The sequence below is a fragment of the Halomicrobium sp. HArcht3-1 genome (assembly GCF_058933345.1).
The window spans coordinates 111387-165431 of sequence record NZ_JBZYDM010000002.1 but is presented as its reverse complement, the minus strand read 5'-3'; the positions used below and the strand labels follow the sequence as shown (position 1 = coordinate 165431).

Genomic DNA, 54045 nt, shown 5'->3' with positions numbered 1-54045 from the left:
CTGTTTTCTTCACCGCCGACGTCGACGGTCGCGTTCGCGACGCCCGACCCGTTCTGCGTGACGGTGACCGTCACGTCCTCGGTCTGGCTCACGTCGACCGCGAGTGCGGTGTTGCCTGCGACGTTACTCCCCGTCTCGTCGGCGGCCGCCGCGATGCCGGGACCCAGCGCGGCCCCGAACAGCGCGACGACCGAAACGAGCGCAAACAGTGTGGTTCGCATCGTACCAGATACGTACCGGGACACCCCGATAAACCCCGAATCCGGTTCAGGTCGTTCGGGAGTGTTCGAGACCGGCTGAGAAGGGTTTGAAACGTTTATCGGGGCTGCTCGTCGTTTATATCGGTGTTCGACTACTCCGCTGCACGCTCGACCAGCGCCGTCGCGTGCTCGCCGGCGCGCTCGATCACGGCGGTCTCGTCGAACACCTGCACCGTTCGATCACGCATGAGAACGCGGCCGTCACAGACGGTGTGGCGCACGTCGGTCCCGCCGGCGGCGTAGACGAGATGGCTGACGAGGTCGTGGGCCGGCGTCAGATGTGGTTCGGCGAGATCGACGACGGCCAGATCGGCGTTCGCGCCCGCTTCGATGCGCCCGCTGTCGATGCCAAGCAGGTCGGCCCCGCCGGCGGTGGCGATGTCGACCACGGACTCGGCGGCCATCGCCGATGCGTCGTCGGCCGCTAGCTTGCCGATCATCGCGGCGTCGCGCATCTCGTCGAACATCGAGAGGTCGTTGTTCGAGGCCGCGCCGTCCGTGCCAAGCCCGACCGTGACACCCGCATCGAGCAGGTCCTGCACGGGGGCCATTCCGCTGGCGAGTTTCATGTTCGAGGCCGGGCAGTGGGCGACGCCCGTGCCGGTCTCGGCCAGCAGGTCGATCTCGGTCTCGTCGACGTGGACGCCGTGGGCGACCCACGTGTCTGGTCCGAGCAGGCCGATGTCGTCGGCGTATTCGAGGGGGCGCTCACCGTGTTCCTCGACGATGGGGTCGACCTCGTCGACCGTCTCGTTGGCGTGGCAGTGAATCGGCAGGCCCGCCTCGACCGCTTGCGGGACGAACTCGCGCAGGTACGTCTCGCCCACCGTGGTCAGCGAGTGGGGCTGGAACGTCGTCGTGATCCGGCCGTCGGCCGCGCCGTCGAGTGACTCGGCCACATCGAGGCTCTGTTGCATGTCAGCGCGCGCCCCCTCGTCGTCCTTCGCCACCGTCACGGCGGTGTGGCCCAGCACGGCCCGCACGCCCGCCTGTTCGACCGCGTCGGCGATCCGGTCGACGTGGAAGTACATGTCCGACAGCGCCGTGGTCCCGGACTTGATCATCTCGACCAGCCCGAGTTCTGCGCCGACGCGCACGTCCTCCGGCGTCAACTCGGCCTCGACCGGCCAGATGTCCTCCTGCAGCCACGCGTCGAGTGGCTTGTCGTCGGCCAGCCCCCGCAGCAGCGTCATCGCGACGTGCGTGTGGGCGTTGACGAGGCCGGGGATGACCAGACCGCCCGAGGCATCGAGTTCGTCGTCGCCGTCCAGTCCGCCCTGCTCTTCGACGGCCACGATGTCGCCACTGCCCTGATCGATCAGTACGTCCGCCCGCTCGACGGTCAGATCGGGCTGGAGGACCTGCCCACCCGACACGAGGAGTTCGCTCATACCCGCCCGTTCTGGCCGGGGGTGCCTCAATGCATCGGGTTTCCAAGCGAGTGGCTGGAACACAGGCACGGGACGCCTCCGAAGACCCCCGGTGCGATTGCGGGGTCCCGGAAGGGCGAGTAGCTTAACAAGGACTGCCACACAGGGAGTGATAGATGCGCCGCCTCACCCTCGTGCTCGTCCTCGTCTTGCTCGCTGGCTGTGGGGGACTGATCCAGCCCGACGACGCGACCGAGACGAGTACGGCGACCGACACACAGACCGCGACGGCCACGGCGGTCTCGACGACTGTAACGCCGACACCGACTGCGACTGCAACGCCGACAGCCACGCCCACCGCAACGCCGACACCGACTGCGACTGCAACGCCGACGCCCACCGCGACTGCAACGCCGACACCCACCGCGACCCCAACGCCGACACCCACCGCGACCCCAACGCCGACCCCGACGGCCACGCGAACGGCCACAGCGACGCCGACGGCCACCGGCACGCCAACGCCGGACGACACCCTTTCGGCGGACAATCCCTGGGGGCAGGAGATCGTGCCGGTGCGGATCAACGACAGCGCCGACGACGGGCGCAACACGACCGAACTGACCCTTCGAACGATCCGCTACTGGAATGCCAACGTCGAACGCTACACCGACTTCGAGTACCGATTCCGACTGGCCGACGATCCCGACGAGGCCCGCGTCGAAGTGCAGTTCGAGCGCTCGGTCGACTCCTGTGACGACGAGCACGACAACGTCGCCGGCTGTGCGGCCTACCTGACGGAGGGGACGCGAGCGAGAGACCTCGAAATCGTCGAAGTCGAGAGCGGCAGTTCGAACTCGGCGGTGCTGTCGACGACGCGCCACGAGTTCGGCCACCTCGTCGGATTGGGCCACAGCGACGCGCCGCTCGATCTGATGGGGCAGGGCTACGAGGGCGACATCCGCGACGCCACCGACCGGGCGATGCCGTGGTACGGCGACACCCTCCACGTCGGCGTCGAACCCGAACAGATCGAGGGCGACCCCGCCGTCGTCCGTGAGCAGGTCCGTCACGCCGTTTCCTACTACGACGACGGCGCGGCGGGGACCGTCCCGACGAACGTCAGCGTCGTCGTCACCGACGAACCCGAGTTCGCCGAGGTGATCGTCACCAACGAGAGTGCGCGGGGCTGTACGCGTGTCGAGGGGTCACAGGCGTTCACGTCGGTGCGCAACCTCGACACCGATAGCGCGCCCGAACTGTACACGCGCCTCGTGGTCTGCGTGGGACCGGTCGGCGAGGACGCCGTCGGCTGGCACACCGGCTACTGGCTCGGGACGGCGTTCGGGCTGGAGAGCGGCGAGCGCGCGGCGGTCTTCCAGAACGCGACCTACAGCGACCGGCGCAGCGATTGGTGGAAGTAAGCGCCGGATTGCCCACCTTTTTTACAACCGTCCGAGTGCGCTCAGTATGGTCGGGCGAACGACACTTTCACGACGGGACGCGCTCGCGACGATCGGTGCGCTCGGCGCGACGGCACTCGCGGGCTGTCAGTCCGCCGAGCCGTCGATCGAGATCGACGGAACGGTGCTGCGCGACGAGGTGACGCCGATTCGGCTCACGGGCTTCCCGGCCGAGATCGAGGTCGAACTGACGACCACCTTCGGCTGGCACGGCGTGGTCGCCTCGACGATGACTGTCGAGACCGACAGTGAGGGTATCGCAGACCTCGCCGAGCAAGCACCCAAAGCCGGGAGCTACGAGGGCGTCGCGCCGATGGGATGGCTCTGGTCGGCGACCGAGCGCGACGACCCGCCACAGGTCCTGCAGGACCTCGTCCCCACCAGCACGACCACGAGTGAGACAGCCGTCGCCTCGTCACCGGCGGAAGCGCCGCCAGCGACGACGACCGTCTGGCTGGCGGCGACCGTCGACGGCGAGCGACGAGCAACGGCGACCCAGACCCGGCGGCTCGTCGACGACGGCGTCGAACATCGGCCGGTCAGGCAGTCCGATCTCGTCGGCGAACTGTTCGTGCCGCCGGGCGACGGGCCACATCCGGGCGTGCTCGTCCTGCACGGGTCGGGCGGCGAGGAGATCTGGTCGTACGGTCGACTGCTCGCGAGCCACGGCTTTACCGCACTGTCGCTCGATTATTTCGGCTACGAGGACGGGAACCACTCGCAACTGCGCGACGTGCCACTGTCGTATTTCGAGCGCGCGGCGGCGTTTCTCGACTCGCTGCCCGAGGTCGCCGACAGCCAGATCGGTGTCACGGGCGTCTCGCGAGGCAGCGAAGTGGCCCTGATGCTCGGTGTCCGGTCGGAGCGGGTCGGCGCGGTCGTCGCACTGGCCCCGAGTCACTACCGGTGGGGGCGCGCCTGGTCAGCGGGGGGCGAGCGGTTGCCGTCGCTGGTGCCCGCGCCCGGCAGCACCGAGTTCGAAGACGGAAAGAACATCTACACGCCGACATATCTGGCCGGGGTCGAACAGGCCAGCGAGGAGGCTATCGAGGCCGCGACGATCCCCGTCGAGGAGATCGACGCGCCCATCATGTTCGTCTCGGGGCAAGCGGACAGACTCTGGCCGTCCGCGACGTTCGCCCGTCGGGCGGTCGACCGGCTCGAACGCCACGACTTCGACCACGAGCTGACCCATCTCAGCTACGAGAACGCCGGGCACGCGGTGTCGAACGTCCCGTACAAACCGACCCGGCCGCTGTACGCGACCGAGGAGTACGTGCTCGGCGGGACACCGCGGGGCAACGCCGCCGCCATCGCCGACGCGTGGCCCAAGCGCGTCGATTTCCTGCGGCGGGCGTTGACCGACGAGGGAGCGCAGTGACGCGGCGGCCTACTCGATGAGCCGTTCGATCTCCGTGACGAGCACGTCGCTCGCGCCCACGTCTTTCAGCGCGTTGATCGTCTCGAACACGTCGCTGTCGTCGACGACGGCATGCACCGCCACGTCGTCGCTGCCGGCAACGTCCATCACGGTCGGCCCGCCCATGCCGGGCAGGACCTCTTTCACGTCGTCCAAGGCCTCGGCGGGCGCGTTCATCATCAGGTAGCGCTTGCCCTCCGCCGAGATCACCGATTCCAGCGCGGTCGCGACCTGTCCGACCTTCTCGTCGTCGGCCACGTCCTCGCGGGCAAAGAGTCGGACAGAAGACTGAAGGACTTCGTCGACGATCTCCAAGCGATTCATCCGTAGCGTCGTCCCGGTCGACGTGATGTCGACGATGCCGTCGGCGATGTCGACGTGTGGGGTCAGTTCGGTCGCACCCGACACCTCGGTGATCTCGACGTCCACGTCGACGGTCTCGAAGTACCGGCGCGTGACGTTGGGGAACTCCGTGGCGACTCGGCCACCGTCGAAGTCGTAGACGGTCTCGATGGCATCGTCCTCGGGTGCTGCGAGGACGAGCCGACAGGATCCGAAGCTCAGATCGAGCAGTTCCGTCAGATTCCCCGGATCGGCCTCGCGGACCTGATCGAGACCGGTGATCCCCACGTCGGCCGCGCCGTCGGCGACGTATTCGGGAATGTCGGCGGCGCGGGCGTAGAGGACGGTCACGTCGGGATCGACCGTCTCGGCGTAGAGCTGGCGGTCGGCCCCGTCGACGACGTGGAGACCGGCGCGTTCGAGCAGGTCGACCGACGGATCGTGCAGACGCCCCTTGTTGGGCACGGCAATGCGCATGGACGGGTGTGGGAGTGGGGAGGGGAACTGTCTTTCCCTCTCCGCCGATTCGACGCCAGCGGACAGGAGGTCACGAGTCGCCAGCCCCTCGAAAGGGCGAGACACGCGTGACGAGGGGACCCTGTGACCTGATCTCCGCCCCCATCGATTATGCGTATGGAGCCGTACATAGCAGTGAGTACCGCTATGATGGCTCTGACCCACGGCTTCGTCAGTCTCGCCGTGGCCGTACTGGCGCTGCCGGTCTTGCCCGACTCGCTGGCAGCGCCGCTCGTCCTCGCCGCCGCGTTCGCCGGTGGGATCGCCCCCGATCTGGATCTGTTCGCGCACCACCGCCGGACGCTGCATTATCCGATTGGGTACATCGTGCTGGCGTGCTGTCTGGTCGGTGTGGCCCTCGCGAGCGGGGTCAGCGCCGTCCTGCTCGCAGCCGTCGCCGTCGGTTCGGCTGCTCTACACGCCGTCTCGGACGTGCTCGCCGGGAGCGTCGAGCGCGCGCCCTGGAATCCGACGACCGAGCGGGCGGTGTACAACCACGTGCTCGGCCGGTGGCACCGGCCGCGACGGTACGTCCGCTACTCCGGTGCGCCCGAGGACTTCTTGCTGCTCGCGACGGCGGCGACCGTTCCGTTGCTGTCGCCGGCCACTGGTGGCGCAGTCGACGCTGTGCTGCTTGGTCTCGTCGCGCTGGCGGGTACGTTCACGCTCGCTCGAAAGCGCCTCCACACGCTGCCCGTGTTGCTGGCCCCGCTGGTGCCGGCACGCCTTCGTGCGCTGTCCGTCGGCTTCGAGATCGTCGAGACCGACGACGGCACGACCGTCGAGTTCGGCCGGTAGCTCACGCGACCCGTTCGATACGGGCGACGAGGCGGTCGCGCCCGGCGTAGACGGCGACCGAGACCGCCGCGAGCGCACCGACCAGCAGGCCGAACGTCACGACATCGCCTTCGGAAAGCCGGGTGCCGGCGTAGGCGACGGCGACGAAGGACGGGCCGCGGCCGACGATCACCAGAACGAGGAAGCGACGGAGACGAAGCTCCGAGAGACCGGCGACGAAACAGAGCACGTCGTCGGGGAAGGTCGGCAGCAGAAAGAGAACGAACAGGCCGTAGACGCCGGTCGTCTCGACGAACTCGTCCCACTTCGTCAGCGTGTCCGGGGCGACGACGCGCTCGACGTATGGCCGGCCGTAGCGCCGCGTCGCGACGAAGACGACGGCGCTTCCGAGTGTCACACCGGCGAGCGTGTAGACCGTTCCCTCGACCGTCCCGAAGACGTACCCGCCGACACCACCCAGTAGCTGTCCCGGGATCGGAGCGACGATCACCTGTGCGGTCTGGAGGAGGACGAACGCCAGCGGTGCCACCGGGCCGAGCGCGTGTAACTGGGTCCTGAGCCACGCCGGATCGGTGAGGCTCGGGACCAGCCACAGGACGACGGCGGTCGCGGCCGCCACGCCGCCTGCGAGCAGGCCAATCAGAGTCAGTGTCTGGCGTCGCGCTCGTGCCGACTCGAAGATCAGTCCGCTCGTGTCGCTGTCCGCGACCGTGTCCGTCGTGGTGCTCGCGGGGGTGTCGCGCTTGGCCATGCTCAGAACACCGACGCCGTCTTGTGCTTCGCGTTGGCGACGATCTTGTTGAAGAACTGCCATGCGGTGGTTCGTCGCCCCGACACGCTGGTCCGACCGGTCCGCATCGCCCGCAGGATCGACGGGACGGTCGCTGGCTCGCCGGCGGGCAGGGTCACTTCAGTGACGGCGAGACCGACGCTGTCGCGTGTGTGGGCGTCGCTCCCGCCGAAGACGGGGTAGTCGAAGTCGTCGGCGAACGCCTCGGCCTGCCGATTTCGGATGCCCGTGAGCGTCTGGGCGTTGTACACCTCGATCCCGTCGACCGCTTCGATGGCTGCTCGGCCCGCCCCGTGGCGTGCTCGCTGGAACGGGTGGGGGACGACCGCGAGACCGCCGCGCTCGCGGACCGTGGTCGCCGTCTCGGCCAGCGGCCGCCCCGGTTCGGGTGCGTCGTCGACGCCGATGGCGAGCAGGTGGCCGTCGGCCGTCGACACCTCACAGCCGACGACGACGACGAGGTCCTCGGCGAGTCGACGAGCGACGTTGGCACCCGCGACCGTGTCGTGGTCCGTGACGACCACCCCATCGAGGTCGGCGCGTCGGGCCGCCCGCAACAGGTCCTCCGGCAGTAGCGTCGCGTCGTACGAGGAGACGGTGTGGACGTGGGGATCGATCCGCAGCGTCCGACCGCTGGCGTGGCGTCCGCTCATAGCCATCCGTATTCGAGCGCGAGCGCGAGTCCGGCCGCGAGAACGCCACACGCCCCAGCGAGGATGTGACTGGTGTCGGTCTTGTACGCCTTGTAATCGGAGACCATCAGCGGGCAGACCGCCCCGATCGTCGCGCCGGCGAGCCAGCCGTTCCACGGTCCGACCAGCGTGACGAGAAAGTAGTTGGCGACGACCACGAGGTTCGTATGAACGACGGTCGTTCCGTGGTAGAAACTGTTTCCCCCGTCAGAGCCAAACCCCTCGTCGTTGTGCCGAATCAGGCGTAGGCCGCCAAAGGAGAGGATCAGAAAGCCGACGACGAGGCTGACGAGGAGATTCGGCGCGATGGCGATGTGGACCAGCAGCGCCGCGGGGACGAGGTAGGCAAAGATGTCGATGAAAGAATCGATCCGGCGACCGAACGGCGAGGAGACGCCGGTCCGGCGGGCGTACCAGCCGTCGAGTTTGTCCAGCGCGAAGGCGAGGAACATCACCACGAGCGCCCAGTTCGGTTCCGCCCGAAGCAACAGGAGGACGCTCCCCCAGCCGACGAACAGCGCGGTGAGGCTGACGTAGTCGGCACCGGTCAGCCGGTCGAGGACGCTCGTTCGTCCACTCCGCTCGGTCACGAAGCGGTCGGCCGGTTCCACCCGCTGCCAGGCACCACGGATCACTTTCCGAAGTTCTCCCGTCATCTGTTCGTCTCCATCCGCGCACGCTGCAAGTATAAATCTGGCCTGACAAATATTTACTGAGGAGAATTATATATAGTCACTGTGGGCTACTGACGACTCCCTACTCGACCGCGGGTCCCGTCCGGTGGCTGACGGGTCCCAGTCGGACGTAGCGGTGGTCGCCGACCGGTTCGAAGCCGAACCCCTCGAACAGTGCCTTCGAGGGGACGTTGTCCGGTGCGATCAGCGCCGTTGCCTCCTTTGCGCCCTGCTCGCGTGCCCACTCGCAGGCAGCGCCAAGCATCGCCGCCGCCACGCCTCGCTGTCGGTGCTCGGGCGCGACGAACACCCGACGGACGTACGCGCCATCGAACTCGATAGTCCGGGAGAGTGGGTGGACGTGGATCGCCGTCTCGACCGAACAGAACAGGTACCCCAGTGGTTCCTCGCCGGCCAGCGCCGCGATCACGACCTCGTCGTCTGCGAGCACGTCGGTCGGCGCATCGAGTGGTGCGACCGCCGACGGATCGGCCGGACCGACGGTCCACGCCGCCGGGTCGTCCCGCGCCGGCAGCGATTCCAGCGACGCGACGTACTCCGTGAGCACCGAAACCGTGATTCCCGCCGCCGCCAGTCGGTCGTAGACGGCCCGCGCGTATCGGTTCCGCGTCAGCCGCCAGAGTTCGACCATCTGGTCGATAGCTCACGAGCGGCCGGGATAAATCTCGGGTGCGCTGGACCCGCGCCGGTCATTTATTTCGACGCGCGCCAAAGGGTGGGTATGTACGAGCGGGTCGCGGACCTGTCGCTGCACGTCGAGGACTTCGAGACGACTGACCGAACGCGCGAGACCTCCAGTGGCTTTACACGGCGGACGACGACGGTCGTCCTGCACGGTGAGGGCGAGACCGGCCGGGGCGAGGACGTGACGTACGAACCCGACGACCACGACTCGATGGGGGCGGTCGACGCCGACTTCACGGGCGAGTACACGCTCGATTCGTTCTCGACACTGCTCGACGACGTGACGTTGTGGCCCGAGCCACCGACGCAGGACGCGGCCCGCCACTATCGACGGTGGGCCTTCGAGAGCGCGGCGCTGGATCTGGCCCTGAAACAGGCCGGCCTGACGCTGGGTGCGGCCCTCGACCGGACGTACGACCCGGTGCGGTTCGTCGTCTCGACGCGTCTCTCGGAGGGTCCGGACGGTGACCCCACAGCCGACCGAGTCGAGACATGGCTGGACATCGACGCCGACACCGAGTTCAAACTCGATCCGACGCCGGCGTGGGACGCCGACCTGATCGCGACTCTCGCGGCGACTGACGCGGTCCGCGTCGTCGACCTGAAGGCCTACTACGAGGGGACCGAAGTCGACATGCCGACCGATCCGGCCTTCTACCGCCGGGTCGTCGAGGGGTTGCCCGAGACCATCGTCGAGGACGCCGCCATCACCGCCGAGACCCGAGCGGTCTTCGAGGGGCGAGAAGACCGGCTGAGCTGGGACTATCCCATCACGGGCATCGCCAGTATCGAGGCCCTGCCAGTCGAACCGTCGTGGCTCAACTGCAAGCCCTCCCGCTTTGGGACCGTCGAGTCGCTGCTGTCGACCATCGCCTACTGCGAGCAACGCGACATCGCGCTGTACGGCGGCGGGCAGTTCGAACTCGGCGTCGGTCGCGGCCAGATTCAGGCGCTGGCGTCGCTTTGCTACCCCGACGCACCGAACGACGTTGCCCCCGGCGAGTACAACGCCCCCGAGCCACAGGCCGGTCTGCCGTCGAGTCCGCTCGATCCGACAGACCATCACGGATTCGGCTGGTAGCGCCGCCTTTGTTCACCCATCGGGAATATTCGATTCGCCAAGAATTATAGGGACCTCCCTCGTCAACGAACGTATTGCGGGGACGAGCCACCGGACGGCGGCCACGGGGTCGTCGGGGCGGCCGCCCTAACTGCACGAGGATGACAGGAGACGACAGCGCGGACGACGGTTCGACGCACGATCCCGGCGAGGTCGTCGCACGGACACTCGATGCCATTGCCGATACCGACGACCCCGAGACAGTGGCAACTGCCGCCGCTCGTGGGATCGCTCGACTCCTCTCGGATCCCGTCGACTGTGTCGTCTACGACGCCGCGGGCGATCCGATCGCCGCCGGCGCCAGTGACGGGTCCGACCCGTCGGTTCGTCGCGACCGCGTCGACGTGACCGACGCGCCCGAGACGCTGTCGTGGCCGGCCGATCCACTGGTCGTCCCGGTCGGCGACGCTGGCCGGCTCGTGGCCTGGGCCGACACCGACCGAACGGCACCGGCGTGGGCGATCAGGGCACTCGCCAGTGGTGCCGTCGACGCCGCCCGCACTCGCTCGCGACTCGACGCGTCGGCCGACCGGATCGCGACGCTCGAAGCCGAGCGCGACCGGATGGGGAACTTCGCCACCATCGTCGCCCACGACCTGCGCAATCCACTCGCCATCGCCAAGGGCCACCTCGATCTGGCCCGTGACCACGGCGACGCGGAACACTTCGAGACGGTCGCCGACGCCCACGAACGCATCCAGCGGATCATCGACCGCACGCTCTCGACGGCCCGAGACGACGACGCCGGCGAGACCGAGCGCGTCGAGATCGCCGAGGTCGCACACGAGGCCTGGGAGACCGTCGAGACCGGGGCGGCGACGCTGACCGTCTCACGCTCGCTGCGGCTGGCTGCCGACCGCGCCCGCCTCACACAACTGTTCGAGAACCTCTTTCGCAACGCCGTAGAACACGGTTCCACGAGCCCTGCCTCACAGACTTCGCAGAACGCCGTCGAACACGGCCTCCCGGACCACCAGATCGAGACGACCGACGCGAGCGACTCACCGCTCGGGGACGGACTCGCCGTCGAGGTCGGCCGGCTCACGGACCGGCGGGGCTTTTTCGTCGCGGACAACGGTCCCGGCATCCCCGCGGACGAGCGCTCGTCGGTGTTCGAACGGGGCTACTCCGAGGGTGGCGGCACCGGTCTCGGACTGACGATCGTCCGCGAGGTCGCCGACGAACACGGCTGGGCCGTCACGGTCACCGACCGTGGCGCGGGCCAGTCCGGGACCGACGGCGAACTGTCGGGTGCCCGGTTCGAGTTCGTCGTGGCCGAGTAGGAACGGCGCTTACTCCTCGGCGAGGTAGTCGTCTTGCACGGCGATCACGTCCGTCGAATCGGTACACGCGGCGTAGCGTTCGAGCGGTTCCTCGTTGAGTTCGATGAACGTATGGCCCCAGCTAAAGTGATCGAGGATGCGCTCGGCCTGTTCGCGCTCACCGAGAATACAGAGCGCGCCAGCGAAGGCTTCGACGGTGTTCAACTGGAAGGGGGTCCCGAAATTGACGGGGTTGCCCGCGACGAGGAACGGTAGCGAGCGGTGGATCCCTTCGAGATCGAACGCTTCGCGTTCGGCGGTCTCCCAGGAACAGTCCAGCGCGACCAGTCGGTCGGTCCGGGCACCCGTGCCCGCTCGGTCGGCCGGCGACAGTGCCTGCTCGGCGAAAGGGTTCAGGACGATTCCGGGCGGCGTCGACCGGGTGGCACGGTGCAACTCGGCCTCGTCGAAGCGCGCCAGTCGCCGGGCGCTGCACTTGTCGGGGTCGTCGTCGCCCTCGTACCGAACGTGTAGCTCCACACCCTCGGTAGACCGCCAGCCGGTAAAAGCGCCACGAGAACCGAGCCGGAACATACCATTAAGTGTGCGAACGAAAATATATCGGCCAGTGATCTCTGCGGGCGACGACGCGCCACGGTTCGAACTGCCGGCCCTCGCCGACGGCGAGCACCGGCGGGTGGCACTCGAAGACTACCTCGGCGAGGACGTGGTCATCATCGCGTTCTACCCCGGCGACTTCAATCCCGCCTGCGACGCCGAGTCCGATCTGGACGAACTCGACCTCTTTACCATGCAAAAGGACGTGAGCGTGCTGGGGATCAGCGCCGACTCGCTGTACAGCCACGCCGCCTTCGCCGCCGAGTACGATCTGCACATCCCACTGCTCGCGGACACGCGCCGCGAGGTCGCCAAGCGCTACGGCGTCACCTTCGAGGACGATCTGGGACAGGCCCTGATCGAACGGGCCGTGTTCGTCGTCGACCACGACGGCGTCGTCCAGTACGCCTGGTCGACCCGCGACCTGACGACCCTGCCGGATGTCGAGGCGATCAAGGACGCCATCGCCGAGACGGGCGGCGACGACACCGCGTTCGCCCGCTATCGGGTCGGCTTCGCCCACTACACAGAGGGCCGGCGCGCGTTCACCAGCGCGATGGGATCGTTCAAGGATTCGGAGTGGATGCTCTCACAGTCCGACTTCAAGCGCGCACAGGCGGAGTTCGAGGAGGCCGCCGAACACTTCGACAGCGCCGTCCGGTTCGTCGACGATCCCGATCTGGATGCGTACTACGAGCACGCCGAGGAGAAGGCGACGGCACTGTGGCAGGCCGCCGAGTGGCTCAGTGAGTCGGCAAGCGAGTACTCCAGTGGTGCCGGCGCGGCGGGCCAGCGCCTCCGGGACGACGCCGAACGACCGCTAGAGACGGCCCGTGATCTGGGCGAACCCGTCGACCCCGACGACTGGCCCCCCGACCTCGACACCGACGGCGACGAGGGGAGCATCCTTCCCGACGAGCAACACACTGACACGACACTTGCAGTCGACATTGACGAGGCGGCGGGCGACGACCCGGCGGACGACGACCCCGCGGGCGAGGAGACGGCGACGACCGCGGACGGCGCGGCGGCCACCTCGGCGGACGACGAGATCGACGACGCGGACATCGAACAGCTAACGGCCGAACTCGCGGCCAATCAGCCCGACGACCCCGTCGGCGGCGACATCGAAGAGACGCCCACGAGTATGGTCGACGCACCACCGGGCGTCGAGCAGGGCGAGGACGACGCGGACGGTGAGATCGACGATACGGTCGACGACACGGACCTCGACCAACTGGAAGCCGACATGGCGGCCAGCCAGTCGGCCGCCGAGGCGGCCCAGTCCGAGAGCGACGCAGCGTCGGCTTCTGCGGATGACGACGACACGTCGACCACCGACGAGCGCGATGTCCCACCGCCGGGGTCGGGGGCGCTCGAACCGGGCGGTGGGACTCCCTCGTCCGGGGGGCGTGGCGATCTTGACCCCGACGATCCGCAGGCGAGCGACGATACACCCTCGTTCGCCGACGTGAGCAAGTCCGGGGAGAATCCGTTCGCTGGCGACGAGACCGGTGACGCCGAGACACTCGACGATCCTGACGGTGCCAGCGACGAGGACATGGCCGCGATCCCGACCGAGGACGAACTCGACGAGGACGACGAGGACGACGAGACCGACGAATCGCGCTACTGAGAGGGAGTATCGTCGCCGGTCGGAGAGAACAAGCCGCTCGACCGGCTCGGGTGTTCGATTCTCTCGAGAGAGAATCGATGAATTACTACGATACTCCCTATGACCGGCACTTTCTCGGTCCCGCCGGCCCCGGCCCCAGTATGGATCAGGTGGCGACGGCACGCGCGTACTATCGCGCTCTCGACACCGGTGACTACGACTCGCTCGCCGACTTGCTGACGGCGGCGTTCGTCCACGACCGGCCCGACATGACCATCGAGGGGTGCGCGCGGTTCGTCCAGTTCATGCGCGAGGAACGACCACAGACCGACACGACACATCCGATCGAAGCGGTGTACGACGGTGAGAGCGGTGTCGTCGTCGCGGGCCGACTGCTCGATAGCGACGGCGAGACGATCACACGCTTTGCGGACCGCTTTTCGTTTTCCGATGGCGCGATCACGCGCATCGAAACGTACACGCGGTGATCGCGGCCACGCTCGGTCATACGGATTATTGTAGCGATGTACCGGTGATCGTCTACCCCGTGACGACGATCACCGGGACGCGACGACAATAAACCGTATCAGAAGACGATCCGTTCGACGAGCCGTCGCACCAGCCCCGGCTGGCGGGACTCGTGTGGGTGGACGGTGATCTCGGTCCCGCGGGCCGGTCGGCCGGCCGACCTGTCGAGGAGGGAGCCGCGCAGCCGGTGGTCCGCACCTCGCAGGACGCGAACGTCCGGCTCCGCTATTGCCGACTCGCCGCCGTCGGTCTCGACCGACGACGAGAGGAGGTCAGCGACCCCGTCCCGGTACGGCTCGATCGAATCCGGTGGATCGTCGTCGCCGGTCGAACCGAGGACGATCCGGCCGCCGTTCTCGGTCGCGAGCGTCTCCGCGACCGCCACTACCGCCGGGTGGAACGGCCTGTCGTCACCGATCTCGATCAGGTCCGGGGAGTCGTAGCCGTCGTTGTCGACCAGCAGTACGTCACAGGCTGCGTGACGGACGACCCAGTCGATCGGCTCGCCAAAGAGCCGCGAGCGGAGCCGACGGTGCTCGTGTTCGGCGACGATCGAGTCGACGCCGCGGTGGCGCGCGAAGTTCACAATTGCGTGTTTCGTGTCGTGGCTGACGATCTCTCCCGCGACCACGTCGACATCGATATCGGTGGCGGCCAGATCGTCGGTCTGCTCTTCGAAGCGCACGTCTGCGGGTGACTGCATCGAGGCGGCCGTCTCCAGTTCCATCTGGTCGGGCACCTCCTCGAACCGGACGACAGCGACCTGCCCGTCGTGGGGGCGCACGAGGTCGGCCGCCAGGCGGAGCAGCGCCGCCTCGCGGTCCCGGCTCACCTCGCGCGTGAGCGCGACGAGCACCTCGTAGGTGCTCTCGTCGAGCGCCGACTCGGTCTCGTCGAGGACGGCTTCGCCGATCCGCTGACCGACGACGTCGGCAGCAGCACCCTGTCGCTGGACGTTCGAGCGAGCGTAGAGGACGTACCAGAGCACGCTCCCAACGGTAATGACCACGGCACCGAGTATCGCGACCCCGCCCATCTGGGTCAGCAGGACCAGTCCGCTGAGGACGCCGCCGATCTGCACCCACGGGTACAGCGGCGACTCGAACGTCGGCGCGTAGTCGGTGTCGCCCTCACGGAACGCGATCAGGGCCACGTTCACGAGGACGAACACGAGGATCTGGAAGGCGCTGGCGAGCTTTGCGATCTCGAGGATCGGGACGAACGCGATGAGCGCGAGCAACACCGCGCCGGTCAGCGTGATCGACAGCGACGGCGTCCCGAAACGGTCGCTGACGGCCGCAAGCGATTCGGGAACGAGGCCGTCGCGGGCCATCGCGAAGGGGTAGCGCGACGACGAGAGGATGCCGGCGTTGGCCGTCGAGATCAGCGCCAGCACCGCGGCGACGATCACGGCCGCGACGCCCGCACTACCGAGGGTCGCCTCGGCGGCCTCCGCGACCGGCGTGAGCGACCCGGCGACGGAACCCGGTTCGGTGACGCCGACGATGATCGCGACGATGAGGACGTACAGCAGGGTCGTGAAGGCGAGCGAGCCGAGGATACCAAGCGGGATGTTCCGGTCGGGGTTCTCGACCTCCTCGGCGACGCTCGCGACCTTCGTGACGCCCGCGTAGGAGACGAACACCAGCCCCGTCGCGGCGAGCAACCCACCCCAGCCGTCCGTGAAGAACGGCTGGAAGTTCGTCTGCTGGACGCTCGGACCGCTCCCGGCGACGAACCACGCCAGTGCCGCCAGCATGACGACGACGATGGCGACCTGTAGCCGACCGGTCTGTTTCGCGCCGACGAGGTTCACGAGGATCAGGACCGCCGCGAGCGCGATGGCGACGGGCTTGATCGGCAAGTCGAACACCAGCACGAGGTAGGGGACGCCGCCGACGAGTGCGAGTCCGCCCTTGAACGCCAGTGAGAACCACGTGCCGACGCCCGCGACGGTCCCCAGCAGCGGTCCCATGCCCCGTTCGATGTAGATGTAGGTGCCACCGGCCTCGGGCATCGCCGTCGCCATCTCCGATTTCGACAGTGCGGCGGGGACGACCAGTACGCCGGCCAGTAGGTAGGCCAGCACGACCGCTGGTCCAGCGATGCCAAGCGCCAGCGCCGGCAGGATGAAGATGCCGCTGCCGATCATCGCGCCGACGCTGATCGCGATCACGGTCGGGAGTCCGAGGTCGCGTTCCAGTTGCTTCATACGCGCTCCGTCACCGCCGTCGCGAGGACACTGGCCGCATCGATGGTCTCGACGCCCAGTGCCTCGAACGCATCCAGTCGCTCGGGATCGTTCACGAGGACGACGATGCGCTCGGCGTCACACAGCGTTCGGAGGAGTTGTGCTGCGAGGAGATTCTGGCTGTCTGTCCGCCCGAGCACCAGCGAGATGCCCGGTTCGTCCGGTGTGAACGCCGACAGCGCATCGGCGCTCGGTTCGGTCACTGCTTCGGTCGTCACGCCCGGCGGCGGGTCCGTGATCGGTGTTGCATCGAGGTGCGTGATAGTCGTCTCGTGGCCCGCCAACTGACGGACGACGGCGTGCCCGACGTGGCCGCCACCGATCACGCAGGCGCTGTTCGATCGCTGCATCGTCTCGTTCGCGTGTGTCTCGTGTCTCGACATTGGTCTGTCCGTGTCCCACTCCGATATCGAGCGGGATCGCTATTTCACGGTAGCAGACGATAGGTGATAAACTAGCCGATATAATTCACGGATCGGCAAAAAATAGCGATATATTATTCTATACTGTCCTCAATATCCGGGCCGAACCCGTCGAACGCCCCGACGTGCTCGTTCCTGATGAGGTCCTCGTCCGCGATTTCAAGCCCCAGTTCGTCCAGATCTCGCCCGATCCGGCTCAGATCGTCGCCGTCCTCGCCGACCGCGCTGACGTGGACGTTCTCCTCGCCGGTCATGATCTCGGTCACCCGCACGACGCCGGGGATGTCGAGCGCCGCTTCCGCGAGTTCCTCACGGCGCGGGACGGGCGCGGTACAGACGATGAGCGTGTAAAGCTGGTACCCCGCCGCCTCGTATTCGACATCGGCGTGATAGCCGCTGAGCAATCCCTTCTCTTCCAGACGCTGGATCCGGTTGCGGACGGTACTCGCAGAGACGCCCGCCTCCTCCGCGATCGTCCCCGACGACGCACGCCGCGCGTCGGTCTGGAGCGCGTAGAGAATCGTCCGATCCAGTTCGTCGAGTCCTTCGAGCGTCATGTGCGTGCTTCTCGGACGCCGCGCAAAAAGGTCTCCCTGTCCGACCGGCCGACGGACGTGCGCGAGAGGGCCGCCCACGTCGTCACGACACTGTCTCAGTCGTCGCCACTCGCGGCCGCCGCGGTCTCGTAGCCAACGATCTCTCGCTCGGCTGAATCTTCGAGATCGAACCGGTCGACGAACCAACCGAAATCGCGCGGTAGCTCCGACGCGAGTCGATCACGTTCGGCCCAGACATCGCTTTGCTCGATCAGTTCGAACGCCTCGGGCACGTGCTCGGGGAACAGCTGTGTGAAGTGACGGATCATCTCCAGACACGCCAGTTCGTCGAGATAGCGGAACCCGAACCGGAGGCTGTTGTGCGTCAGGTGTGTCCGGTGTTCGTCGACGAACTCGCTTGCCTGCCCGCCGGACTTGAACTCGTGTTCGACGACCAGCGCCGGGTTCGCACGGACCGGCACCCCGTTGAGCCACGCTCGCACGCTGAACTCCGGCTCGGCACTGCCGTAGTACAACATCCCCTCGTCGTACCCGCCGATCGACTCGAAGGTGTCGCGGGTCACGCCCGTCGCCGCGCAGGACGCGACGTGGACCGGATCGCCCTCCTCGGGCTCCTCCCGGTTCCAGTGTGTCCCCATGTACGGGACGACGAGATTACAGCCGTGGCCGACGAACTCTGAGTCCGCATCGGCGATCGAGCCGGCGACGACGACGCCGTCTTCGAGACTCGCCAGCAGGTGCTCGTCCCAGCCGGCCGACACGCGGACGTGGGCGTCCGTGATGAACAGCGCGTCCCCGGACGCGGCCTCGACTCCGGCATTTCGCGCTGTCGGCACGCCGCCACGCGTGTCGCGCCGGACCACGGTGAGTGTCACATCGGACGCGGGAGCGGTCAGTTCGTCACAGCAGCCGTCGGTCGACGCGTCGTCGACGACGACGAACTCGACATCGGCGTCAGATGAGCGCTGGGCCGCGATGTTTTGCAGTGTCGGTGCGAGCCGCCCGGCCTCGTTTCGCGCCGGAACGACGACGCTGATATCTGGGCTCGCCATGCGTCTATAGCTCTCTGAACTCGCGGATCCGCTCGGCGTACGCCTCGTCGACGACGGCCCGTTCGACGACGCGGATCAGCTCCTCTTTCGCGAGGTCTTCGAGCCTCGTCGGGAAGTCGACGGAGCCGGTGATCGTGATCGTTCCCATCGTGTGGGTCGTCACGTCGAGGAGTGGATTCTCTGGCTGCATCTCCAACAGTAGATCGGATCGCTTGAGTGCGGCGAGTTGCTCCTCGCCGAGGTCGAACTCCTCGGCGACCGCTGCTGGCTCTTCTTTGAGCAGCTGAAGTAGTTCCGGGTCGTTGCTGGCTTCCTGTAGAATCTCTCGAATGGTGTCGCTCATGTCTCTTCTCTCCAGTACCCCCGGCCGTGGACGGATCGGTCACCGCCCCATCGACATGGGAGTAAATCTCTAGTCAATGACAGTGGGTTTATATTTTATTCTTAGCTTTATTATAAATTTACATATGTTCTCTACAAGAGGTTTGTGCTACTATCGATAAGTGGTGGATACATAAATTAAAAAATGGAAACTGGGAGAAATATTTATCAACGGTGGCCGAAACGGTACAACCGTTATGCAACTATTCCGACGGGAGACGCTCAAGATGATCGGTTGCACGGGAACGGCGGTCGGTGTCGGCGGTGTCGCAAGCACCAGCGGGACGGCAAGCGACACTGCCGACTTCGGGTTCGGCGCGAGTATCGCCGACGACCTGCTGTTCTACGTCCGCCGCGATGTCGAGACCGGCACGTACTCGCTCGTCGAGCGCGGCGGCTTCTACGATTCGGTGTCGTTCGGGTCGCTCGCGCCCGACGAACGTGATGCCGTGCGTGAGCGACTGGCGGCAGATGTTTCCGACGGCCGCTTCGAACGGTTCCGGTTTTGACGCTGCTGTCCGCCCACTCTCGTCCCGGTGAGTCAGACGGGCCGCTGGAACGCCAGTCCGTGCTCGCGTAGCGCATCCACGATCGGTTCGAACAGGTCGTCCGTCGCCGCGTGGTCGTGCAGCAGGACGACTTCGACCCCATCCGGTTCTCGCCGGGCGCGGTGCTCGTCGATCCGCGCCCGGACCGCATCCACGTCTTCGAGGTCGTACTCCCGACAGTCGAGTGTCCAGAACCACGCGACCGATCCGTCTCGACTCGCCGTCGTCGCGTCCGCCGCTGTCGGCGGCCCGTCGTAGCCAAGCTCGTCCAGAAACGCCCGGAACGCCGCCCGGTGTTGCTCGGCGATAGGGTCGCCGTACGGGTACCGGAACGCCTTCGCCGGGCGCTCGACGCCCGCTCGCTCGTACGCCGCTTCGATCAGATCGTCGGTACTCTGGACCTCGCGTTTCGCCCGTTCGAGCGACAGCGACGAGAACGCCGTGTGGCTGTAGCCGTGGTTCCCGACGTGGAATCCCTCCCGGAGCGTCTCGACGACGCTCTCGAACCGACGGGCGACGTATCGCCCCTCGAAAAAGAACAGGGCTGGAACGTCTCGCTCCGCGAGCACCGACCGCTTGTGTGCGATCGTCTCCGATGGCCCGTCGTCGATCGTCAGGAACGCGCTCGACACGGACAGGGGTTCGCGCGACTCCGTGGTATGCCTACCGGTCGTTCACGTTTCGACGGTCCCGGCCGCGGCGAGCGTGGAGTCCGTGACGCCCTCACTCGCCGTCGCCCACGGCGCTCTCGCCGACGGGATCGTGGCCCTCGATGACCTCTTGGCCGCCCATGTAGGGGCGCAGCGCCTCGGGAACGGTGACGGTGCCGTCGTCGTTCTGGTAGTACTCCATGATCGCCACCATGACCCGGGGGACGGCGACGCCGCTGCCGTTGAGCGTGTGGAGGTACTCGGCAGATTCGTGGCGCTCGGGGCGGTAGTGGATGCCCGCCCGTCGGGCCTGAAAGTCCTCGAAGTTCGAGACGCTTGAGACTTCCAGCCAGCGCCCGCCCTCAGCGGGGCCGTCGTCCATGTCGTCGCCGGGTGCCCACACCTCGATGTCGTATTTTTTGGCCTGCGTAAAGCCCATGTCGCCGGTGCACATGTCGAGGACCCGGTAGGGGAGGTCGAGACGTTTCAGGACTTCCTCGGCTTCCGAGAGCAGCCCTTCGAGACGCTCGTAGCTGTTCTCCGGGCGGACGAAGTTGACGAGTTCGACCTTGTTGAACTGGTGGACGCGGACGTAGCCCCGCGTTTCGGTGCCGTGCTCGCCCGCTTCCCGCCGGAAGTTCGGCGAGAACGCCTGATGTTTCAGCGGGAGATCCGAATCGAGCAGAATCTCGTCGCGGTACATGTTGGTGACCGGCACTTCCGCCGTGGGCAGCAGCCACAGGTCGTCGTCGTCGTACTCGTCCTCCTGCCGGGCCTCGACCCGGTAGGCGTCCTCGGCGAACTTCGGGAGCTGACCGGTGCCACGCATCGATGCCGAGTTCACCGGGATCGGCGGGAACACATCAATGTACTCCTGCTCGCGGTGGACATCGAGCATGAACTGGATCAGGGCGTGTTCCAGTCGCGCCCCCTCGCCTTTGAGGAACTGGTACCCGCCGCCCGACACCTTCGCGCCGCGCTCGAAATCGATGATGTCGAGGTCCTCACCCAGATCGTAGTGGGGGACGACCTCGTCGGGCAGGTCACGCAGCTCCTCGAACCCCTCGCGGTAGCGCTCGACGTTGTCTGCCTCGTCCTCGCCGACGGGCACCGACTCGTGGGGGACGTTTGGAATCTCCAGCAGGCGGGCCTCCAGTTTCGCTTCGAGTTCGTCGGCCCGGTCCTCGACTGCTTGGAGTTCCTCCTTGAGTTCGCTGGAGCGTTCGATGGCTTCCTGGGCTTTCTCCTCCTCGCCCTCGCGCTTGTACTCCCCGATCGTGCTAGAGACCTCGTTGCGCTCGTGACGGAGACTGTCGCCCTCGGCCTTCAGTTCGCGCCACTCCTCGTCGATCCGCAGAATCTCGTCGAGATCGACGCCCGTGACGCCCTTGTTCTCGATGGCCGCCCGGACCACCTCGGGGTTCTCACGGACGAACTGTCTACTCAACATGCTCGCCGGTAGTCGACGCCCCGACCTAATCGTGTCGATACCGTGTCTCTGCGTGGCGGACCGAGCACCGCCCCGCGGTCACGGGTCTGGATGACTACGTAGTGCCCGGACCGGTACGGAACAAAATTATAAGCGCTCTTTCCCGGAACGAGCGTGCCGTCCAGTGATGTCCGACGACTCAGCGACGACGAATCAGGACAGTGAGCATCCCGATACGACGGCGGCCGGTCTCCGCCGACGCGGCTTCATGGCCGGTGCGGCGACGGCGGCCGCCAGTGCGGTCGGTGTCGCTGGCGCGACTCCCGACGAGGACGGGCGAGGCGGTCGTGACAGCGGGGTCGGCGACCGGTCGTATCCGACACACCGAAAGGGGAACGCACCGACGATCATCGCCCACCGCGGGTTCGCCGGCTACAACCCCGAGAACACGGTCGGCGCGGTCGAGGCGGCGTCCCGTGGTGGTTTCACCAACCGAGCGCCCTCTCGCAGCGCCGAGATGATCGAGATCGACGTCGTGCCGACCGCCGACGGCGACGTGGTCGTGTTCCACGACAACGGACTCGCAGAGCGCGACGGCGGCGAGCGCGGTCTGACCGACACCGAAGGGCTGGTCTGGGAGCAGTCGACGGAGACCGTCACCAGTGCCGAAGTCCTTGGGAGTGGCGAGACGGTCCCGCTGCTGACCGCGGTCATGGACGCCATCCCGCGCAACGTCGCTGTCAACGTCGAACTCAAGAACCCCGGCAGCACCGACCTCGAATTCGCGGCGAACCTCTCGGGTGACGCGCTGGCGACCCAGCGAGCGATCTGGCGGCCGTTCGTCGGATCGGTCCTCGATGTCGTCGACGACGCTACCAACGACGTGCTCTTCTCGTCGTTCTACGAGGCCGCCATCGCCGAAGTCCGCGCTCAGTCGAGCTATCCCGTCGCCCCGCTGCTGTGGGACTCCATCGAGGACGGCATCGCCATCGCCCGCGAGTACGACGCCGAGGCGATCCACCCGCCGTACAACATGGTCGCCGGCACGCCGTTCTTCCGTGACTCCTACTACACGGAAGGGTCGGAGTGGGCCGACATCGACCTCGTCGCGGTCGCACACGAGGAAGACCGGGACGTGAACGTCTACACGCTCGCGACCTGGTATCAGGCCGAACGGCTGGCCGCTGCCGGCGTCGACGGTCTCATCGCCGACTACCCCGATCTCCTGCGGTTCGGAACCCAGCACTGACGCTGCGGTCTCCCCCCGCAGGCTGCGTCTCCCTCATCGCGTTGCTGGGCCGATGTCATCACTTATTTGCGACGGCCGCCAGTGCGTTCGATACACCATCCAGTATGCAACTCGAACAGTGGGCTGTCGAAAACTATCGGAGCGTCGAAGACGAGTCGTTTCGCGTCTCCGGGCTGGATATCCTCGTCGGTCGAAACAATTCCGGCAAATCGAACGTTTTGCACTCGCTTCTGGACTATCAATCCATCCTGCACGGCGCTCCGATCAGCGACGACTGGCTCGACCGGCGTCTCATGGCACGGCCGGCCTGTACGACAGTCACGCTCGCGGCGACCTATTCTACGACGAACAACGAACGCGACGCGATCGTCGATGCGATCGACGACGACGAGCTAGCAGCGATCGTCGCGGACCGCACCGAAGACGAACTGACCTTTACCCACCGGATCGCCGTCGACGAGTTCGAAACTCGCTCTGAGGTCGTGTTCCACACCGACTCCGACGACCCGTCCTATTTCCACGAGTGCGTGTACAAACGGGAACTGGGGACGGTCGAGCTGACGACACCGACCGCCACGAACGGGCAGATCGATCTGTCGGTCGAGACCGCAAACGCGACCGCCGACTTCGACTCGTTCGACATCGACGGCGACGCCGATATCGACGACACCGTCGAGGAACTGTTCGTTCCGACGCCGCTGAAATCGATCTTCTACAGCCACGTTTCCAAGTGGAAGTTCGTCGATTCGTTCCGCAAAGCACAGGACACGATGCCGCTGCGAATCGACGAGACGCTGGCGGAAAACGGCGAGAACCTCGCACAGGTCCTCAACACGCTGGCACAGAACCGCCCGGAGGTGTTCGCGGAGATCGACCGACTGTACGCCGATATCATGGAAGGCGTCTCGGAACTCCGTGCGCCGCTGGTCGGCGACGATCACAGCCCCGACACGACTGTCAAGATCAAAGAACGCGAGTACGACCGGCTCTTCCCGCTCGAATCGATCTCGTCGGGGTCCAAAGAGATCCTGATCTTGATCACGAAGATCGTCCTCGCCAGCGATGGCTGTGAGTTGCTCGTCGTCGAGGAACCGGAACTGCACCTCCATCCCGACGCCCAGCGGGAACTGTTCGAGAAGCTCCGATCAGTTGCCGACGAGGAGACCCAGACGATCGTCTCGACCCACTCTGATATCTTCGTCGAACAGTCCGACGCCGGTGCCGTTCTCGCAGTCACCCGCGATATGAGCGCCAACAGCGTCACCGAGGTCGAACGGATCGACGACACGTCCGTCGACGAGCATCTCTCCCGGATGGGCTTTAGCCGCGGTGACATGCTCCAGTCGAGCGCGGTCGTGTTCGTCGATGGCGTGTCCGACCAGTCCGTCCTCAAGACGTTCTCGAAGAAACTGGGCGTGCCGGTCGCTGACTCCGGCGTAACACTCGTCCCCAGTGGCGGCGACGAACTGTTCGATCACGGTCCCGATGTCATGGACGTGCTGGATCGGATGCGCATCCCGTATTTCGTGGTCGCGGATTCCGACGGCGACGAACGGACCGCCGTAGAATCGAACTACTGTGAGCACCTTCCAATCGGTGCCCACCAGATCCACGTCCTCGAACGCGAGGAGATCGAATCGTACCTGCTGACCCCGCCCCGTCCGATCGCTTCGATGCTCGATACGTCGGAAGCGAACGTCCGCCAGTACACGGAGGGTGCGACGCTGGACAAGGGGACCGTCGACGCACTATTCCGAGAACACGTCGCACAGGGATCGTACAGCGAACGACATCACTCGGGACCGATCGCGGAACACTTCACTGCAGAGGAGATCGACGACGAGATCGTCGCCCTCATCGAGGAGATCAACGCACTCGTCGAGTGACGCCGTCCGCGCGACGACCGCCCACGGCGTCCGGCCGATCCCGGATTTGGATCGCCCGCTTATATAGTGGCCGGGCCAGTATCGTCGTCAATGAGCGGACCAGAGACGGTGGTCGTCGACGACGGGCGTCGCCTCGCCTACGAGGAGTACGGTCGCGCCGACGGCAGGCCAGTCGTCTGCTGTCACGGGAACCCGGGGTCGCGGCTCATGTGGTCGCTGTTCGACGAGCAAGCCCAGCACCACGACGTGCGCCTGATCGCACCGGACCGACCGGGCTTTGGCGAGTCGGAGTTCCAGCCCGGTCGCGACCTGCTTGCGTGGACCGACGACGTGCGAGCGCTGTGCAAGATGCTCGACCTCGATACTGTCTCGGTCGTGGGCTTTTCTGCCGGCGGTCCACACGCGGCTGCCTGCGCCCACGAACTCGACCGTGTCACACAGAGCGTTCTCGTCTCCAGTCCCGGGCCGCCGTCGACCAAAGAGCACGCGACGGCGTCGAACCGCCGGCTGACCGCGGCCACCCGGCACGTGCCGGGCTTCTCGCGGGGCGTCTTCGGTCTCACGGGCTGGCTGGCGCGAAACTGGCCCAGCCGCTTTCGCGCGATGATCGAGGGCGGGGCGTCCGACGCCGATCAGGCACTGTTCGACTCGCCGGACGGCAGCGTTCTCGTGGCCGACGCCGCAGCGGCGTTCGCTCAGGGCGGCAAGGGATCGGCCCACGAGTTCCCGATGCTGGGCGAGCCGTGGGGGTTCGACCCGGCCGACTGCGCGCCGAAACTGTCGCTGTGGCACGGCCACAACGACGGGCAGGTTCCGCTCCCTGTCGCGCAGGCCTTCGCGAGTCGCCTCCCGGGGACTGACGTGACCGTCGTCGAGGCGGGCCACTACTCGACCCTGGTCGAGCACTTCGAGGAGATTCTGCTGGACGCCGTCGAGTGATCCGCCATCCGGTGACAAACAGGGGACGGTTTCACTCCGAACGGCGAGGGAACTGGAGCGCAGGACGTTCTATCGGCCGACTGCGTCCGCAGCGGCGTCGCTGACTGTTGCAGCGTCGCTCGCGTTTTCGATGCCGTCACTCGCGTTCGCGGCCGCGTCGCTGGGGCCTGCTCCCGTCGCGGCGGCCGTTTCGCTACCGCCCGGCGTCAGGTCGCTGACCGTCTCGCCGAGACCGTTCATCGTGTCACCGGCCGACCGTCCGACCGCGTCCACGACCTCGCCGACGAACGCCGGGACGTTCGCGGGCAGGTCTGCCGGCGGGCCGGCCTGTGCAGCCATCTGTACAGTGTCAGTCGCAAACGTTGCCATCACGGGCAGTGCGTGTTCGATCATCGCATCCGATCCATGCCGCTGGGTTGGGAAAAGGGGGGTCGACGCTGCACCCGTTTTGGGGTCGATTTAACGCGATTCACTTCGATTTGCTCCCGTATAGACCGGTTCAAACCGCTGTTTACGGGAGGACCCGGTTTCGGCTGATCGAGCGTCGATCACCGCCGCCGCACGACGGCGCACGCGCTCGACGTGTGTCCTACCATGCATGCGAAAGGTCGACCGCACCGCAAAGCACCGGTTCGTTCCGCTCATACGGAACGTTGTCTGTACTTGCCGGTGAGCGTCGCAACGGGTAGTCCCTCACCGGTACATTGCTACAACGTTCCGTATCAGGCCGAACTCGCGTCGACCGTCCAGCCGGGGTCTTCGCCGGTCTCGGCCAGCACGTCGGATCGACACGCCGGACAGTAGTCGGGGACCGTCTGCTCACCTCGGGGGACGTAGACCGCGCCGCCACACTCCACGCACGCGTCGTCAACGACCGTCGTGCAGTCGGCACAGACGTTGAAGTCGTCGACTGTCAGCTCTCGCAGGGGTTCGAGTTGTTTGTCGAGGATGTACTCGTCGATAACTGCCTGACAGTTGTGGCACGGTTGCATAGCGATCCGTGTGCTACTGTGTGCCACATACATATAACCGTACTCCCTCGGGCGAATACTGATCGCGAAAAACCGCCACGGATCGCAGTGAGAAACCGGGTCGTCGACCGGAAGTCGTTCAGATCACTCCAGATCGAAGCGGTCCAGCGTCATGACCTTGTGCCACGCGTCGACGAAGTCCTCGACGAACCGCTCTTCCTCACCGGCGTACACTTCCGCCATCGCCCGCAGCCGGGAGTGGGAGCCGAAGATCAGATCGACGCGGGTCGCTTCCCACTCGACCTCGCCGGTCTCGCGGTCGCGGACCTCGAACAGCTCTCGCTCCTCTGAGACCGGTTCCCACTCGTGGTCCATGCCGAGCAGGTTCGTGAAGAAGTCGTTCGAAAGCGTCGCCGCGTCGTCGGTGAAGACGCCCTGACCGTCGCCGTGGGTCGCGCCCAGTGCGCGCATGCCGCCGACGAGCACCGTCATCTCCGAGGGGGTCAGGTCCAGCAGGTGGGCCTTGTCGACCAGTAGCTCCTCGGCCGTTCGGTCGTTGTCCTCGCCCAGATAGTTGCGGAAGCCGTCGGCGTCGGGCTTGAGCGCCTCGAAGGAATCGGTGTCGGTGTGTTCCTCGGTGGCGTCGACGCGGCCGGGTTCGAAGGGCACGTCGACGTCGTAGCCGGCCTCGGCCGCCGCCTGCTCGACCGCGGCGTTGCCCCCGAGGACGATCAGGTCCGCGAGCGAGACCCGCGTTCCGTCCGAGCGCGAGTCGTTGAACTCCTGTTGAATCGTTTCGAGCGTCGACAGCACCGTCTCCAGCTCTTCGGGTTCGTTGACCGCCCACTCGTTCTGGGGTGCGAGGCGGATGCGCGCCCCGTTTGCTCCGCCGCGCTTGTCGCTGTCGCGGTAGGTCGATGCCGAGGCCCACGCGGTCTTGGCGAGCTGAGAGACCGAGAGGTCCGAATCGAGCAGTTCGTCTTTGAGCAGTTCGGCTTCCTCTTCGCCGATCTGGCCGTGGTCGGCGTCGGGCAGCGGGTCCTGCCAGAGCATCTCCTCTTCGGGCACTTCTGGGCCGAGGAACCGCTCGGGCGGGCCCATGTCGCGGTGGGTCAGCTTGTACCAGGCCTTCGCGAAGGCGATGCCGAACTCGGCCATGTTGTCCTGGAAGCGCTCGATGATCTCACGATACTCGGGGTCTCGCTTCAGCGCGATGTCGGTCGTGAGCATCATCGGTAGCTGCTCGCCGTCCTCGTGGGCGTCCGGTGCGTCGGCCACTTCCTCGGGGTTCTTGGGCGTCCACTGCCACGCGCCGCCGGGGCCTTTCTCCGGTTCCCACTCGTATTCGAGGAGGTTGTCGATGTAGCCCATGTCCCACTCGGTCGGGGAGGCCGTCCACGGTCCCTCGATACCGCTGGTGATCGTGTCGCTGCCCTTGCCCGATCCGTACTCGTTTGCCCAGCCGAGGCCCTGCTGTTCGATGGGCGCGGCCTCGGGTTCGGGTCCGAGGTGGTCGCCGTCGTCCGCGCCGTGGACCTTCCCGAAGGTGTGGCCACCGGCGATGAGTGCGGCGGTCTGCTCGTCGTTCATCGCCATGCGGTCGAACGTCTGGCGGATGTTCTTCGCGGAGGCTTCCGGGTCTGGCTGGCCATCCGGTCCCTCGGGGTTGACGTAGATCAGGCCCATCACGGACGCGCCAAGCCCCTCCTGAATCCCGCCGGGTTCGTCGAAGCGCTCGTTGGCCTCCATCTCGGTCTCTGGTCCCCAGTAGGCCGCGTCGTCGGGTTCGAAGGCGTCCTCGCGACCGCCGGCGAAGCCATACGTCGCAAAGCCCATCGACTCCATGGCGACGTTGCCGGCCAGAATCATCAGGTCGGCCCACGAAATCTTGCGGCCGTACTTCTGCTTGACCGGCCAGAGCAGACGGCGGGCCTTGTCGAGGTTGGCGTTGTCGGGCCAGCTATTGATCGGTGCGAAGCGCTGTCGCCCACCGGCCGCGCCACCCCGGCCGTCGCTGGCGCGGTAGGTGCCGGCGCTGTGCCACGCCATGCGGATGAACAGCGGCCCGTAGTGGCCGTAGTCGGCCGGCCACCAGTCCTGCGAGTCGGTCATGAGTGCTTCGAGGTCTTCCTTGACCGCCTCCAGGTCGAGACTCTCGAACGCCTCGGCGTAGTCAAAGCCCTCACCCATCGGATCGACGTTCCGGGCGTTCTGGTCGAGAATCTCCAGACTCAGTTGTTCTGGCCACCATTCGTCGTTCGATTTCCCCCGTCGTCGACTCGTCTTTGTGTCCACTTCGGCTGTGCCGTGGTTGGGACTGTCGTCCGTCATCTACTTTCACTGTCTGTCTCCCCGCAGGGTAACAGTTACTTTGTCATGAGCCAAACCCCCCGCTACGTTTATCCCCGTACCGCCACCGTGTTGTGGTATGACAATCGGCGACGTGGTTCGGGCACAGTCGGTCCACGAAGATCTCTGGTACGTCGACACCGGCATGTACGACGTCGAGGAGTACGGGTCCGTCTATCTGCTGGACGGCGAGCGGCCTGCGCTCGTGGATACGGGGCTGGGGACCAACGTCGAACGGGTCCACGCTCTCATGGACGAGGCGGGCGTCGCGCCCACGGACCTCGAAGTCGTCGCGCTCACGCACGTCCACCTCGATCACGCCGGCGGCGCGGGCCTGCTCGTCGAGGACTGTCCGAACGCGACCGTCTCCGTCCACGAGTCCGGCGCGCGCCACCTCGCCGACCCGGAACGCCTGTGGGCCGGGACGAAAGCGGCCGTCGGCGATCAGATCGAGTACTACACCGAACCGACGCCCGTCCCCGAGGACCGCATCGAGACGCTGACCGACGGCGACGAGATCGATCTGGGGAGCCAGTCGCTGACCGCCCGGTCGGTTCCGGGCCACGCCCCCCATCAGGTCGTCTTCGACGCGCCCACGCTCGACGGCGTGTTCACCGCCGACGCCGCCGGCATCTACACCCCCTCGACCGACGAGGTCCACGTCACGAGTCCGCCGCCGAACTTCGACTTCGAACAGGCGGTCGCCGACGTGGAACTGCTCGGCGCACTGGATCGGTCGTGGCTGCTGTACGCCCACTTCGGTCCCACCCGTAGTGCCGATCGGCTGGACGAGTACCGGACGGTGCTCACGGAGTGGGTCGAGACCGTCGAACGCGAACGCGAGCGCCACGACAGCGACGACGCTGTCGTCGACCACCTCGTCGACACCGTCGAGACGCCGCCCATCTGGAGCGAGCACAAGGCCCGCGCCGAGGTCGCGATGAACGTCCGGGGCGTCCTGACGTACCTCGACGACCGGTAACGAAGACGACGTACCGCAGAACCCACGCCACGAAAAACCGCGAAACGGGCCGTTCGGTGGCTGTCGATTCCGGCAGTCTCGGCGGGAGTGAGTGCGTTTATAAGAGGGCGACCCAATGGCCCGCCTAGACGATGGCGGCTACCGAACTGATACTGTTGGTTGCGGGAATCATCGCGATCGGTGTCCTAGCGCAGTTGCTCGCCGATCGACTCAAAGTCCCGACGATCATCTTCTACATCGGGGCAGGACTACTGCTGGGACCCGTCGCGCCGTTCCTTCCCGGCATCGGGTCGCCGATCATCGACCCCGCGTCGTTCGGGGACGCACTGCCCGCGATCGTCGGACTGGCCGTCGCCATCATCGTCTTCGAAGGTGCGTTTCACCTCAAGATCGAACGGATCCGCGAAGCCCCGGCGGCGTCCGTTCGGATCGTCACGATCGGTGCGCTCATCGCACTGGTCGGCACTGCCGCGGCCGTCAGATTCCTGTTGGGGGCCTCCTGGGGCCTGTCGCTGACGATCGGTGCGCTGTTGACCGCCACCGGGCCGACCGTCGTCACGCCGATCCTCCGCGTCGTTCCCGTCCGTGATCGGGTCGCCGCTGCACTGGAAACGGAGGGGATCGTCAACGACGTGAGTGCCGCCATCCTTGCGGTCGTCTTCTTCGAGATCATCAACCCCGCCGCCGACTCCCACGGCCTGATTCTGGGATTCGTCCAGCGCCTTGGCGTCGGCTTGCTCTTTGGGGTCATCGTCGCCGGCCTCCTCTACTATTTCGTGCGCTACGTTGACCTCGCGCCCGGCGACGCACCGCGTAACGCCCGCCTGCTCGTGCTCGCGGGCGCGCTCGTCGCCTTCGCGACGGCGAACTCGCTGGCGAGCGAGGCCGGCGTCGCCGCCGTCGCGACCGCCGGGTTCCTGCTCGGTAACGCCGACATTCCCTACGAGGAAGATATCGAGGACTTCAAAGGCGACATCACGCTGCTCGTGCTCTCTTTCGTGTTCATCACGCTCGCGGCGCTCCTGCAGTTCGACACGCTCCGCGAGGTCGGACTGGCCGGCGTCGCCGTGGTCGTCGTGATGGCGCTCGTCTTGCGCCCGGCCCTGATCTTCCTCTCGACGTTCGGTGACCGTTTCACCGTACAGGAACGGACGTTCATGAGCCTCGTCGGCCCGCGCGGGATCATTCCTGCGTCGGTCGCGACGCTGTTTGCCGTCGAACTGCGGACTGCCGCCGAGGAGCTGGGCCAGCCGGGACTCAACGAGCAGGCGAGTCTCCTACTGGGCGTCGTCTTCCTCGCAATCTTGCTGACGGCCGTCTTCGAAGGCGGCTTTGCGCGCTACATCGCCGAATACCTGGATGTGATACCAATGCGAGTCATCATCGTCGGAGGCGGGAAGGTGGGCCGATCGCTCGCCGAACGCCTCGAAGACCGTGGCGAGAACATCGTCATGATCGAACAGGAAAAGCCAATCGTCGAACGCGCCCGCAACGACGGGTTCACCGTCGAATGGGGTGATGGCACCGACACCGAGGTGTTACGCTCTGCCGGCGCGGACAACGCCAAGATCGTCGCCGCCGCGACCGGTGACGACGACGTGAACCTCCTCGTGTCCCAACTGGCATCATCGAAGTTCGACGTCGAGAACGTCATCGCCCGGGCTAACAACCCCGACAACGTCGAGGCGTTCGAGGATCTCGGTGTTCGAACCATCTCCTCGTCGATGGCGACCGCCTGGGCCATGGACAACCAGATCGAGCGCCCGGCCATCGCCAACTGGATGACCGACGTGGGCCGGGACGGCGACGTACAAGAGGTCGCCGTCAAGGGTGGCGATTTCGTCGGCAAGCCGGTCAGTGAGATCGGTCCGATGCTCCCCGACGCTTGCCTGATCGCACTCGTCACGCGTGACGACGAGACGCTGGTCCCGACCGCCGACTACGTGATCGAGAAAGGGGACAAGATCACGCTGCTGGGCCGGCGCAGTTCCGTCCGCGAAGGGATGAAGATGGTCAAGTCCGACGTAAGCGGCTAGGTCGACACCGTCAGTCCTCGACCGTCCCGGGATCGGACGCGCCGTTCTCGCCGTCCCGTCCCTCGGTCCAGGGCGTCCGCTCTCCCTGCCCTCCTGTTTTGTAGACACCGCGGGCGCTGGCGACGTGGTGGTCGTCCGCATTCCCGGACGCGTCCGCGTCCGGGGGTTCACTGGCGTTCACTCCAGTGGCGGCGTACACCTCGATGTCGACGGTGGCGACGCTCCCACCGATTCGAACTACGTCAGCGACCGCTCGCAGGTCCCCCGTCGCCGGTGCGAGATAGTCCATCCGCATATCGATCGTCGGCGAGACGGACTCGGACTGGGAGACGACGGCCGCCCCGCCGACGGTGTCGGCCAGTGAGTAGGTGACCCCGCCGTGGGCGATCAGCTGTCCGGGGTTCGAGGAGTGTTCCGCCCGCAGCGGCAGGTGTCCCTCCGCGTGGCCGTTCTCGACCGTTTCGAATTCGATACCGAGTTCCTGCGCGAAGGGAATCTGCTCGAAGATCCGTTCGATGTTCATGGCTCTGTCCAGTATTGCCCGCCTGATAAAGCCGTGCGAACGCTTCCCAACGGGCGGTGCGTGGACTGTCGGCGACGCTACGCGCCGGCGTGGACGTACAGCAACTGATCCGCGGTATCTTCGGCGGCGTCCAGTGCCGCATCGAGCGAGCGGGCCAGATCCCGGACGACGACGGCCTCGGCCGTCGGTAGCGTGTCGAAGGCGTCGGTGATGATCTCGTATTTCAGATCGTCGGCGCGACTTTCGAGGACGGCCACCTGATCGACGGCGTCGACGATCGCCGGGGTCTCGCCCGGTTCGACCAGTCCGGCGACGACGGAATCGATCGCCTCGGTGAGGATGCGGGTCGCACGGGCCGCCAGCGCGGCCATCTGCGTGAGCGCGTCGGTCGTCCCCTCGTCGAGGGGGCGCCGGACCGCGTCGAGTTCGCGGAGGAACTGCTCGGCGCAGTTTGGCACCTCGTCCAGCAGGACGAACAGCTCCATGACCGTGGCGCTGTTGAGATACACTTCGGTGTAATTTGGCTCCGCGGTCCCGAGTGTCGTCCGCAGCGTCCGCAATCGATCGTCACAGACCGATTCACTCGCGACGAGTGCCGACACGCCGCTGGCGAACTCGCTCTGGCCGTACCCGAACAACGCGGGCGGTAACGTCGCCACACACTGCCTGACTGCCGTGAGATACTCGTCGGTCTGTTCGCGTACGGCGTCACCGAACGCGTCTGTGGTGGTCGCCATTGGAAAGCAGTCGTCGATTCTCACTGGAAAGGGCTGCTATGAGGTCTCTATAGTTCTCATACTACCGGCTGTAAATCTGTGAACGATTTCGCCACCCCGGGGTGGCGAAGATCTTCACGAAGTTACAGCCGGCAGTATCAGCATCCATCTTTTTCCGACTCGGGTGCGCTCCGCGCACCGCTCGTCGCAAAAACATGGGTGAAAAAGGCTGGAGTCTCGCTTCGCTCGACTCCAGTGAACCGCGCCTGCGGCGCGGATGCTCTGCTTACTCCACGCGCTCGAACTCGATGGCCTGTCCCTGTCCGAAGCCGACGCATTCGGTCGCCAGCCCCAGCTTCGCGTCCCGTTTCTCGGCATCCATCTTTTTCCGACTCGGGTGCGCTCCGCGCACCGCTCGCCGCAAAAACATGGGTGAAAAAGGCTGCCGTCTCACGCTGTTCGACGGCAGAGAACCGGCGACTCCGTCGCCGGATGCTCTTTCTACTCCACGCGCTCGAACTCGATGGCCTGTCCCTGTCCGAAGCCGACGCATTCGGTCGCCAGCCCCAGTTTCGCGTCCCGTTTCTCGGCATCCATCTTTTTCCGCTTCGGGTTTCCTCGTTCGCTTCGCTCACTGCGGGAACCACTCGCGCAAAAACATGGGTGAAAAAGGCTCGATCTCACTTCGTTCGATCGAGTGAATCGCGCGGACTACCGGGTCCTTCGGACCACTCATCCGCGCGAATGCTAACCGTGGAGACTCGCCCTACTCCACGCGCTCGAACTCGATGGCCTGTCCCTGTCCGAAGCCGACGCATTCGGTCGCCAGCCCCAGCTTCGCGTCCCGTTTCTCCATCTCGTGGAGCAACGTGACGGGGAGGCGTGCGCCGGTGGCACCGAGCGGGTGGCCGATGGCGATGGCCCCGCCGTTGACGTTGAAGCTGTCGTCGTCGAAGCCCAGTTCGCGCTGGCAGTACAGCGTCTGGCTGGCGAAGGCTTCGTTGAGTTCGACGAGATCGTAGTCGTCGGGGTCCCGGCCGGTGCGTTCACAGAGTTTCTCGACGGCGGGGACCGGGCCGATGCCCATGACCGTGGGGTCGACGCCGGCCACGGAGTGTGCCCCGACTTCGGCCATGATTTCGAGACCGTGCTCCTCGGCGAACGCCTTCGAGGTGAGCATGAGACCGGCCGCGCCGTCCGAGACCTGCGAGGCGTTGCCGGGCGTGATCGTTCCCTCCGATTTGAACACGGTCGGCAGGCCCGCGAGCTTCTCGGCGGTGGTCTCTGGCCGGATTCCCTCGTCGGCGTCGACGGTGCCGTCGTCGGTCTCGATGGGAACGATTTCGTCGTCGAAGCGGCCCGACTCGGTGGCTTCGGCGGCGCGTTGCTGGCTGCGGGCGGCGTACTCGTCCTGTGCCGCCCGGCTCACGTCGTACTCCTCGGCGACCTTCTCTGCGGTCATTCCCATCTGGAGTTCGCCGATGTTGTACAGTTCGGCGAGCTTGGGATGGACGTTGTGGGTGTTCTCGCCCATCTTCACCCGGGACATCGACTCGACGCCGCCGGCGATCAGACAGTCGCGCTGGCCGGCGGCGATGGCGTCGGCGGCGGACGCGACGGCCTGTGCCGACGACGCGCACCAGCGATTGACCGTCGTTCCCGGGACCGATTCGCCCAGATCCGAGAGCAGCGCGATCACGCGCGCGAGATTATTACCTTGTTCGCCTCGCTGCTGGGCACAGCCCCACATGAGGTCGTCGACCTGCGCTGACTCGATACCGGTACTGGCGAGCAACTGATTGACGAGCGGGACCGAAAGGTCCTCACTCCGTACGTCGGCGTAGACACCGTCTTCTTTCCCCTGTGGTGTTCGCACTGCGTCGACGACGACTGGCGTCTGTGACATGTCCCACCCGTCGGGCGCGAGCGTGTTAAAAACTCACAAACTTCGCCACCGGTGTCTCCCGTTTACCCCTCGCTACTGGCACCCACACCGCCGCGGGTTCGATTTACTTATCCCGCTCCCACGAGTACTGTTGTGGGAATGAGTGATCTGGAGCTAGATATCGTCGAGTTCCTGCTGACGACGACGGTGTATTCCGAGCAGCGCGATCTGGAACCCGACGATCTCCCGCCGGCCTACCGGGCAGCGTTCTGGACTGACGGGGAGATCGAGCGGCCCCTGACGCCGACGGCGAACGCCGCGACGACGGCGACGGGGATCGAACGGCCATGGGAAGCCATCTCGGGACTGATGTTTACCGACCGGGACGAATTTTCCGGCGCGATCTCCTTTACCGACCGATCGATGGCTGAGGAGTGGTACGCCAAACGCGCCGACGCCGAACGCCTGCTCGCCAATCCGGTGCTGGCCCGCGAGTTCGGCGACGACATCGACGGCGTCGACTACGAGACAGCCAGAAAGCAAAACCGACCGGCTCGGGCCGACCGCGCGCTGATCGACGCGTTGCTGGACGACGCGTTCGACGAGGAAGAAGAGGAAGAGGGGATGCTGGATCTGGTCGAGGTCCGCGCTCCCGAAGAGGTCGACATGACCCTCGACCAGCTCGTGCTCACACCCGATCAGGAGTCCGAGATCCTCAAGATCGTCAAGGCGATCGAGCACCGCGACTACCTCGCCCAGATCGGGCTGCGCGAGATCGGCAAACTCCTCTTCGTCGGGCCGCCGGGCACCGGGAAGACCAGTGTCGCACGCGCGCTCGCACAGGACCTCGACCTCCCGTTCGTCGAGGTGAAGCTGTCGATGATCACCTCGCAGTATCTGGGTGAGACTGCGAAGAACGTCGAGAAGACCTTCGAGGTCGCCAAGCGCCTGTCGCCGTGTATCCTCTTTATGGACGAGTTCGACTTCGTCGCAAAGACCCGCTCGTCGGACGAGCACGCGGCGATCAAGCGCGCGGTCAACACCTTGTTGAAGTCCATCGACGAGGTCAGCCTGATTCAGGACGACGTGCTCCTGATCGGCGCGACGAACCACCCCGACCAACTGGACGCCGCAGCGTGGCGGCGCTTCGACGAGATCGTCAACTTCCCCAAGCCCGACCGGGACATGCGCCGGGATATCTTCCGCATCGTCACACAGGAGATGGACATCGTCGACTTCGAGCCGGGGAAACTGGCCGACATCACAGAGGGGCTGACCGGCAGCGACCTCCGGCTCGTCCTGCGTGAGGCGGTCCTCGAAGCACTGACCGAGGAACGGACGACGCTCACCCAGCAGGACCTTCGGGACGCCGTCGCGGACTTCGAGGAACGGGACAACCTCAAGAACATGGACATGATCGAGGGCGACCACGAGGCGCTGGTCGCCGGGGGCGACATCTCCGGTGGCGGCGACGAGGCGGCCTCCGACGGTGGGCACGATCACGATCACGATCACGATCACGACCACGACCACGACCACGCCGACGACGACTGATACGGTTTGTTGTAAATCTTGACCGGGTCGACCGCGCACCGTCGTGCAGTCGACCGGGCAAACGACGACAATTATCCGTCTGACCGACAGAGCGCCATCCCTTTGCCGGTGAGACACTGAGCCACAGACGATGCGGGTTACGCTGCTTGGGACGGGTGACACGACGGGGACGCCGACGGTCGGCTGTGACTGTCCGACCTGTGAGCAGGCCCGCGAGCGCGGTGTCGAACGGACGCGCTTCTCGGTCCACGTCGAGCACGGAGAGCGGTCGCTGCTCGTCGATTTCAGCCCCGATTTTCGCCATCAGTTCCTCCGTGAGGACGTGCCCCTGCCCGACGCGGCGGTCGTCACGCACATCCACTTCGACCACCTCGATGGACTTGGCAACGTCTACCGACTGGTCGATTCGCTGCCCGTCTCTGCCGCCGACGAGACCGATCCAGCGACCGGCCAGAGCGTCGCCGAGACCGTCCGGGAGCGCTACGACTACCTCGACCGGATCACGGTCCACGGTCGGACGCCGTTCGAGTCGTTCACTGCGGCGGGCTTCGAGGTGACACTCGTCCCGGTCGTCCACCCGCCGCTTGTTTCCTATGGCCTGCGCATCGACGAGCCAGCGACCGGCGCGAGCCTCGCGATCTCGGGCGATACGAGCTACGCCATCGACGCCGAGGCTCGTGCCGTCCTGCGCGGTGCGGACCTCGCGCTCGTCGAGGGCATCGTCCACGCCGACCTCTGTGCTCACCACCCCGTCGGCGGCGACCACGAGGACGAAGACGGCGTCCCCCGGACCTTCGGTACCAAGCACATGACCCTGACCGGTGCGCGGGCGCTGGCCGACGACCTCGACGCCGACGACTACCGGATCGTCCACACCGCTCACTTCGTCCCGCCCGAGCACGCGTTCGCCGACGACATCGCCGTCGATGGGGAGCGATTCGAGCTATGAGTGGGTCGACACCGACGCCGCCAGACGAGCGCATCGTCAGTCTGGACGCGATCCGGGGCGTCGCCGTCCTCGGCATCCTCGTCATCAACATTCGGGTGTTCGCGATGCCCGAGGCCGTCCTGTTCAATCCGACTGTGTACGGCGATTTCACGGGCGCGAACTACTGGGTGTGGCTGCTTGGTCATCTCTTTGCGGAATCGAAGTTCATCACGCTGTTCTCGGCGCTGTTCGGCGCCAGCGTGCTCCTCTTTCTCGATGGGAAGGCCGACAGGACGGGCGATGGGGCTGACGACGGGACAGCCGACGCGACGGGGCTGTTCCGCCGCCGCAACGCGTGGCTGCTGGTGATCGGGCTGGCACACGCCTACCTGCTGTGGTACGGGGACGTGCTCGTGGCCTACGCTCTGCTCGGATTCCTGCTCGTGCAGTTCCGTGACCGTCGCCCCGGATTGCTGGCAAAATACGGTCTCATCTTTCTGCTCGCGCCGTTCCTCTCCGAGCTGCTCGCCGCCCTCTTTCAGGGTCCCTCGGTGATCGCCGATCAGTGGCAGCCCGCCACGGCGACGCTGCAGCGCGAAATCGATATCTACCGGAGCGGCTGGCTCACACAGCTCGAACACCGTGTACCGACCGCCTTGTCCCGTCAGACCTCCGGTTTCCTCGGGTCGACCATGTGGCGTACCGGTGGCTCCATGTTCTTCGGGATGGCGCTGTACCGCTGGGGCGTGCTGACCAGCGAACGCCCGGCGCGGGACTACTGGCGACTCGTCGCGGGCGGTTTCGTCGGTCTCGCAGTCGTCGGCGCTGGCGTCTGGTACATCGAAGCCAGCGACTGGGCCGCCAGCGCGGCACTGTACTGGCTCCAGTTCAACCACTGGGGGAGCCTGCTCGTCGCCGGTGGCTACATCGGCGCGATCACGCTGTACTGTCGCGCTCGCCCCGACGGTCTCGCCGTTCGGTCGATGGCCGCCGTCGGCCGGATGGCGCTGACGAACTACCTGCTCCAGACCGTCGTCGCGACGACTCTCTTCTACGGTCACGGACTCGGTCTGTTCGGTTCTCTCAGCAGGGTCGAGATGGCCGGCGTCGTCCTCGCGATCTGGGCCGTGCAGGTCCCCCTGTCGGTGCTGTGGCTGCGCTCCTTCCGATTCGGCCCCGTCGAGTGGCTGTGGCGGACGCTCACCTACGGCGACCGCCAGCCACTCCGCGTGTCGTGAGTCAACCGCAGAACTATGCCCTTCGCTGCCCATCCACTGGGCATGGATCTGCGCCACGTTCTGGAAGCGGGTGGGGGTGCCCTCGCCTGTACGGCCGCAGCAGCGGGCACGTTCCAGTACGTCGCGGGGGCGATCGATTGGGTGTTCGTCCTCGGGATCGGACTGTGTGCCGCCATCGCCGGCTCTGCGAACTATCAGGCCCGCACCGGTCACAGCGAGCACGTCGCCGACGAAGCGCCGACGGTCGACGGTGAGCGCTTCGACGATTCGGTCGACTAGCCGAACCGATCTAGCCCCGACTGGGTCCGCTGGCGGCCGGGCGGATCGGGGTCCCACGGCGTCCGCTCGTCGCGGAGGCGCTCGCGGTCGATCTCGGGTACCTCACTCGCCTCGAACCCCCCACAGTCGCCTCCGCATTCCTCGTTTGCGTGGACTGGCCGGTCCTTCCACGCGCAGTAGGGCAGGCCGTCGGCGTCGGGTCGACACTGGCGGCAGGCCGGCATATCGTAGGTGCGCCACCCCTTGCCGTAGGCGCGCTCGGCGATCCGTCGTCGCAGGCGCGCCTTCTCGCTGGCCGTGACGATCCGCACGTCGGTCCGCCCGGGGTGCTGGTCGAGCAGTTCGACGCCCGGTTCGTCGACTGGGAGCGCGGCCGCCTCGCGCACGACCTCGCGCTCGCCGGTCTCGGGATCGAACCGCCAGACACCGACTTCTTCGGGGATGCGATTCAGGTGCGCGCCGGTGACGTGGGACGCTGTCGCCAGCACGACTTCGTCCGCGACCGCGAGCGACACGTCGGTTCGGAGTTGCGCTTCCAGATCGCCGGGGCGGCCCAGATCGGGTTTGTTCTCGATGGCGACGATCCGGTCGAACCAGTCGGGGTAGCGTGTCGTCTGGCGGACGTAGGTGCGCCCGCCGCGTCGCTCTCGCTCGAAGAAGCCACGCTCGACGGCCAGTTCGATGGCCCGTTCGGCCCGGTCGGGGTGGCAGTCGAAGGCGTCCTTCCAGTAGCGTGCCCGCCCCGGTCCCACGTCGGCCTCGATGGCCCCACTGGGCAGTCGCTCGGGTGTGATCGCCGCTCGCTCGTCGAACGCCGGCCCGGGGTCGACGCTGACGACATCGACGACCCGACGGCCGTGGACGCTCGCACCGAGCTGTCGGGCCACGACCGACTCGCGCTCGATAGCGCGACACAGCGCGACCTCGAAGGCGAACTCCCGCACGCTCGGAGCAACGGGATCGACGGACAAAAGCGTAGCAGCTACCGACTGTCGGACGCATCCGGCCGGTGGTGTGTGACTAGCGTTTCGAGCGTCTCCAGTGTGAGAGATCCGCTCACTTGCGATACCTCCTTTCTCTCGTGGGTGATTGGCATGGTATTTTATGACGTTCCCTGCTGTAGGAATCCAGTGATGGCAACCGTGGGTGATGCCGGTGGGTGTGCTGGAGTGATCGACGTGCTCGTCGTCGACGACGAACCTCAGCTTGCGGATATGGTCGGGATCTATCTCGAACGGACCGACGACGAGCTGTCGGTGGCGACGGCGACCAGCGCCAGCGAGGGACTGGACGCGCTCGATGACGCCGTCGACTGCGTCATCAGCGACTACCACATGCCACAGATGGACGGGCTTGCCTTCCTCGACCGCGTCGGCGAGCGCGTCCCCGACGCCGTTCGCATCCTCTATACCAGCGACGACGACACCGATCTGATGATCGCGGCCCGGGAGCATGGGATCGACTACGTCCACAAAGAGGTCTCGACGGCCCAGTACGCGGCGATGGCGACCCACATCCGTCGACGCACCACCGTCGAACGCCGATAGATCGTGTGTTGCTTTCGCAGGCCCGCGAGCGTCTGCGGGCGCAAACAGTAGGTTTATCACTCGCAGGAGGCGAATCCCTACCAAGATTACTCCCGAGATGACATCGCACAACCAACCGGAGGTGAACATCGGACTCGTCGGCCACGTCGACCACGGGAAGACGACGCTGGTCCAGGCACTCTCAGGCGAATGGACTGACCAGCACTCAGAGGAGATGAAACGTGGTATCTCTATCCGTCTGGGCTACGCGGACGCCACGTTCCGCCGCTGTCCCGAAGCCGAGGTTCCCGACGCGTTCACCGCGGCCGAGCACTGTGAGGAGCACGACGTCGACACCGAGGAGGTCCGAACGGTTTCCTTCGTCGACGCCCCGGGTCACGAGACGTTGATGGCGACGATGCTGTCCGGTGCGGCGATCATGGACGGTGCCGTCCTCGTGGTCTCCGCGACCGAGGACGTGCCACAGGCCCAGACCGAAGAGCACCTGATGGCACTGGACATCATCGGCATCGACAACATCGTCATCGCCCAGAACAAGGTCGATCTGGTCGACCGCGAACGGGCCGAGGACAACTACGAACAGATCAAGGAGTTCGTCGCCGGCACCGTCGCCGAGGACGCTCCGATCGTCCCGATCAGCGCCCAGCAGGAGGTCAACATGGATCTCCTGATCGACGCCGTCGAGCGCGAGATTCCGACGCCCGACCGGGACCCGGACGCAGACCCCCAGATGCTCGTCGCGCGCAGTTTCGACATCAACCGTCCGGGCACGACCTGGGAGAACCTCAAGGGCGGCGTCCTCGGTGGCTCGCTCGTTCAGGGTGAACTCGAAGCCGACGACGAGATCGAACTTCGCCCCGGCCGCGAGGTCGAGGAAGGCGGCCAGAGCGAGTGGCAGCCGGTCACGACCGACGTTCGGTCGTTGCAGGCCGGCGGCGAGACTGTCGAGACGGCCACGCCCGGTGGTCTGCTGGGAATCGGTACCGGTCTCGACCCGTCGCTCACGAAGGGTGACGCGCTGGCTGGCCGCGTCGCCGGCCCGCCCGGCACACTGCCGCCGACCCGCGAGCGCTTCGAGATGGACGTCGACCTGCTCGAACGGATCGTCGGCGACGAGGGCGGCGAGGTCGACGAGATCTCGACCGGCGAGCCGCTGATGCTGACGATCGGCACCGCCACCACTGTCGGCTCGGTGACGAGCGCACGCGGTGGCGAGTGCGAAGTCGCGCTCAAGCGCCCGGTGTGTGCACAAGCCGGTGCGAAGATCGCGATCAACCGACGTGTCGGCGCGCGCTGGCGGCTCATCGGCGTCGGCACGCTCCGTGAATGATCGTCTTGGACACGAACGCACTCATGATGCCGGTCGAATGCGACGTTCGCGTGTTCGAGGAACTCGATCGACTGGGGTTCGACGCGGTCGACTGTCTCGTCCCCCGGTCGGTACTCGCGGAACTGGAGAAACTCGCAGACGGTGCCAGCGAGGAAGCGACGGCGGCCAGCGTCGGTCGCGATCTCGCAGACCGCTGTGGCGTCCGCGAGGCGTCGGCCGATTACGCCGACGACGCCGTCCTCGAACTGGCCGGTCACGACGACGTAACACACGCTGTGACGAACGACGCACCCCTCAAACGACGGTTGCTGGATCGTGGCGTTCCAGTAATTAGTTTAAGGGGTCGGAACAAACTCGCCATTACTCAACCATAACATGTACAAACGGGTTCGACTCCGCGACACGGTGGAAGTGCCGCCACGGCACCTCGCAGACGTGTCTCCAGATCTGGTGAAGAAGCTCCTGCAGGACAAACTCGAAGGACGGATGGACGAAGACGTCGGGTCGGTCGTCTCGGTCATCGACGTCCACGACATCGGCGAGGGTGCCGTCCTCCCGAACAAGCCCGGCGTCTACTACGAGGCCGAGTTCGACGCGCTGACCTACGATCCCCAGATGCAGGAAGTCGTCGACGGCGAGGTCGTCGAAGTGGTCAACTTCGGTGCCTTCGTGGGAATCGGTCCGGTCGACGGCCTGCTGCACGTCTCCCAGATCTCTGATGAGTATCTGGCCTACGACGAGGAGGGACAGGCGCTCGCCTCTCGCGAGTCCAACCGGACGCTCGGGACCGGCGACGCCGTCCGCGCACGCATCGTCACCAAGAGCATCGACGAGCGCAATCCCCGCGACTCCAAGATCGGCCTGACCGCAAAGCAGGTCGGACTCGGCAAGCACGGCTGGCTCACCGAGGAACGGGAAAAGCGCGCCGCACAGGCTGACGCCGGTGATACCTGATGGCTGACCGACTCGTCTGTCGCGACTGCCATCGCGTCCAGCCAGCCGAGGCCGAGGAGTCCTGTGAGGTCTGTGGCTCGACCTCGTTGACCGAGGACTGGGCCGGCTACGTCGTCATCGCCCACCCCGAGACCTCCGAGATCGCCGAGGAGATGGAAGTGACCGAACCCGGGCAGTACGCGTTGAAAGTTCGCTAACGTGTCCGGGTTCGTACTCGACCTGCCAACGTCGCTGCGCGCCGACCTCAAGGAGCCGCTGGGGCCGATCTACACCGACGCCGACGCACTGCTTGCTGACGCGACCGAACCGATCGTCGCCGTCGGCGACATCGTTACCTACCACCTTTTGAACGCCGACGAGACGCCAGCGGTCGCGTTCGTCGACGAGCGAACCAAGCGCACCGACGTGGACGAGACGGTCCGCGAGACGGTCACAGCCGACTACTTCGACCATCGGCGGACCGTCGAGAACCCACCGGGGACGATCACCGAGACACTGCTCGACGCGCTCGTCGCCGGGCTTGCCGACGACGGGTCGACGCTGATCGTCGTCGACGGCGAGGAGGACCTCGCTGCTCTGGCGGCGACACTCGCGGTGCCAGCGGGTGCCAGCGTCGTCTACGGCCAGCCAGACGAGGGGATGGTGCTGGTGACGGCCGACGACGCTGCTCGGGAGCGCTGTCGCGACCTCGTCGCTCGGATGGACGGGCCGACCGACGAGGCGTTGGCGCTGCTTTCAGGCGAGTAACACCGGCTTTCGTCCGTGAGTCCGTCGCCGCGAGTCGCTGCGAGACGAGTCCTTACTACCGAACAGTTCCGCCGTACTAGCGCCGCTCTCGTGTAGCTTCCACGTTACAAAGCGCCGTGGTACCGTCTCTGTTCGTATGCGAGACAGCAAAACAGCGACAGGTCTCGACATCGGAACGCTCCGCCGTGACGTGATGAAGGGACTGGGTGTCGGGACGGCGGTCGGCCTCCTCGGTGGGGCCGCGAGTGCACAGACTGACGACGAGAACGGCGACGGTGGCGACGAACAGGCGGGCGACGGCGGGCGAGTGGCTGGCGACAACACCGTCCACATCGTGCGGACGCTGATCGGCCCGCCAACCAACCCCGAGCGGCCGGCGGATTTCTTCTACCAGCCGACGGGGTTACACGTCCAGCCCGGTGACGTGGTACGGTTCGTCTTCCAGACGCCGGATCACAACGTCACCTCGTACCACCCGGCGTTCGGGATGCAGCGACGGCTTCCCGACGGCGTCGCGCCCTTCTCGTCGCCGGTCATGGGCTGGGACCCCGACTCACTCCCCGACGACATTGCCGAGCCACCGGCTGAGCCCGGTGAAGGCGGCGAGGAGACCGACGAACAGTCGGGCGACGGTGCGGACGTTCGGCCTCGGCCAAGTACGTGGCTCCACACGTTCGACACGCCCGGCGTGTACGACATCGAGTGTGCGCCACACGAGGCGTTCGGCATGGCGATGCGGGTCGTCGTCGGCGACCGCACCGACACCGACTTCGAGGTGTCGGACCCGTCGGCACTACCCGAGCCACGTGCCGGCCCGGTCGGTCTCGCGCGCATCACGCTCACCGACCCGAACCTCCGGCCGGACGTGATCCGCGAGCGCGGCCGGGTCGAGTGGCAGGCACTCGAAGCGAATCGGAGCGGCGACGGGACCAGCACGGAAACGGAGTCGGGGACCGGGACGGAGGCTGGCACGGCTACGGAGACGGAAACTGGGGGTTCGTAGTTCGCTCACACCAGCACGTGGACGTGACGCACGAGCGAGCGGTGCACTCGCCGTTCGAAGCGGGATTCGACGGTCCAGCCGGCGTCTCGGGCGGACGCCTCCCACGACCGGTCCGCGACGAGTACCGCACGCGGTGCGATCCGATGGGCTTCCGCGAGCGCGCCCGCAACGACGGCGTCGAGTTCCCCTTCGATCTTCGACTGGCGGCCGTAGGGGGCGTCGAAGACGACGGCGTCGGCCGCGCTATCTTGGATCGGGAGGTGGGTCGCGTCGGCACGCGCGAGGTCGTAGTCGCCGTCGAGGTAGGCATCGAGGTTCTCGCGCGCGCCCCGGACCATCTTGGCCTGTGCGTCCGTGCCGAGGACAGTCGCCCCGACGAGTCCCCCCTCCAGCAGGACACCGCCGGTGCCACACATCGGGTCGACGAGCAGGCGGTCCTCGCGCGCGCCGGCGATGTTGACCAGCGCGCGGGCCTCCATGGGGTCCATACTGCCGGGCTGGGCGAACGGGCGGTCCATCGGCGCGCGCTCGGCGTAGTCCCGCACCGACGCGGCCGCCTGCCAGCCCAGCGCACAGACGCCGTCGGCGTCATCGGCGACCTCACTGGCATCCGTGGCGCGCTGCTCGCCCGCGGCAAAGAGCGCCCGAAGTTCGTGGTCCGGGTCGTCGAGGTCGACCGTGAATCCGCGCTCGACCAGCACCGCACCGAGTTCGCGCTCGACGCGCTGGGTGTCGATTTGGGTCGTCGACCGCACGTCGACCGCTCGCACCGCGATACTGCCGGTCCGGTCGATGCTCGCGGCGTCGAGTAGCCCGGCGGCGTCGGCGACGGTCGGCTCACAGGTCCCGAGCAGGGCGCTCGCGTGGTGGGTGAACGCGAGGTGCTCGATCCGGTCGGTGATCCCGCGCGCCGTCGCCAGTCCGGGCGCGAGCGGGGTCACGTCGCTGGCGGCGCTCCGGGCTTCCCGGATCGCGAACGGATCGTCCTGTCCGGCGAGTTCGAGGACGTACACGCCCCGACGTGGGTGCCTGTGGGGTTTCAGCGTGCCGGTCTCGTCCCCGTCGCAGTGGCATAAATAGTACACGAGTGACATTACTGGCGCTCGACCTGTCAGGTCGTGCCATCAACCTTTATAAGCCTTAAATACGTGTTTTAAATCGAGACATGGTTGACCCCAAGGAAACCATCAATATCGAAAACGTCGTCGCCTCGACTGGCATTGGGCAAGAACTCGACCTCCAGAGCGTGGCGATGGACCTGGAAGGGGCGGACTACGATCCCGAGCAGTTCCCCGGTCTCGTCTACCGCACACAGGAGCCGAAATCGGCGGCTCTGATCTTCCGTTCGGGCAAGATCGTCTGTACCGGTGCCAAGAGCACCGACGACGTCCACCAGAGCCTGCGTATCGTCTTCGACAAGCTTCGTGACCTGAACATTCAGGTCGACGACGATCCCGAAATCGTCGTCCAGAACATCGTGACCTCCGCGGATCTGGGGCGCACGCTCAACCTCAACGCCATCGCCATCGGGCTTGGCCTAGAGAACATCGAGTACGAGCCCGAGCAGTTCCCCGGTCTCGTGTATCGCCTCGACGATCCCGACGTGGTTGCGCTCCTGTTCGGTTCAGGAAAGCTCGTCATCACGGGTGGGAAAGAACCCGACGACGCCAAGGAAGCCGTCGACAAGATCGTCTCTCGACTCGAAGACCTCGGCCTGCTCGAATAACGGTTCGTCCGTTCTCGCCGATTTTCTCCCCTCGTAGCTCCCGCTCTCCCTTCGATGCTTCCATTATGGGGCTCGCCCTAGCGACGGGCATGCTCCCTCTGCAGAGTGTCGCCGGTAGCGGTCTGCTGGCGATCGTCGTCACGCTGCTCGTGACGTGGCTGTTCTACGCCGTCACGCTCCACCTCGCTGCGACGTTCTTCATCGGCGAGGTCCCCAGCCAGCGGGCCGCGTACGCCGCCGTCGCGCCAGCGATCGTCTCCTTGCTCCTCCAGCAGTACGGCGGCACTGGCCTGCTCGTGCTGGTGACGATCGGCGCGACGCTCCTGACGGATCTGTTCGCGATCAGCTACGTCTACCGACTGAAGTGGTCTTCGGCCGCACCGCTCGTCCTGCTGCACTTTGCCTTTGCCGCCGTGCTTGGCTTCGCGCTGAACAACATCTTCGGACTCGTGTAGGACCCATTACTGTGTGATCGCAGTGGCGTGCTGTGTGGCGGACGAGCGAGTGATTCGATGGCACTCGGCTGCACGCGACCGTTTCGAGTGCAGCGTGGTCCAGTCGAGACTGTACACGAACGGGGTCGCTCCTGCGAGTCGATTCGGAAACGCTTAACCGCGCCGACGGGAACAGCCGTGTATGGCTAAGTTCGAAGAAGCGTCCGAGCGGCTCCTCAACAAGCAGATCTGCATGCGCTGTAACGCGCGCAACCCAGCCCGAACCGAGAAGTGCCGCAAGTGCGGCTACAAGAAGCTCCGCCCGAAGGCCAGCGAACCCCGCTCGACCTGAGCCGTCGCTCTTCTCGTGTCCTCGCCTATCGGTAGGCATACCTCTCTTCGCAGTGAGCGGTCCCCATGCTCGCGATCGCGCCCCTCCTGCTCGCGTTCGTCGGCGGTCTCGTGCTCGCTGGCTACGGCTCCCTGCAGTACTACCGCACAGCCCTCGGGAACCCATACGACGCGACGACCGCGGGAACGGTGCTCGAATCCGATCTCGACGCCGACGCCAGTGCTCGGCGGGGCGACTACACGCCCGACGTGCGCTACGAGTACACCGTCGACGGTATCACCTACGAGCACGACCGGGTGCGGGCGAACACGTCGCCGCTGGATCGCCGTGGCGGGACCGTGTTGCTGGGTGAGTACCACGACGACGCCGACGTGACGGTCCACTACGATCCTGACGACCCCCAGCGTGCGGTACTGGTCCCACCGGAGGGCGGGCAGTCGTGGCTCGTCCTCTTTGCCGCCGGCGCGCTCGTCGCCGCCGGGGCGGCCGTCGTCGGCGTGGTCCTGTGATCGCGGCCGAATCCCACAGAACCTTATTGTGGCCCGTGTATTGACCAGCCAGTTATGAGTAACCGTACCGCAGCGAACCCCCGGGCGGCGTTCCCGGGCATCAGCGTCGTCGAGGCCGTCGGTGTCCTCCTCCTCCTGCTGGTCGTGCAGTTCGTCTTCGCCGCCAGTGGCTTCGCCGTGGGCATCTCCACAATCTTGCACCGGATCGCCTACATCATCACGACCGCGCTGGCCTGTACGTGGACGCTACGAATCCACGACGGCTTCTCGCTGCAGTACATGGGCGTCACCGTCGCCCTCGTGGCGGTCGGCATCGTCTCCATCGTCACGCTCGCGACGGCCGACCCACTGCTGGTGACTGGCATCGTCGTCGCCGTCGCTGCCCTGTTTGCCATCGTCACCGCCTTCACCGAGTCCCTGCCCAACTGGACGCAGACCCACACGACGCTCCTGCTGGTCGTCCTCGGCACGACCGCGATGTTCATCGCCGCTGCACCCCACGATGTCGGCTCGCTCGACGGCGTCGGCTTCGACGTCGCCGTGACGGCGGTCGTCGACGGTCTCGCCAGTCAGGTCGCCATCAGTCGCGGCGGCGTCACCAGCACCGTCCACGCACCGCTGTCTGCGGTCGGTGCCACACTGTACGTGCTCGGGCGATTGCTGGAGTAGCTACTCGTCGGGATACTTCGGCTCTCGTCGCTCGGCGCGTTCTAGCGCCCGTTCGACGACGGCGCGTACGTCGCCGTCGAAGACGCTGCCGTGGCCGGCGTACATGTGCTCGACGCCGTCGCCCATCCGGTCGAGCAGGTCGCGGATCGACTCGATGAGCCGTTCGCGTGACTGGCCGGAGTAGTCGGTGCGGCCGAAGCTCCCGTCGTCGAACGCGCCGTCGTCGTGGACGACCACGTCCCCGGAGAAGAGGGCGGTCTCGGAGACGAGGGAGACGTGGTCGTCGGCGTGTCCCGGCGTGTACACCACCTCGAACTCGTCGTCGCCCAGCTGGATCGTGTCGCCGTCCGCGAGCGCGCGGTCCCGGCGCGGGTGCTCGCCGTAGGCCAGCAACTCGGCGTCGAAGGCGTCCAGCACGGTGTCGAGTTCGGCGACGTGGTCGCCGTGCTGGTGGGTCAGGACGACCCGATCGACGGTGTCGACGTGGTCCCGGATCGCGCCGACGACACCGGCGTAGGCCCCGGCGTCGACCAGTGTCGTGACCGCGCCGTCGACGAGATAGGCGTTGCAGGTGAACGTCTCCGCGTCCGCGGTGACGGTGTGGACTTCCATGCCTGAGAGAACGGGCGGCCGGCGCTTCAGTGTGGTGTTGCTCTCGCGTTCACCGTGGCTGTGGAGGAATAATCGCCGAGTAATTTATCACGGGGAATCTATAATGGTTACATGTATGGGGTTCGGGAGCTACGATGAATCTGAGCAAGACAATCAGGAGTACGACACAGATTACGACGACGAGGACGGCCTGTCCACGTCGGAAAACGAGCACGACGGTGATGTAGAGTTCGAGTTTACGGCCTCGAACGACGAACTGCTGGATCGCCTGTCAGACATCAAAGACGAAAACACGTGAGCAGTTCAGTCGTCGATCCCGTCCAGTGCGTCCGTCCGTCCACGTCCGGCGGGCGCAGGGTCCGACGACATCGATGAAAGCCGGCGTCCGCGCGCTCGGTATCGCGGAGTCCTACCGTGGTTCGACCAGCACCCTCGCCGGTGCGGTCGTCCGCGCGAGCAGAGTCACCGACGGCTTCGTTTTCGGTCGCTGTACTGTCGGCGGGAGCGACGCGACTGCCGCCGTCGCCGCGATGGTCGAGCGCCTCGACCGCGACGACGTGCGCTATCTCCTCCTGTCGGGCATCGCGCTGGCGTGGTTCAACATCCTCGACCTGCATCGCCTCCACGAGGAGACGGGTCTGCCGGTCGTCTCGGTCACCTACGAGGAGAGCGGCGGCCTCGAATCGGCCATCCGCGAGGCGTTCGACGATGCCGACACCGTCGCGGATCGGCTGGCGACCTACGAGCGCCAGCCCGCCCGGCGACGCCTGTCGGTCACCGACGAGACGGTGTACGTCCGCAGCGTCGGTATCGACGACGGCGCGGCAGACGACGTGGTTCGGGCCTTCACGCCCGAAGGTGGCCGACCGGAACCGCTCAGAGTGGCGCGACTCGCAGCCAGCGCCGCCGACGACTTCGACCGCTCTGAGACGTAATCGGGTGTACTTTTGTCGCCGGCCACCCACGCCAGCGCATGGACCAGATGGACGGTCTCGACGTGACGGCCTGCGAGCGCTGTGACGACCTCGTGGCCTCCCGCTCACGGATCGTCAACGGCACCGGCCCGGCCGACGCTGAGCTACTGTTCGTCGGCGAGGGACCCGGTGCACAGGAGGACGAGGGGGGCGAACCCTTCATCGGTCGCAGCGGCGACGTGCTCGACGACGCGCTCATGGACGCCGGACTGGACCGCGGTGACGTTCGGATCACCAACTGCGTGCGCTGTCGGCCGCCCGATAACCGCGATCCGCGAAGCGAAGAACTCGCGAACTGCCGACCCTACCTCGAACGCGAGATCGAACTGGTCGACCCCGAACTGATCGTCACGCTCGGGAAGGTGCCCGCCCAGCACCTGCTGGAGCGGGACGTGGCTGTCACGAGCGAGGCCGGACAGGTGTTCGACCCCGAGATCGCCGGGCAGCGCCGCGAGCTACTGGTGTGTGTCCACCCGGCGGCGACGCTGTACGACCGGAGTCAGGAGTCGACCTTCACCGACGCCATCGCGACCGCCGCCGACTACACCGACGAGGAGAGCGGCCAGCGTCGACTCGGGGACTTCTAGACTCTCCCCGCGAGCGACCGCGTTCCCGCGACGTTTGACCGAACAGGAAGCCACTTACCGATACCCCGTGTAGCGAGCGTATGGCAACGAAACAGACCGCCGCCGAGGTGGTCGTCGTCGATTACGGACTCGGGAACCTCCGCAGTGTCACCCGTGGGCTGGAGCGGGCCGGTGCCGATGTCACGCTGTCGGCCGAGCCAGCCGAGTTCGGGGCAGCGGACGGCATCGTCCTGCCGGGCGTGGGCGCGTTCAGCGAGGGGATGGAGAACGCCGGTCCCTTCCGCGACGCGCTGGTCGAGCAGGCCGAGTCGGGGACGCCGCTCTTTGGCATCTGTCTCGGGATGCAGATGCTCCTGACGACGAGCGAGGAGGCAGACCACGCGGGACAGGGCGACGCCGAGGGACTGGACCTGGTCCCGGGCAAGAACGTCCGCTTCGAGGCTGACCAGACCGTCCCCCACATGGGCTGGAACGAACTCGACGTGCAACGGGACCATCCACTCGTGGAGGGCGTCGATGGAGAATACGCCTACTTCGTCCACTCTTACTACGCCGACCCAGCGGACGACCACGCCGTCGTCGCGACGACCGACTACGGCACCGACTTCGCCAGCGTCGTCGCCAACGAGGCGGGCAACGTCTTCGGCACGCAGTTCCACCCGGAGAAGTCGGGTGAGACGGGGCTGCAGATCTTGCGAAACTTCGTCGAGATCTGCGCTGAGTGAGCATCACCGAGCGAGACGAGTCGTAATCACGCGGCCGCCGCTGCTTCGCCGTCGATCAGCACCAGACCGTCACTGTCGACGGTGACGGTGTGGCCGTCGAGCGTGAACGAAAACGACCAGGCCGCTCCGTCGTGGCAGGCCAGTGCGTTCAGCGCGTCGGCATCGATGACGTTCTGGAGGACGAAATCGAGGTCGTCGACAGCGAGACCGCGGTGGTCGGCGATCGCTTCGAGGATCGTCGCGGTGAGGGGTTCGTTGGGTGAGCTTTGCATTTCGGTGATCTCCGTTGTTCAGTCGGCCCGTCTACCGTCGAGTTCGACGATCGTCGCTTCCCAGTCGGGCAGTCCGTCGCTGGTGTGACAGAGCCACGGGCCGCCGACCGTGAGGCCGTTCTCGTGGGCCGCCGTGACGAGTGCTGTCAGGGCTGCTTCGAAGTCGTCGTCCGTCGTAATATCGTCGTCGAGATGGTCTGTCATCGTGAAGGTCGGACCGTCCGTCGACAGACGCACGAACCGATCGATCCGGTGTGGCCGTCAGTGATTCGAGGTCTGGACTGCGTTGTCCGTATCCACCAGTAGTGTCGCAAACATAAAAACCCCGAAGAGGGGCATGGTGTACCATGTGTTCAATTCCGACATGACATTCAATTTGGCCTACAATTCTTGCCTTGCCGTCTCGTCACTACGATAATGAGCGTCATTGCAGACATCTGTATCCCGCCGACGGACTTCGAACTGGGGCGGATTCTCACCATGGAAGAGCCGGTGACCGTCGTTCTGGAGACGATGGTGCCGATGGGTGAACGGACGGTCCCGTTCTTCTGGGTCCACGACCACGACCGCGAGCAGTTCGAGCGTGTCGTGCGCGAACACCCGGCCGTCGAGAACCTTCGACAGACGGAGGTACACGAGAACCGGGTGCTGTATGCGTTTCGCTGGTCGATCGATGCCGACACGCTCTTCGAGGCGTTTTCGAAAACGGGTGCGCAGTTACTGGAAGCGACCGGTCACGCCGACCTCTGGGAGTTCGAACTCCGATTTTCCAGCCACGAGCGGCTCTCGGAGTTCAAATCCTACTGTGAAGACGGTGGCATCGGGCTGGACGTTCGTCGGATCTACAATCCGACCAAGCCCGAGAGCGGGCCGTACTACGGACTCTCCTACCCCCAGCGTCAGGCGCTCCTGACCGCCGTGACCGAGGGATACTACTCGATCCCACGCGGAATCTCGACGAAGGAACTGGCCGCGAAACTGGACATCTCCGATCAGGCAACGACTGAACGGCTGCGACGGGCGATCATCACCCTGACCGAACACACTCTGCTGACAGCGGACCTCGAGGAGTCGTGAGCGCCGGCCGGCTCAATCGACGGTCGCTGATCCCTGTCCGCTGTCCGTGTCGACCGCTCCGCTGACGGTCTTGATCAGTGGTCGTATCACGTCGAACTGCGGTCCACGCTCGATGATTTCGGCTGCTGGGTTCCACGTGATATACCCCGCCTCGGCCAACATCGGGAGGTGCCGGTGGTGCAATGCGATACGGACGTGCCTGGCGGACTCGCTGCTCGCGGCGATCAGTGCCGAGAGATCGATAGACACGGTTTCGAGCAGTTCGATCAGGATCTGCCGTCGGCGCTGGTCGGCCAGCGCGAGGTACCCGGTATCTTCCATGCTCTGTCTTGTTCACGACACGGGATGCTCTTTCACCATGGCTTACCATGCCAGTGTTCCATCTACACCCCTGCTTCGTACCGGTGGCGTACCCGACGGTTCACGCCGACGAGGTTTCAGCGTCGTCCGGGAGCCACAGCGTCACGGTCGTCCCGTCGTCGGTCTCGAAGGTCAGATCCCCGCCGAGTCGACGGGTCGCCCACGAGGACAGCCACAGGCCCAGCCCGGTCGAGTGTTCGAGATCGGTCTCCTCGCCGGCGTCCAGTACGTCGAGTTCGTGTTCGGGGATGCCGGGACCGTCGTCGCTGACGGTGATGGTGATGCCAGCGTCGTCGCGTTCGACGGCCACCCGGACGGGTGCGTCGCCGTCGGCGGCCGTCGCCGGTTCGTCCGGGATACCGTGTTCCACCGAATTCTCGATCAGTGCCCCACACAGCACCCCGAGGGTTTCCCCATCGGTCGTGATCGATAGCTCGGGACAGTCGACAGCGATGGGGGTGGGCGAATCGATCTCGTCGACGACGGTGTCGAGCAGCGCGTGCAGGTCGACGGCCGTCTCGGTCCGATCGGCTGCCAGCACGCCCTCGATGGCGCGGGCCTTCTCGCCCAGATCGACCAGTTCGTCGGCCTTTCGCTCGACGGTGTCGAGCAGGTCGGTGACCTCGTCGTCGTCGGTGGTGTCGTTGGCGGCCTCGGCGAAGCCGTAGATCACCGTCATGTCGTTGCGGAGATTGTGCCGGACCACGCGGTTGAGCACCTGCAGACGTTGCTCGCGCTGGATGTCGTCGGTGATGTCCTGCAGGACGATCGTCGACCCGAGTCGCTCGGTGGCGCTCTCCAGTGGCGTCGACGCGAGACCGTAGGTTCGGAGGCGACCGTCGGTGGTGATCGTCACCCGGTCGGTCGTGTCCGCACCGTCGAACGTCTCGTCGGCCAGAAACGTCGCCAGCGGTTCGGTCAGTGCGGTCGCTTTGTCGACGCCCAGCACCGACTCGGCGGCGGCGTTGAGTGTCACGATCCGGTTCTGCTCGTCGACGACGACGACGGGGTTCCCGAGGTCCTCGATGGCGGCCCGCTCGCCCTCCCGTCGCGTGGCGGGGTGGAAGTCGAACATGTCGCTGCCGACGAAGGCGTAGGCATCGAGCGCGATGTGGGGCAGGAACATGACCGTCGCGAAGTTCAGCGCCGGCACCGGCCCGATGCCGTACAGC

At 66.1% G+C, this 54045-nt stretch carries 62 protein-coding genes (2 of these 62 running past the window's edge); 34 read left to right on the top strand and 28 right to left on the bottom strand.

Annotated features, from left to right (window positions below):
* A protein-coding gene (locus tag AC5FRW_RS03900; protein ID WP_493567118.1) for a hypothetical protein crosses the window boundary here: on the bottom strand, positions 1 to 221 show its 5' end (the start). The gene continues 763 nt to the left of window position 1, outside the view; the window shows 221 of its 984 coding nt (coding positions 1-221); the start codon lies at positions 219 to 221; its stop codon lies beyond the left edge, outside the window.
* A gap of 131 nt (positions 222 to 352) precedes the next feature.
* Entirely contained in the window at positions 353 to 1651 is a 1299-nt protein-coding gene (locus tag AC5FRW_RS03895; protein ID WP_493567117.1) for an amidohydrolase, read from the bottom strand.
* 155 nt (positions 1652 to 1806) lie between these two features.
* Between AC5FRW_RS03895 and AC5FRW_RS03890 the strand changes: the two genes are divergently transcribed.
* Together AC5FRW_RS03890 and AC5FRW_RS03885 are read left to right on the top strand one after the other, a co-directional pair.
* Entirely contained in the window at positions 1807 to 3051 is a 1245-nt protein-coding gene (locus AC5FRW_RS03890) for a hypothetical protein (protein WP_493567116.1), read from the top strand.
* Positions 3052 to 3097: 46 nt separating this feature from the next.
* Positions 3098 to 4471, top strand: a complete 1374-nt coding sequence (locus tag AC5FRW_RS03885) for an acyl-CoA thioester hydrolase/BAAT C-terminal domain-containing protein (protein WP_493567115.1) — start codon at positions 3098 to 3100, stop codon at positions 4469 to 4471.
* Positions 4472 to 4480: 9 nt separating this feature from the next.
* Here AC5FRW_RS03885 and hisG read toward each other — a convergent pair whose 3' ends face one another.
* Positions 4481 to 5329: an ATP phosphoribosyltransferase gene (gene hisG, locus AC5FRW_RS03880; RefSeq protein ID WP_493567114.1), complete on the bottom strand. Its 849-nt coding sequence runs from the start codon at positions 5327 to 5329 to the stop codon at positions 4481 to 4483.
* 189 nt (positions 5330 to 5518) lie between these two features.
* On the opposite strand from hisG, the gene AC5FRW_RS03875 reads away from it, so the two are divergent.
* Positions 5519 to 6166, top strand: a complete 648-nt coding sequence (locus AC5FRW_RS03875) for a metal-dependent hydrolase (RefSeq protein WP_493567113.1) — start codon at positions 5519 to 5521, stop codon at positions 6164 to 6166.
* A 1-nt stretch (position 6167) separates the two neighbouring features.
* On the opposite strand, the gene AC5FRW_RS03870 is transcribed toward AC5FRW_RS03875, so the two are convergent.
* From AC5FRW_RS03870 to AC5FRW_RS03855, 4 genes are all read right to left on the bottom strand, one after another.
* Entirely contained in the window at positions 6168 to 6917 is a 750-nt protein-coding gene (locus AC5FRW_RS03870) for a TVP38/TMEM64 family protein (RefSeq protein ID WP_493567112.1), read from the bottom strand.
* 2 nt (positions 6918 to 6919) lie between these two features.
* Complete coding sequence (locus tag AC5FRW_RS03865) at positions 6920 to 7609, bottom strand: CehA/McbA family metallohydrolase (protein WP_493567111.1); 690 nt, start codon at positions 7607 to 7609, stop codon at positions 6920 to 6922.
* Positions 7606 to 8304, bottom strand: coding sequence for a CDP-alcohol phosphatidyltransferase family protein (locus AC5FRW_RS03860; RefSeq protein WP_493567110.1), 699 nt, complete (start codon positions 8302 to 8304; stop codon positions 7606 to 7608). The genes AC5FRW_RS03865 and AC5FRW_RS03860 overlap by 4 nt, the downstream gene beginning before the upstream one ends.
* 100 nt (positions 8305 to 8404) lie before the next feature.
* Positions 8405 to 8974, bottom strand: a complete 570-nt coding sequence (locus AC5FRW_RS03855) for a GNAT family N-acetyltransferase (protein ID WP_493567109.1) — start codon at positions 8972 to 8974, stop codon at positions 8405 to 8407.
* Between the two features lie 90 nt (positions 8975 to 9064).
* On the opposite strand from AC5FRW_RS03855, the gene AC5FRW_RS03850 reads away from it, so the two are divergent.
* On the top strand, positions 9065 to 10108 hold the full coding sequence (locus AC5FRW_RS03850) for an enolase-like domain-containing protein (protein WP_493567108.1): 1044 nt from the start codon (positions 9065 to 9067) through the stop codon (positions 10106 to 10108).
* Between the two features lie 140 nt (positions 10109 to 10248).
* Positions 10249 to 11430: a sensor histidine kinase gene (locus AC5FRW_RS03845; RefSeq protein WP_493567107.1), complete on the top strand. Its 1182-nt coding sequence runs from the start codon at positions 10249 to 10251 to the stop codon at positions 11428 to 11430.
* Positions 11431 to 11439: 9 nt separating this feature from the next.
* Here AC5FRW_RS03845 and AC5FRW_RS03840 read toward each other — a convergent pair whose 3' ends face one another.
* A complete protein-coding gene (locus AC5FRW_RS03840) occupies positions 11440 to 11949 on the bottom strand; it encodes a DUF367 family protein (protein ID WP_493567106.1) in 510 nt (169 codons plus the stop codon).
* An 88-nt stretch (positions 11950 to 12037) separates the two neighbouring features.
* On the opposite strand from AC5FRW_RS03840, the gene AC5FRW_RS03835 reads away from it, so the two are divergent.
* Both AC5FRW_RS03835 and AC5FRW_RS03830 read left to right on the top strand, forming a co-directional pair.
* The gene (locus tag AC5FRW_RS03835) at positions 12038 to 13663 is read left to right on the top strand and encodes a redoxin domain-containing protein (RefSeq protein ID WP_493567105.1); all 1626 of its coding nucleotides are present in this window, start codon (positions 12038 to 12040) and stop codon (positions 13661 to 13663) included.
* A gap of 140 nt (positions 13664 to 13803) precedes the next feature.
* Positions 13804 to 14130, top strand: coding sequence for a nuclear transport factor 2 family protein (locus AC5FRW_RS03830; RefSeq protein WP_493567104.1), 327 nt, complete (start codon positions 13804 to 13806; stop codon positions 14128 to 14130).
* A gap of 98 nt (positions 14131 to 14228) precedes the next feature.
* On the opposite strand, the gene AC5FRW_RS03825 is transcribed toward AC5FRW_RS03830, so the two are convergent.
* The 5 genes from AC5FRW_RS03825 to AC5FRW_RS03805 form a co-directional block, all read right to left on the bottom strand.
* Positions 14229 to 16382: an amino acid permease gene (locus AC5FRW_RS03825; protein ID WP_493567103.1), complete on the bottom strand. Its 2154-nt coding sequence runs from the start codon at positions 16380 to 16382 to the stop codon at positions 14229 to 14231.
* Entirely contained in the window at positions 16379 to 16804 is a 426-nt protein-coding gene (locus AC5FRW_RS03820; RefSeq protein WP_493567102.1) for an NAD-binding protein, read from the bottom strand. The genes AC5FRW_RS03825 and AC5FRW_RS03820 overlap by 4 nt, the downstream gene beginning before the upstream one ends.
* A 113-nt stretch (positions 16805 to 16917) precedes the next feature.
* Positions 16918 to 17400, bottom strand: coding sequence for an Lrp/AsnC family transcriptional regulator (locus tag AC5FRW_RS03815; protein ID WP_493567101.1), 483 nt, complete (start codon positions 17398 to 17400; stop codon positions 16918 to 16920).
* A gap of 95 nt (positions 17401 to 17495) precedes the next feature.
* Complete coding sequence (locus AC5FRW_RS03810; RefSeq protein ID WP_493567100.1) at positions 17496 to 18452, bottom strand: glycosyltransferase family 2 protein; 957 nt, start codon at positions 18450 to 18452, stop codon at positions 17496 to 17498.
* A 4-nt stretch (positions 18453 to 18456) separates the two neighbouring features.
* Positions 18457 to 18795 carry a hypothetical protein gene (locus tag AC5FRW_RS03805; RefSeq protein WP_493567099.1) on the bottom strand — a complete coding sequence of 113 codons (339 nt, stop codon included), beginning with the start codon at positions 18793 to 18795 and terminating at the stop codon, positions 18457 to 18459.
* A gap of 235 nt (positions 18796 to 19030) precedes the next feature.
* Here AC5FRW_RS03805 and AC5FRW_RS03800 point away from each other — a divergent pair, with 235 nt between their 5' ends.
* Positions 19031 to 19342: a hypothetical protein gene (locus AC5FRW_RS03800; protein ID WP_493567098.1), complete on the top strand. Its 312-nt coding sequence runs from the start codon at positions 19031 to 19033 to the stop codon at positions 19340 to 19342.
* 32 nt (positions 19343 to 19374) lie between these two features.
* Here AC5FRW_RS03800 and AC5FRW_RS03795 read toward each other — a convergent pair whose 3' ends face one another.
* Together AC5FRW_RS03795 and serS are read right to left on the bottom strand one after the other, a co-directional pair.
* Positions 19375 to 20013 (bottom strand): polysaccharide deacetylase family protein, encoded by a 639-nt coding sequence (locus tag AC5FRW_RS03795; RefSeq protein WP_493567097.1) that lies wholly within the window; start codon positions 20011 to 20013, stop codon positions 19375 to 19377.
* A 91-nt stretch (positions 20014 to 20104) separates the two neighbouring features.
* A complete protein-coding gene (serS, locus tag AC5FRW_RS03790) occupies positions 20105 to 21481 on the bottom strand; it encodes a serine--tRNA ligase (protein ID WP_493567096.1) in 1377 nt (458 codons plus the stop codon).
* 166 nt (positions 21482 to 21647) lie between these two features.
* Here serS and AC5FRW_RS03785 point away from each other — a divergent pair, with 166 nt between their 5' ends.
* The 3 genes from AC5FRW_RS03785 to AC5FRW_RS03775 all read left to right on the top strand — a co-directional run bounded on the left by AC5FRW_RS03785 (position 21648) and on the right by AC5FRW_RS03775 (position 25534).
* Positions 21648 to 22709 (top strand): glycerophosphodiester phosphodiesterase, encoded by a 1062-nt coding sequence (locus tag AC5FRW_RS03785; protein ID WP_493567095.1) that lies wholly within the window; start codon positions 21648 to 21650, stop codon positions 22707 to 22709.
* A gap of 104 nt (positions 22710 to 22813) precedes the next feature.
* Complete coding sequence (locus AC5FRW_RS03780; protein ID WP_493567094.1) at positions 22814 to 24595, top strand: ATP-dependent nuclease; 1782 nt, start codon at positions 22814 to 22816, stop codon at positions 24593 to 24595.
* 90 nt (positions 24596 to 24685) lie between these two features.
* Positions 24686 to 25534 carry an alpha/beta fold hydrolase gene (locus tag AC5FRW_RS03775; protein ID WP_493567093.1) on the top strand — a complete coding sequence of 283 codons (849 nt, stop codon included), beginning with the start codon at positions 24686 to 24688 and terminating at the stop codon, positions 25532 to 25534.
* A 69-nt stretch (positions 25535 to 25603) separates the two neighbouring features.
* Here the strand turns inward: AC5FRW_RS03775 and AC5FRW_RS03770 are convergent, their stop codons facing one another.
* The 3 genes from AC5FRW_RS03770 to katG form a co-directional block, all read right to left on the bottom strand.
* On the bottom strand, positions 25604 to 25927 hold the full coding sequence (locus tag AC5FRW_RS03770; RefSeq protein ID WP_493567092.1) for a hypothetical protein: 324 nt from the start codon (positions 25925 to 25927) through the stop codon (positions 25604 to 25606).
* Between the two features lie 329 nt (positions 25928 to 26256).
* A complete protein-coding gene (locus AC5FRW_RS03765) occupies positions 26257 to 26526 on the bottom strand; it encodes a DUF7571 family protein (protein WP_493567091.1) in 270 nt (89 codons plus the stop codon).
* 123 nt (positions 26527 to 26649) lie between these two features.
* Entirely contained in the window at positions 26650 to 28836 is a 2187-nt protein-coding gene (gene katG / locus AC5FRW_RS03760) for a catalase/peroxidase HPI (RefSeq protein ID WP_493567090.1), read from the bottom strand.
* A 97-nt stretch (positions 28837 to 28933) separates the two neighbouring features.
* On the opposite strand from katG, the gene AC5FRW_RS03755 reads away from it, so the two are divergent.
* Both AC5FRW_RS03755 and AC5FRW_RS03750 read left to right on the top strand, forming a co-directional pair.
* Positions 28934 to 29836: an MBL fold metallo-hydrolase gene (locus tag AC5FRW_RS03755; protein ID WP_493567089.1), complete on the top strand. Its 903-nt coding sequence runs from the start codon at positions 28934 to 28936 to the stop codon at positions 29834 to 29836.
* A gap of 131 nt (positions 29837 to 29967) precedes the next feature.
* The gene (locus AC5FRW_RS03750) at positions 29968 to 31872 is read left to right on the top strand and encodes a cation:proton antiporter domain-containing protein (protein ID WP_493567088.1); all 1905 of its coding nucleotides are present in this window, start codon (positions 29968 to 29970) and stop codon (positions 31870 to 31872) included.
* 10 nt (positions 31873 to 31882) lie between these two features.
* Here the strand turns inward: AC5FRW_RS03750 and AC5FRW_RS03745 are convergent, their stop codons facing one another.
* The 3 genes from AC5FRW_RS03745 to AC5FRW_RS03735 form a co-directional block, all read right to left on the bottom strand.
* Positions 31883 to 32395, bottom strand: a complete 513-nt coding sequence (locus AC5FRW_RS03745; protein WP_493567087.1) for a PaaI family thioesterase — start codon at positions 32393 to 32395, stop codon at positions 31883 to 31885.
* 77 nt (positions 32396 to 32472) lie between these two features.
* Positions 32473 to 33132, bottom strand: a complete 660-nt coding sequence (locus AC5FRW_RS03740; protein WP_493567086.1) for a hypothetical protein — start codon at positions 33130 to 33132, stop codon at positions 32473 to 32475.
* Between the two features lie 745 nt (positions 33133 to 33877).
* The gene (locus AC5FRW_RS03735) at positions 33878 to 35017 is read right to left on the bottom strand and encodes a thiolase family protein (RefSeq protein WP_493567085.1); all 1140 of its coding nucleotides are present in this window, start codon (positions 35015 to 35017) and stop codon (positions 33878 to 33880) included.
* Positions 35018 to 35155: 138 nt separating this feature from the next.
* On the opposite strand from AC5FRW_RS03735, the gene AC5FRW_RS03730 reads away from it, so the two are divergent.
* The 4 genes from AC5FRW_RS03730 to AC5FRW_RS03715 all read left to right on the top strand — a co-directional run bounded on the left by AC5FRW_RS03730 (position 35156) and on the right by AC5FRW_RS03715 (position 38995).
* Positions 35156 to 36550, top strand: a complete 1395-nt coding sequence (locus tag AC5FRW_RS03730) for an ATP-binding protein (protein ID WP_493567084.1) — start codon at positions 35156 to 35158, stop codon at positions 36548 to 36550.
* A gap of 130 nt (positions 36551 to 36680) precedes the next feature.
* Positions 36681 to 37499, top strand: a complete 819-nt coding sequence (locus AC5FRW_RS03725) for an MBL fold metallo-hydrolase (protein ID WP_493567083.1) — start codon at positions 36681 to 36683, stop codon at positions 37497 to 37499.
* Positions 37496 to 38716 carry a DUF418 domain-containing protein gene (locus AC5FRW_RS03720; RefSeq protein ID WP_493567082.1) on the top strand — a complete coding sequence of 407 codons (1221 nt, stop codon included), beginning with the start codon at positions 37496 to 37498 and terminating at the stop codon, positions 38714 to 38716. The genes AC5FRW_RS03725 and AC5FRW_RS03720 overlap by 4 nt, the downstream gene beginning before the upstream one ends.
* 42 nt (positions 38717 to 38758) lie before the next feature.
* A complete protein-coding gene (locus AC5FRW_RS03715; RefSeq protein WP_493567081.1) occupies positions 38759 to 38995 on the top strand; it encodes a hypothetical protein in 237 nt (78 codons plus the stop codon).
* Here AC5FRW_RS03715 and AC5FRW_RS03710 read toward each other — a convergent pair.
* On the bottom strand, positions 38992 to 39939 hold the full coding sequence (locus tag AC5FRW_RS03710) for a DUF5787 family protein (RefSeq protein ID WP_493567080.1): 948 nt from the start codon (positions 39937 to 39939) through the stop codon (positions 38992 to 38994). The two genes, AC5FRW_RS03715 and AC5FRW_RS03710, sit on opposite strands and share 4 nt — an antisense overlap.
* A 189-nt stretch (positions 39940 to 40128) precedes the next feature.
* Between AC5FRW_RS03710 and AC5FRW_RS03705 the strand changes: the two genes are divergently transcribed.
* From AC5FRW_RS03705 to AC5FRW_RS03675, 7 genes are all read left to right on the top strand, one after another.
* Complete coding sequence (locus AC5FRW_RS03705) at positions 40129 to 40542, top strand: response regulator (RefSeq protein WP_493567079.1); 414 nt, start codon at positions 40129 to 40131, stop codon at positions 40540 to 40542.
* Positions 40543 to 40639: 97 nt separating this feature from the next.
* Positions 40640 to 41872, top strand: a complete 1233-nt coding sequence (locus tag AC5FRW_RS03700) for a translation initiation factor IF-2 subunit gamma (RefSeq protein WP_493567078.1) — start codon at positions 40640 to 40642, stop codon at positions 41870 to 41872.
* Complete coding sequence (locus AC5FRW_RS03695) at positions 41869 to 42246, top strand: PIN domain-containing protein (RefSeq protein WP_493567077.1); 378 nt, start codon at positions 41869 to 41871, stop codon at positions 42244 to 42246. Before AC5FRW_RS03700 ends, AC5FRW_RS03695 begins: the two co-directional genes overlap by 4 nt.
* Before the next feature lies 1 nt (position 42247).
* Complete coding sequence (locus AC5FRW_RS03690; RefSeq protein ID WP_493567076.1) at positions 42248 to 42826, top strand: DNA-directed RNA polymerase; 579 nt, start codon at positions 42248 to 42250, stop codon at positions 42824 to 42826.
* The gene (spt4, locus tag AC5FRW_RS03685; RefSeq protein ID WP_493567075.1) at positions 42826 to 43023 is read left to right on the top strand and encodes a transcription elongation factor subunit Spt4; all 198 of its coding nucleotides are present in this window, start codon (positions 42826 to 42828) and stop codon (positions 43021 to 43023) included. The genes AC5FRW_RS03690 and spt4 overlap by 1 nt, the downstream gene beginning before the upstream one ends.
* Position 43024: 1 nt before the next feature.
* Complete coding sequence (locus tag AC5FRW_RS03680; protein ID WP_493567074.1) at positions 43025 to 43573, top strand: GTP-dependent dephospho-CoA kinase family protein; 549 nt, start codon at positions 43025 to 43027, stop codon at positions 43571 to 43573.
* Between the two features lie 136 nt (positions 43574 to 43709).
* Positions 43710 to 44576 (top strand): plastocyanin/azurin family copper-binding protein, encoded by an 867-nt coding sequence (locus AC5FRW_RS03675; protein WP_493567073.1) that lies wholly within the window; start codon positions 43710 to 43712, stop codon positions 44574 to 44576.
* Positions 44577 to 44581: 5 nt separating this feature from the next.
* Here AC5FRW_RS03675 and AC5FRW_RS03670 read toward each other — a convergent pair whose 3' ends face one another.
* Positions 44582 to 45589, bottom strand: a complete 1008-nt coding sequence (locus AC5FRW_RS03670; protein ID WP_493567378.1) for a methyltransferase domain-containing protein — start codon at positions 45587 to 45589, stop codon at positions 44582 to 44584.
* A gap of 152 nt (positions 45590 to 45741) precedes the next feature.
* Here AC5FRW_RS03670 and AC5FRW_RS03665 point away from each other — a divergent pair, with 152 nt between their 5' ends.
* The 5 genes from AC5FRW_RS03665 (at position 45742) to AC5FRW_RS03645 (ending at position 48266) form a co-directional block, all read left to right on the top strand.
* Entirely contained in the window at positions 45742 to 46302 is a 561-nt protein-coding gene (locus AC5FRW_RS03665; protein WP_493567072.1) for a TATA-box-binding protein, read from the top strand.
* A 65-nt stretch (positions 46303 to 46367) separates the two neighbouring features.
* Positions 46368 to 46757 carry a DUF7473 family protein gene (locus AC5FRW_RS03660; protein WP_493567071.1) on the top strand — a complete coding sequence of 130 codons (390 nt, stop codon included), beginning with the start codon at positions 46368 to 46370 and terminating at the stop codon, positions 46755 to 46757.
* A 181-nt stretch (positions 46758 to 46938) separates the two neighbouring features.
* Positions 46939 to 47088: a 50S ribosomal protein L40e gene (locus AC5FRW_RS03655; RefSeq protein WP_493567070.1), complete on the top strand. Its 150-nt coding sequence runs from the start codon at positions 46939 to 46941 to the stop codon at positions 47086 to 47088.
* A 65-nt stretch (positions 47089 to 47153) separates the two neighbouring features.
* Positions 47154 to 47597 carry a DUF3592 domain-containing protein gene (locus AC5FRW_RS03650; protein ID WP_493567069.1) on the top strand — a complete coding sequence of 148 codons (444 nt, stop codon included), beginning with the start codon at positions 47154 to 47156 and terminating at the stop codon, positions 47595 to 47597.
* 54 nt (positions 47598 to 47651) lie between these two features.
* A complete protein-coding gene (locus AC5FRW_RS03645; protein ID WP_493567068.1) occupies positions 47652 to 48266 on the top strand; it encodes a hypothetical protein in 615 nt (204 codons plus the stop codon).
* On the opposite strand, the gene AC5FRW_RS03640 is transcribed toward AC5FRW_RS03645, so the two are convergent.
* Positions 48267 to 48878, bottom strand: coding sequence for an MBL fold metallo-hydrolase (locus AC5FRW_RS03640; protein ID WP_493567067.1), 612 nt, complete (start codon positions 48876 to 48878; stop codon positions 48267 to 48269).
* Between the two features lie 115 nt (positions 48879 to 48993).
* On the opposite strand from AC5FRW_RS03640, the gene AC5FRW_RS03635 reads away from it, so the two are divergent.
* The 4 genes from AC5FRW_RS03635 to hisH all read left to right on the top strand — a co-directional run bounded on the left by AC5FRW_RS03635 (position 48994) and on the right by hisH (position 51164).
* On the top strand, positions 48994 to 49176 hold the full coding sequence (locus AC5FRW_RS03635) for a DUF5786 family protein (RefSeq protein ID WP_493567066.1): 183 nt from the start codon (positions 48994 to 48996) through the stop codon (positions 49174 to 49176).
* 73 nt (positions 49177 to 49249) lie between these two features.
* Positions 49250 to 49813 (top strand): endonuclease dU, encoded by a 564-nt coding sequence (locus AC5FRW_RS03630; RefSeq protein ID WP_493567065.1) that lies wholly within the window; start codon positions 49250 to 49252, stop codon positions 49811 to 49813.
* Positions 49814 to 49851: 38 nt separating this feature from the next.
* Positions 49852 to 50439: a uracil-DNA glycosylase gene (locus AC5FRW_RS03625; protein WP_493567064.1), complete on the top strand. Its 588-nt coding sequence runs from the start codon at positions 49852 to 49854 to the stop codon at positions 50437 to 50439.
* Positions 50440 to 50519: 80 nt separating this feature from the next.
* Complete coding sequence (gene hisH / locus AC5FRW_RS03620) at positions 50520 to 51164, top strand: imidazole glycerol phosphate synthase subunit HisH (protein ID WP_493567063.1); 645 nt, start codon at positions 50520 to 50522, stop codon at positions 51162 to 51164.
* Positions 51165 to 51190: 26 nt separating this feature from the next.
* Here the strand turns inward: hisH and AC5FRW_RS03615 are convergent, their stop codons facing one another.
* Both AC5FRW_RS03615 and AC5FRW_RS03610 read right to left on the bottom strand, forming a co-directional pair.
* A complete protein-coding gene (locus AC5FRW_RS03615) occupies positions 51191 to 51436 on the bottom strand; it encodes a HalOD1 output domain-containing protein (protein ID WP_493567062.1) in 246 nt (81 codons plus the stop codon).
* Positions 51437 to 51454: 18 nt separating this feature from the next.
* The gene (locus AC5FRW_RS03610) at positions 51455 to 51640 is read right to left on the bottom strand and encodes a hypothetical protein (protein ID WP_493567061.1); all 186 of its coding nucleotides are present in this window, start codon (positions 51638 to 51640) and stop codon (positions 51455 to 51457) included.
* 213 nt (positions 51641 to 51853) lie between these two features.
* Here AC5FRW_RS03610 and AC5FRW_RS03605 point away from each other — a divergent pair, with 213 nt between their 5' ends.
* Entirely contained in the window at positions 51854 to 52513 is a 660-nt protein-coding gene (locus tag AC5FRW_RS03605) for a helix-turn-helix domain-containing protein (RefSeq protein ID WP_493567060.1), read from the top strand.
* Between the two features lie 12 nt (positions 52514 to 52525).
* Here AC5FRW_RS03605 and AC5FRW_RS03600 read toward each other — a convergent pair whose 3' ends face one another.
* Positions 52526 to 52834 (bottom strand): DUF7344 domain-containing protein, encoded by a 309-nt coding sequence (locus tag AC5FRW_RS03600; protein WP_493567059.1) that lies wholly within the window; start codon positions 52832 to 52834, stop codon positions 52526 to 52528.
* A 100-nt stretch (positions 52835 to 52934) separates the two neighbouring features.
* Positions 52935 to 54045, bottom strand: the 3' portion of a protein-coding gene (locus AC5FRW_RS03595) for a histidine kinase N-terminal 7TM domain-containing protein (protein WP_493567058.1). The gene runs 584 nt beyond the window's last position; 1111 of the gene's 1695 nt are visible here — the last part of the coding sequence; the start codon falls outside the window, past its right edge; its stop codon occupies positions 52935 to 52937.

What these genes read in the sequence shown, in the direction of transcription:
- AC5FRW_RS03895 (WP_493567117.1), bottom strand. Translation starts at nt 1,651, where the DNA reads ATGAGCGAACTCCTCGTGTCGGGTGGGCAGGTCCTCCAGCCCGATCTG.
- AC5FRW_RS03890 (WP_493567116.1), top strand. Translation starts at nt 1,807, where the DNA reads ATGCGCCGCCTCACCCTCGTGCTCGTCCTCGTCTTGCTCGCTGGCTGT.
- AC5FRW_RS03885 (WP_493567115.1), top strand. Translation starts at nt 3,098, where the DNA reads ATGGTCGGGCGAACGACACTTTCACGACGGGACGCGCTCGCGACGATC.
- hisG (WP_493567114.1), bottom strand. Translation starts at nt 5,329, where the DNA reads ATGCGCATTGCCGTGCCCAACAAGGGGCGTCTGCACGATCCGTCGGTC.
- AC5FRW_RS03875 (WP_493567113.1), top strand. Translation starts at nt 5,519, where the DNA reads ATGGCTCTGACCCACGGCTTCGTCAGTCTCGCCGTGGCCGTACTGGCG.
- AC5FRW_RS03870 (WP_493567112.1), bottom strand. Translation starts at nt 6,917, where the DNA reads ATGGCCAAGCGCGACACCCCCGCGAGCACCACGACGGACACGGTCGCG.
- AC5FRW_RS03865 (WP_493567111.1), bottom strand. Translation starts at nt 7,609, where the DNA reads ATGAGCGGACGCCACGCCAGCGGTCGGACGCTGCGGATCGATCCCCAC.
- AC5FRW_RS03860 (WP_493567110.1), bottom strand. Translation starts at nt 8,304, where the DNA reads ATGACGGGAGAACTTCGGAAAGTGATCCGTGGTGCCTGGCAGCGGGTG.
- AC5FRW_RS03855 (WP_493567109.1), bottom strand. Translation starts at nt 8,974, where the DNA reads ATGGTCGAACTCTGGCGGCTGACGCGGAACCGATACGCGCGGGCCGTC.
- AC5FRW_RS03850 (WP_493567108.1), top strand. Translation starts at nt 9,065, where the DNA reads ATGTACGAGCGGGTCGCGGACCTGTCGCTGCACGTCGAGGACTTCGAG.
- AC5FRW_RS03845 (WP_493567107.1), top strand. Translation starts at nt 10,249, where the DNA reads ATGACAGGAGACGACAGCGCGGACGACGGTTCGACGCACGATCCCGGC.
- AC5FRW_RS03830 (WP_493567104.1), top strand. Translation starts at nt 13,804, where the DNA reads ATGGATCAGGTGGCGACGGCACGCGCGTACTATCGCGCTCTCGACACC.
- AC5FRW_RS03825 (WP_493567103.1), bottom strand. Translation starts at nt 16,382, where the DNA reads ATGAAGCAACTGGAACGCGACCTCGGACTCCCGACCGTGATCGCGATC.
- AC5FRW_RS03820 (WP_493567102.1), bottom strand. Translation starts at nt 16,804, where the DNA reads ATGTCGAGACACGAGACACACGCGAACGAGACGATGCAGCGATCGAAC.
- AC5FRW_RS03815 (WP_493567101.1), bottom strand. Translation starts at nt 17,400, where the DNA reads ATGACGCTCGAAGGACTCGACGAACTGGATCGGACGATTCTCTACGCG.
- AC5FRW_RS03810 (WP_493567100.1), bottom strand. Translation starts at nt 18,452, where the DNA reads ATGGCGAGCCCAGATATCAGCGTCGTCGTTCCGGCGCGAAACGAGGCC.
- AC5FRW_RS03805 (WP_493567099.1), bottom strand. Translation starts at nt 18,795, where the DNA reads ATGAGCGACACCATTCGAGAGATTCTACAGGAAGCCAGCAACGACCCG.
- AC5FRW_RS03800 (WP_493567098.1), top strand. Translation starts at nt 19,031, where the DNA reads ATGCAACTATTCCGACGGGAGACGCTCAAGATGATCGGTTGCACGGGA.
- serS (WP_493567096.1), bottom strand. Translation starts at nt 21,481, where the DNA reads ATGTTGAGTAGACAGTTCGTCCGTGAGAACCCCGAGGTGGTCCGGGCG.
- AC5FRW_RS03785 (WP_493567095.1), top strand. Translation starts at nt 21,648, where the DNA reads ATGTCCGACGACTCAGCGACGACGAATCAGGACAGTGAGCATCCCGAT.
- AC5FRW_RS03780 (WP_493567094.1), top strand. Translation starts at nt 22,814, where the DNA reads ATGCAACTCGAACAGTGGGCTGTCGAAAACTATCGGAGCGTCGAAGAC.
- AC5FRW_RS03775 (WP_493567093.1), top strand. Translation starts at nt 24,686, where the DNA reads ATGAGCGGACCAGAGACGGTGGTCGTCGACGACGGGCGTCGCCTCGCC.
- AC5FRW_RS03770 (WP_493567092.1), bottom strand. Translation starts at nt 25,927, where the DNA reads ATGATCGAACACGCACTGCCCGTGATGGCAACGTTTGCGACTGACACT.
- AC5FRW_RS03765 (WP_493567091.1), bottom strand. Translation starts at nt 26,526, where the DNA reads ATGCAACCGTGCCACAACTGTCAGGCAGTTATCGACGAGTACATCCTC.
- katG (WP_493567090.1), bottom strand. Translation starts at nt 28,836, where the DNA reads ATGACGGACGACAGTCCCAACCACGGCACAGCCGAAGTGGACACAAAG.
- AC5FRW_RS03755 (WP_493567089.1), top strand. Translation starts at nt 28,934, where the DNA reads ATGACAATCGGCGACGTGGTTCGGGCACAGTCGGTCCACGAAGATCTC.
- AC5FRW_RS03750 (WP_493567088.1), top strand. Translation starts at nt 29,968, where the DNA reads ATGGCGGCTACCGAACTGATACTGTTGGTTGCGGGAATCATCGCGATC.
- AC5FRW_RS03745 (WP_493567087.1), bottom strand. Translation starts at nt 32,395, where the DNA reads ATGAACATCGAACGGATCTTCGAGCAGATTCCCTTCGCGCAGGAACTC.
- AC5FRW_RS03740 (WP_493567086.1), bottom strand. Translation starts at nt 33,132, where the DNA reads ATGGCGACCACCACAGACGCGTTCGGTGACGCCGTACGCGAACAGACC.
- AC5FRW_RS03735 (WP_493567085.1), bottom strand. Translation starts at nt 35,017, where the DNA reads ATGTCACAGACGCCAGTCGTCGTCGACGCAGTGCGAACACCACAGGGG.
- AC5FRW_RS03730 (WP_493567084.1), top strand. Translation starts at nt 35,156, where the DNA reads ATGAGTGATCTGGAGCTAGATATCGTCGAGTTCCTGCTGACGACGACG.
- AC5FRW_RS03725 (WP_493567083.1), top strand. Translation starts at nt 36,681, where the DNA reads ATGCGGGTTACGCTGCTTGGGACGGGTGACACGACGGGGACGCCGACG.
- AC5FRW_RS03720 (WP_493567082.1), top strand. Translation starts at nt 37,496, where the DNA reads ATGAGTGGGTCGACACCGACGCCGCCAGACGAGCGCATCGTCAGTCTG.
- AC5FRW_RS03715 (WP_493567081.1), top strand. Translation starts at nt 38,759, where the DNA reads ATGGATCTGCGCCACGTTCTGGAAGCGGGTGGGGGTGCCCTCGCCTGT.
- AC5FRW_RS03705 (WP_493567079.1), top strand. Translation starts at nt 40,129, where the DNA reads ATGGCAACCGTGGGTGATGCCGGTGGGTGTGCTGGAGTGATCGACGTG.
- AC5FRW_RS03700 (WP_493567078.1), top strand. Translation starts at nt 40,640, where the DNA reads ATGACATCGCACAACCAACCGGAGGTGAACATCGGACTCGTCGGCCAC.
- AC5FRW_RS03695 (WP_493567077.1), top strand. Translation starts at nt 41,869, where the DNA reads ATGATCGTCTTGGACACGAACGCACTCATGATGCCGGTCGAATGCGAC.
- AC5FRW_RS03690 (WP_493567076.1), top strand. Translation starts at nt 42,248, where the DNA reads ATGTACAAACGGGTTCGACTCCGCGACACGGTGGAAGTGCCGCCACGG.
- spt4 (WP_493567075.1), top strand. Translation starts at nt 42,826, where the DNA reads ATGGCTGACCGACTCGTCTGTCGCGACTGCCATCGCGTCCAGCCAGCC.
- AC5FRW_RS03675 (WP_493567073.1), top strand. Translation starts at nt 43,710, where the DNA reads ATGCGAGACAGCAAAACAGCGACAGGTCTCGACATCGGAACGCTCCGC.
- AC5FRW_RS03665 (WP_493567072.1), top strand. Translation starts at nt 45,742, where the DNA reads ATGGTTGACCCCAAGGAAACCATCAATATCGAAAACGTCGTCGCCTCG.
- AC5FRW_RS03660 (WP_493567071.1), top strand. Translation starts at nt 46,368, where the DNA reads ATGGGGCTCGCCCTAGCGACGGGCATGCTCCCTCTGCAGAGTGTCGCC.
- AC5FRW_RS03655 (WP_493567070.1), top strand. Translation starts at nt 46,939, where the DNA reads ATGGCTAAGTTCGAAGAAGCGTCCGAGCGGCTCCTCAACAAGCAGATC.
- AC5FRW_RS03650 (WP_493567069.1), top strand. Translation starts at nt 47,154, where the DNA reads ATGCTCGCGATCGCGCCCCTCCTGCTCGCGTTCGTCGGCGGTCTCGTG.
- AC5FRW_RS03645 (WP_493567068.1), top strand. Translation starts at nt 47,652, where the DNA reads ATGAGTAACCGTACCGCAGCGAACCCCCGGGCGGCGTTCCCGGGCATC.
- AC5FRW_RS03640 (WP_493567067.1), bottom strand. Translation starts at nt 48,878, where the DNA reads ATGGAAGTCCACACCGTCACCGCGGACGCGGAGACGTTCACCTGCAAC.
- AC5FRW_RS03635 (WP_493567066.1), top strand. Translation starts at nt 48,994, where the DNA reads ATGGGGTTCGGGAGCTACGATGAATCTGAGCAAGACAATCAGGAGTAC.
- AC5FRW_RS03630 (WP_493567065.1), top strand. Translation starts at nt 49,250, where the DNA reads ATGAAAGCCGGCGTCCGCGCGCTCGGTATCGCGGAGTCCTACCGTGGT.
- AC5FRW_RS03625 (WP_493567064.1), top strand. Translation starts at nt 49,852, where the DNA reads ATGGACCAGATGGACGGTCTCGACGTGACGGCCTGCGAGCGCTGTGAC.
- hisH (WP_493567063.1), top strand. Translation starts at nt 50,520, where the DNA reads ATGGCAACGAAACAGACCGCCGCCGAGGTGGTCGTCGTCGATTACGGA.
- AC5FRW_RS03615 (WP_493567062.1), bottom strand. Translation starts at nt 51,436, where the DNA reads ATGCAAAGCTCACCCAACGAACCCCTCACCGCGACGATCCTCGAAGCG.
- AC5FRW_RS03610 (WP_493567061.1), bottom strand. Translation starts at nt 51,640, where the DNA reads ATGACAGACCATCTCGACGACGATATTACGACGGACGACGACTTCGAA.
- AC5FRW_RS03605 (WP_493567060.1), top strand. Translation starts at nt 51,854, where the DNA reads ATGAGCGTCATTGCAGACATCTGTATCCCGCCGACGGACTTCGAACTG.
- AC5FRW_RS03600 (WP_493567059.1), bottom strand. Translation starts at nt 52,834, where the DNA reads ATGGAAGATACCGGGTACCTCGCGCTGGCCGACCAGCGCCGACGGCAG.